Annotated in this window: 49 protein-coding genes, 3 tRNA genes and 3 pseudogenes (2 of these 55 cut by a window edge); 29 read left to right on the top strand and 26 right to left on the bottom strand. The window is 72.4% G+C overall.

Going from position 1 to position 56,039, the window contains the following annotated elements; translation table 11 throughout:
- Positions 1–425: the 3' end of an AMP-binding protein gene (locus ABD299_RS11635; protein WP_344261213.1), read on the top strand. The gene continues 505 nt to the left of window position 1, outside the view; only the last 425 of its 930 coding nucleotides appear in the window; its start codon lies off the left edge, out of view; it ends in the stop codon at positions 423–425.
- A gap of 97 nt (positions 426–522) precedes the next feature.
- On the opposite strand, the gene ABD299_RS11630 is transcribed toward ABD299_RS11635, so the two are convergent.
- The 7 genes and pseudogenes from ABD299_RS11630 to ABD299_RS11600 form a co-directional block, all read right to left on the bottom strand.
- Positions 523–596, bottom strand: a tRNA-Ala gene (locus ABD299_RS11630).
- 68 nt (positions 597–664) lie between these two features.
- Positions 665–1,738: a divisome protein SepX/GlpR gene (gene sepX / locus ABD299_RS11625; protein ID WP_344261211.1), complete on the bottom strand. Its 1,074-nt coding sequence runs from the start codon at positions 1,736–1,738 to the stop codon at positions 665–667.
- A 130-nt stretch (positions 1,739–1,868) separates the two neighbouring features.
- The gene (locus tag ABD299_RS11620; protein WP_344261209.1) at positions 1,869–2,489 is read right to left on the bottom strand and encodes a GNAT family N-acetyltransferase; all 621 of its coding nucleotides are present in this window, start codon (positions 2,487–2,489) and stop codon (positions 1,869–1,871) included.
- A complete protein-coding gene (locus ABD299_RS11615) occupies positions 2,486–3,034 on the bottom strand; it encodes a MogA/MoaB family molybdenum cofactor biosynthesis protein (RefSeq protein ID WP_344261207.1) in 549 nt (182 codons plus the stop codon). The genes ABD299_RS11620 and ABD299_RS11615 overlap by 4 nt, the downstream gene beginning before the upstream one ends.
- Positions 3,031–3,510: a cyclic pyranopterin monophosphate synthase MoaC gene (moaC, locus tag ABD299_RS11610; protein ID WP_344261205.1), complete on the bottom strand. Its 480-nt coding sequence runs from the start codon at positions 3,508–3,510 to the stop codon at positions 3,031–3,033. The genes ABD299_RS11615 and moaC overlap by 4 nt, the downstream gene beginning before the upstream one ends.
- Positions 3,511–3,540: 30 nt before the next feature.
- Complete coding sequence (gene glp / locus ABD299_RS11605) at positions 3,541–4,845, bottom strand: molybdotransferase-like divisome protein Glp (RefSeq protein WP_344261203.1); 1,305 nt, start codon at positions 4,843–4,845, stop codon at positions 3,541–3,543.
- Positions 4,846–4,934: 89 nt separating this feature from the next.
- Positions 4,935–5,834, bottom strand: a pseudogene (locus ABD299_RS11600) (UTP--glucose-1-phosphate uridylyltransferase); the annotation flags it as partial.
- Positions 5,835–5,948: 114 nt separating this feature from the next.
- Here ABD299_RS11600 and ABD299_RS11595 point away from each other — a divergent pair.
- On the top strand, positions 5,949–6,560 hold the full coding sequence (locus ABD299_RS11595; protein WP_344261201.1) for a 5-formyltetrahydrofolate cyclo-ligase: 612 nt from the start codon (positions 5,949–5,951) through the stop codon (positions 6,558–6,560).
- A gap of 64 nt (positions 6,561–6,624) precedes the next feature.
- On the opposite strand, the gene ABD299_RS11590 is transcribed toward ABD299_RS11595, so the two are convergent.
- Positions 6,625–9,327, bottom strand: coding sequence for a penicillin acylase family protein (locus ABD299_RS11590; protein WP_344261199.1), 2,703 nt, complete (start codon positions 9,325–9,327; stop codon positions 6,625–6,627).
- Positions 9,328–9,561: 234 nt separating this feature from the next.
- Here ABD299_RS11590 and ABD299_RS11585 point away from each other — a divergent pair, with 234 nt between their 5' ends.
- From ABD299_RS11585 to ABD299_RS11565, 5 genes are all read left to right on the top strand, one after another.
- Complete coding sequence (locus ABD299_RS11585; protein ID WP_344261239.1) at positions 9,562–11,094, top strand: potassium/proton antiporter; 1,533 nt, start codon at positions 9,562–9,564, stop codon at positions 11,092–11,094.
- Between the two features lie 113 nt (positions 11,095–11,207).
- Complete coding sequence (locus ABD299_RS11580; RefSeq protein ID WP_344261197.1) at positions 11,208–11,543, top strand: FmdB family zinc ribbon protein; 336 nt, start codon at positions 11,208–11,210, stop codon at positions 11,541–11,543.
- A complete protein-coding gene (locus ABD299_RS11575) occupies positions 11,540–12,391 on the top strand; it encodes an S-methyl-5'-thioadenosine phosphorylase (RefSeq protein ID WP_344261195.1) in 852 nt (283 codons plus the stop codon). The genes ABD299_RS11580 and ABD299_RS11575 overlap by 4 nt, the downstream gene beginning before the upstream one ends.
- Positions 12,392–12,534: 143 nt before the next feature.
- Positions 12,535–13,146, top strand: coding sequence for an RcpC/CpaB family pilus assembly protein (locus tag ABD299_RS11570; protein ID WP_344261193.1), 612 nt, complete (start codon positions 12,535–12,537; stop codon positions 13,144–13,146).
- 216 nt (positions 13,147–13,362) lie between these two features.
- Positions 13,363–13,869, top strand: a complete 507-nt coding sequence (locus ABD299_RS11565) for an MscL family protein (protein ID WP_425581313.1) — start codon at positions 13,363–13,365, stop codon at positions 13,867–13,869.
- A 63-nt stretch (positions 13,870–13,932) separates the two neighbouring features.
- Here the strand turns inward: ABD299_RS11565 and ABD299_RS11560 are convergent, their stop codons facing one another.
- Positions 13,933–14,634, bottom strand: coding sequence for an AMP-binding protein (locus tag ABD299_RS11560; protein ID WP_344261189.1), 702 nt, complete (start codon positions 14,632–14,634; stop codon positions 13,933–13,935).
- A gap of 89 nt (positions 14,635–14,723) precedes the next feature.
- On the opposite strand from ABD299_RS11560, the gene ABD299_RS11555 reads away from it, so the two are divergent.
- Entirely contained in the window at positions 14,724–15,836 is a 1,113-nt protein-coding gene (locus tag ABD299_RS11555; RefSeq protein WP_344261187.1) for a P1 family peptidase, read from the top strand.
- 109 nt (positions 15,837–15,945) lie between these two features.
- Here ABD299_RS11555 and ABD299_RS11550 read toward each other — a convergent pair whose 3' ends face one another.
- On the bottom strand, positions 15,946–16,959 hold the full coding sequence (locus ABD299_RS11550; protein WP_344261185.1) for a sigma-70 family RNA polymerase sigma factor: 1,014 nt from the start codon (positions 16,957–16,959) through the stop codon (positions 15,946–15,948).
- A 414-nt stretch (positions 16,960–17,373) separates the two neighbouring features.
- Between ABD299_RS11550 and ABD299_RS11545 the strand changes: the two genes are divergently transcribed.
- From ABD299_RS11545 to ABD299_RS11535, 3 genes are all read left to right on the top strand, one after another.
- Positions 17,374–18,615, top strand: a complete 1,242-nt coding sequence (locus ABD299_RS11545) for a M6 family metalloprotease domain-containing protein (protein WP_344261183.1) — start codon at positions 17,374–17,376, stop codon at positions 18,613–18,615.
- Between the two features lie 120 nt (positions 18,616–18,735).
- Positions 18,736–20,172 (top strand): FtsW/RodA/SpoVE family cell cycle protein, encoded by a 1,437-nt coding sequence (locus ABD299_RS11540; RefSeq protein WP_344261237.1) that lies wholly within the window; start codon positions 18,736–18,738, stop codon positions 20,170–20,172.
- Between the two features lie 34 nt (positions 20,173–20,206).
- Positions 20,207–21,421 (top strand): M20 metallopeptidase family protein, encoded by a 1,215-nt coding sequence (locus tag ABD299_RS11535; RefSeq protein WP_344261181.1) that lies wholly within the window; start codon positions 20,207–20,209, stop codon positions 21,419–21,421.
- A gap of 103 nt (positions 21,422–21,524) precedes the next feature.
- Here the strand turns inward: ABD299_RS11535 and ABD299_RS11530 are convergent, their stop codons facing one another.
- Both ABD299_RS11530 and ABD299_RS11525 read right to left on the bottom strand, forming a co-directional pair.
- Positions 21,525–21,815: a dsRBD fold-containing protein gene (locus ABD299_RS11530; protein WP_344261179.1), complete on the bottom strand. Its 291-nt coding sequence runs from the start codon at positions 21,813–21,815 to the stop codon at positions 21,525–21,527.
- A gap of 67 nt (positions 21,816–21,882) precedes the next feature.
- Positions 21,883–22,602: a helix-turn-helix domain-containing protein gene (locus ABD299_RS11525; RefSeq protein ID WP_344261177.1), complete on the bottom strand. Its 720-nt coding sequence runs from the start codon at positions 22,600–22,602 to the stop codon at positions 21,883–21,885.
- Between the two features lie 239 nt (positions 22,603–22,841).
- Here ABD299_RS11525 and ABD299_RS11520 point away from each other — a divergent pair, with 239 nt between their 5' ends.
- Positions 22,842–25,532 (top strand): cation-translocating P-type ATPase, encoded by a 2,691-nt coding sequence (locus ABD299_RS11520; protein ID WP_344261175.1) that lies wholly within the window; start codon positions 22,842–22,844, stop codon positions 25,530–25,532.
- Between the two features lie 97 nt (positions 25,533–25,629).
- Here the strand turns inward: ABD299_RS11520 and ABD299_RS11515 are convergent, their stop codons facing one another.
- Positions 25,630–26,112, bottom strand: coding sequence for an Hsp20/alpha crystallin family protein (locus ABD299_RS11515; RefSeq protein ID WP_344261234.1), 483 nt, complete (start codon positions 26,110–26,112; stop codon positions 25,630–25,632).
- Between the two features lie 293 nt (positions 26,113–26,405).
- On the opposite strand from ABD299_RS11515, the gene ABD299_RS11510 reads away from it, so the two are divergent.
- Both ABD299_RS11510 and ABD299_RS11505 read left to right on the top strand, forming a co-directional pair.
- A complete protein-coding gene (locus ABD299_RS11510) occupies positions 26,406–27,578 on the top strand; it encodes a CBS domain-containing protein (RefSeq protein WP_344261173.1) in 1,173 nt (390 codons plus the stop codon).
- Positions 27,579–27,663: 85 nt separating this feature from the next.
- Positions 27,664–28,314 carry a CBS domain-containing protein gene (locus tag ABD299_RS11505; protein ID WP_344261171.1) on the top strand — a complete coding sequence of 217 codons (651 nt, stop codon included), beginning with the start codon at positions 27,664–27,666 and terminating at the stop codon, positions 28,312–28,314.
- Positions 28,315–28,368: 54 nt separating this feature from the next.
- Here ABD299_RS11505 and ABD299_RS11500 read toward each other — a convergent pair whose 3' ends face one another.
- Positions 28,369–29,241, bottom strand: a complete 873-nt coding sequence (locus ABD299_RS11500) for a universal stress protein (RefSeq protein ID WP_344261169.1) — start codon at positions 29,239–29,241, stop codon at positions 28,369–28,371.
- A gap of 49 nt (positions 29,242–29,290) precedes the next feature.
- Positions 29,291–30,364, bottom strand: coding sequence for a zinc-dependent alcohol dehydrogenase family protein (locus tag ABD299_RS11495; protein ID WP_344261167.1), 1,074 nt, complete (start codon positions 30,362–30,364; stop codon positions 29,291–29,293).
- A 428-nt stretch (positions 30,365–30,792) separates the two neighbouring features.
- Here ABD299_RS11495 and egtA point away from each other — a divergent pair, with 428 nt between their 5' ends.
- From egtA to egtD, 4 genes are read left to right on the top strand one after another with little or no spacing between them, the layout of a single operon-like run.
- Entirely contained in the window at positions 30,793–32,070 is a 1,278-nt protein-coding gene (egtA, locus tag ABD299_RS11490) for an ergothioneine biosynthesis glutamate--cysteine ligase EgtA (protein ID WP_344261165.1), read from the top strand.
- A complete protein-coding gene (gene egtB / locus ABD299_RS11485; protein ID WP_344261163.1) occupies positions 32,070–33,467 on the top strand; it encodes an ergothioneine biosynthesis protein EgtB in 1,398 nt (465 codons plus the stop codon). The genes egtA and egtB overlap by 1 nt, the downstream gene beginning before the upstream one ends.
- The gene (gene egtC, locus ABD299_RS11480) at positions 33,467–34,231 is read left to right on the top strand and encodes an ergothioneine biosynthesis protein EgtC (RefSeq protein WP_344261161.1); all 765 of its coding nucleotides are present in this window, start codon (positions 33,467–33,469) and stop codon (positions 34,229–34,231) included. The genes egtB and egtC overlap by 1 nt, the downstream gene beginning before the upstream one ends.
- Positions 34,228–35,247 carry an L-histidine N(alpha)-methyltransferase gene (gene egtD / locus ABD299_RS11475; RefSeq protein ID WP_344261159.1) on the top strand — a complete coding sequence of 340 codons (1,020 nt, stop codon included), beginning with the start codon at positions 34,228–34,230 and terminating at the stop codon, positions 35,245–35,247. Before egtC ends, egtD begins: the two co-directional genes overlap by 4 nt.
- Before the next feature lie 132 nt (positions 35,248–35,379).
- Here the strand turns inward: egtD and ABD299_RS11470 are convergent, their stop codons facing one another.
- Entirely contained in the window at positions 35,380–36,108 is a 729-nt protein-coding gene (locus ABD299_RS11470) for a flavodoxin family protein (protein WP_344261157.1), read from the bottom strand.
- 337 nt (positions 36,109–36,445) lie between these two features.
- On the opposite strand from ABD299_RS11470, the gene ABD299_RS11465 reads away from it, so the two are divergent.
- Positions 36,446–36,518, top strand: a tRNA-Arg gene (locus tag ABD299_RS11465).
- A gap of 131 nt (positions 36,519–36,649) precedes the next feature.
- Here the strand turns inward: ABD299_RS11465 and ABD299_RS11460 are convergent.
- Both ABD299_RS11460 and ABD299_RS11455 read right to left on the bottom strand, forming a co-directional pair.
- Complete coding sequence (locus ABD299_RS11460; RefSeq protein WP_344261155.1) at positions 36,650–37,078, bottom strand: type II toxin-antitoxin system VapC family toxin; 429 nt, start codon at positions 37,076–37,078, stop codon at positions 36,650–36,652.
- Positions 37,075–37,347: a hypothetical protein gene (locus tag ABD299_RS11455; protein ID WP_344261153.1), complete on the bottom strand. Its 273-nt coding sequence runs from the start codon at positions 37,345–37,347 to the stop codon at positions 37,075–37,077. The genes ABD299_RS11460 and ABD299_RS11455 overlap by 4 nt, the downstream gene beginning before the upstream one ends.
- A 237-nt stretch (positions 37,348–37,584) precedes the next feature.
- Between ABD299_RS11455 and ABD299_RS11450 the strand changes: the two genes are divergently transcribed.
- Positions 37,585–37,645, top strand: a tRNA-Cys gene (locus tag ABD299_RS11450).
- Positions 37,646–37,712: 67 nt separating this feature from the next.
- Here the strand turns inward: ABD299_RS11450 and ABD299_RS25140 are convergent.
- Positions 37,713–37,820 (bottom strand): annotated as a pseudogene (locus tag ABD299_RS25140) (tyrosine-type recombinase/integrase); the annotation flags it as partial.
- A 142-nt stretch (positions 37,821–37,962) separates the two neighbouring features.
- Here ABD299_RS25140 and ABD299_RS11445 point away from each other — a divergent pair.
- From ABD299_RS11445 to ABD299_RS11435, 3 genes are read left to right on the top strand one after another with little or no spacing between them, the layout of a single operon-like run.
- Entirely contained in the window at positions 37,963–38,955 is a 993-nt protein-coding gene (locus ABD299_RS11445; RefSeq protein WP_486388911.1) for an NsdA family TPR-like regulatory protein, read from the top strand.
- Positions 38,952–39,521: a GNAT family N-acetyltransferase gene (locus tag ABD299_RS11440; protein ID WP_344261150.1), complete on the top strand. Its 570-nt coding sequence runs from the start codon at positions 38,952–38,954 to the stop codon at positions 39,519–39,521. The genes ABD299_RS11445 and ABD299_RS11440 overlap by 4 nt, the downstream gene beginning before the upstream one ends.
- A gap of 60 nt (positions 39,522–39,581) precedes the next feature.
- Positions 39,582–41,033, top strand: coding sequence for an AAA family ATPase (locus tag ABD299_RS11435; protein WP_425581315.1), 1,452 nt, complete (start codon positions 39,582–39,584; stop codon positions 41,031–41,033).
- A 205-nt stretch (positions 41,034–41,238) separates the two neighbouring features.
- Here ABD299_RS11435 and ABD299_RS11430 read toward each other — a convergent pair whose 3' ends face one another.
- A complete protein-coding gene (locus ABD299_RS11430) occupies positions 41,239–41,847 on the bottom strand; it encodes a TetR family transcriptional regulator (protein ID WP_344261144.1) in 609 nt (202 codons plus the stop codon).
- A gap of 61 nt (positions 41,848–41,908) precedes the next feature.
- Between ABD299_RS11430 and ABD299_RS11425 the strand changes: the two genes are divergently transcribed.
- The 4 genes from ABD299_RS11425 (at position 41,909) to ABD299_RS11410 (ending at position 46,135) form a co-directional block, all read left to right on the top strand.
- On the top strand, positions 41,909–43,264 hold the full coding sequence (locus ABD299_RS11425) for a flavin monoamine oxidase family protein (RefSeq protein WP_344261141.1): 1,356 nt from the start codon (positions 41,909–41,911) through the stop codon (positions 43,262–43,264).
- A 227-nt stretch (positions 43,265–43,491) separates the two neighbouring features.
- Complete coding sequence (locus ABD299_RS11420; RefSeq protein WP_344261138.1) at positions 43,492–44,589, top strand: helix-turn-helix domain-containing protein; 1,098 nt, start codon at positions 43,492–43,494, stop codon at positions 44,587–44,589.
- Positions 44,590–44,870: 281 nt separating this feature from the next.
- On the top strand, positions 44,871–45,386 hold the full coding sequence (locus tag ABD299_RS11415) for a hypothetical protein (RefSeq protein ID WP_344261135.1): 516 nt from the start codon (positions 44,871–44,873) through the stop codon (positions 45,384–45,386).
- A 263-nt stretch (positions 45,387–45,649) separates the two neighbouring features.
- The gene (locus ABD299_RS11410) at positions 45,650–46,135 is read left to right on the top strand and encodes a GNAT family N-acetyltransferase (protein ID WP_344261132.1); all 486 of its coding nucleotides are present in this window, start codon (positions 45,650–45,652) and stop codon (positions 46,133–46,135) included.
- Positions 46,136–46,180: 45 nt separating this feature from the next.
- Here the strand turns inward: ABD299_RS11410 and ABD299_RS11405 are convergent, their stop codons facing one another.
- Positions 46,181–47,167 carry an HNH endonuclease gene (locus ABD299_RS11405; RefSeq protein WP_344261129.1) on the bottom strand — a complete coding sequence of 329 codons (987 nt, stop codon included), beginning with the start codon at positions 47,165–47,167 and terminating at the stop codon, positions 46,181–46,183.
- Between the two features lie 90 nt (positions 47,168–47,257).
- A complete protein-coding gene (locus tag ABD299_RS11400; protein WP_344261127.1) occupies positions 47,258–48,298 on the bottom strand; it encodes a glycoside hydrolase family 11 protein in 1,041 nt (346 codons plus the stop codon).
- A 577-nt stretch (positions 48,299–48,875) separates the two neighbouring features.
- On the opposite strand from ABD299_RS11400, the gene ABD299_RS11395 reads away from it, so the two are divergent.
- Positions 48,876–50,423 carry an MFS transporter gene (locus tag ABD299_RS11395; RefSeq protein ID WP_344261125.1) on the top strand — a complete coding sequence of 516 codons (1,548 nt, stop codon included), beginning with the start codon at positions 48,876–48,878 and terminating at the stop codon, positions 50,421–50,423.
- 41 nt (positions 50,424–50,464) lie between these two features.
- Here the strand turns inward: ABD299_RS11395 and ABD299_RS11390 are convergent.
- From ABD299_RS11390 to ABD299_RS11375, 4 genes and pseudogenes are all read right to left on the bottom strand, one after another.
- A pseudogene (locus tag ABD299_RS11390) lies at positions 50,465–50,875 on the bottom strand (DUF234 domain-containing protein); the annotation flags it as partial.
- 147 nt (positions 50,876–51,022) lie between these two features.
- A complete protein-coding gene (locus ABD299_RS11385) occupies positions 51,023–51,442 on the bottom strand; it encodes a DUF779 domain-containing protein (protein ID WP_344261122.1) in 420 nt (139 codons plus the stop codon).
- Positions 51,442–52,959 carry an aldehyde dehydrogenase gene (gene adh / locus ABD299_RS11380; RefSeq protein ID WP_344261119.1) on the bottom strand — a complete coding sequence of 506 codons (1,518 nt, stop codon included), beginning with the start codon at positions 52,957–52,959 and terminating at the stop codon, positions 51,442–51,444. Before adh ends, ABD299_RS11385 begins: the two co-directional genes overlap by 1 nt.
- Positions 52,960–53,082: 123 nt before the next feature.
- On the bottom strand, positions 53,083–54,333 hold the full coding sequence (locus ABD299_RS11375; protein ID WP_344261116.1) for a GAF domain-containing protein: 1,251 nt from the start codon (positions 54,331–54,333) through the stop codon (positions 53,083–53,085).
- Between the two features lie 539 nt (positions 54,334–54,872).
- Between ABD299_RS11375 and ABD299_RS11370 the strand changes: the two genes are divergently transcribed.
- A protein-coding gene (locus tag ABD299_RS11370) for a carbohydrate binding domain-containing protein (protein WP_344261113.1) crosses the window boundary here: on the top strand, positions 54,873–56,039 show its beginning. It continues 1,884 nt past the right edge of the window; only the first 1,167 of its 3,051 coding nucleotides appear in the window; the start codon lies at positions 54,873–54,875; its stop codon lies beyond the right edge, outside the window.

Here is a 56,039-nt window from a genome sequence, read left to right as displayed (position 1 = left end):
GGCTTCGCTGGCTGGCGAACACTGCTATCACCTCCTCCGACGTCTTCTTCTGCCGCCATCCTCTTGATGTCACCGCCGCCACCGACCTGCACATGTTCCCCGCGTTGCTCTGTGGTGGCGAGTTGGTACTCGCCGACCCGGCGGCATCGCCCGTGAAGCTGCTTCACCAGTTGGCCGGCTCCAGGGCCACCGTCATGAGCGCGCTGCCGCACCACTACGCGGAACTGGTACGTGCCAGGCAGCAGCCCCGGCCGGTGACGGGGTCTGTGGTGGAGCTGTCCCGACTCCGGCTGCCCTTGTGCCCGGGCGCCTCCCTGAGTCCTCGGCTGGTCCGTGACGCCAGGCGAATCCTTGGCATCCACATCCGCCGGATCCACGGCCCCACCGCATACGGCCTGGCGTTGAGCGAGGTACGAGGACGGTAGTCGTCGAACTGTCCCCGGAACGACGAGATCCCGTCCGAATCAGACCGGACGGGATCTCGTCAACCGTTCACACCTGGTTTCGTGAACGGCCCTGCTGTGGACCTGAGGGGATTTGAACCCCTGACCCCCTCGTTGCGAACGAGATGCGCTACCAGGCTGCGCTACAGGCCCTTGCTTGCGACGTGGAAACTCTAGCACCCCGGGAGCGGCGGACCGAAATCCGCGCCCCCGGGGCCGGGTCACTCGCCGGCGGCCCGCGGGCGGTCCTCGTCGGCGTACTGGTCGAACAGCGGGGTGCGCTGCGGGCCGCCCCGGGAGGGGCGGGGCCGGTCGGGCCCGGGAGCGGCCGGGGCCGGGGCCGGAGCGGGGGCCGCGGTGGAGCGGGCCGCGCTCCAGGTGTCGGGGGACTCCAGGTCGACGCCGCGGTTGTGGCGCGGGGCCACCGGGGCGTTGACGTAGGTCGGCAGCGGCACGGGGGCCGGGTCCCAGCTGTCCGGCTCCTCCTCCAAGGAGGGTGCGCCCGGGTGCTGCTGGTCGACCCACTCGGCGTGGTCGGTCTGCTCGACGATCACCCGGCGGTCCTGCTCGGCGGGCGTCGGCTCCGGGGCCGCGGCGGCCGGAACCGGGGCGACGGCCGCCCCGGGCGCGGTCTGCCGCCGGGGCGCGGGGGCGTCGTCATGGACGGCGGCCGGGGCGGGGGCGGAGTGGCCCGGGTGCTCGGCGCGGTCCGGATGGGCGCGCAGCCGGCGGCTGCGCTCGCGGAGGTGGCCCGCGGCCTCCTCGGCGCGGCGCTGGTCCATGGTGAAGGCGTACCGGCGGCGCTCCTGGCGGCGCAGGTGCACGATGTAGGCGCTGAGCAGCAGGGCGGGGATCGCGGGGACCCACAGGTAGTTGCCGTCCGCCACCACGGCGAACATCCCGCCCAGCGCGAAGGCCAGGAAGAGGACCATCGTGGTGCGGCGGCGCCGGGCGAGGACCTGGGCGCGCGGGCTGGGTGGCCGGGGCACCTCGTGCTCCATGGTGACCGGCTCGGCGAAGGCCCGCAGGTCGGGCACGGCGGGCACGGCCGCGCCCGCCTCCGTTCCGGGCTCGGCTGTCCCGCCCGCCTCCTCGGCGGCGCGCTTGCGCCGCTCGGTGTCGCGGGCGTACCGGCGCTCCATCGCGGCCCGCCCCGACAGCAGCCGGATGGCGGTACTGAAGCGCTCGGTGGGACGGGCTTCGTTCAGCTCGTCCTGCCTGCGCAGCCACATCGGCACGAGATAGGCGGCCCAGGCCCCGACGATCATTGCGAAGATAAGGCCACTGCTGCTCACGCTCACACGGTAGAGGGGTTTGAGCGAGTCCATCTGCCAAATTACGCGGTGTGTCGCACAATCTGGTTCACACGTCGGGCATTTCTTCGCCAAACGGCTTTCAGCCCAGAGAATAAATCGAACGTATTTCTTATTTTTGTGGCTCGCGGTGTCTGAGCCAACGCGTCATCAGACCCTGCGGGATCTCCTCCGCGGTGAGGGCGAAGACGAGGTGGTCGCGCCAGTCGCCGTCGATGTGGAGGTAGCGGGGACGCACGCCCTCCTCGCGGAAGCCGAGCTTCTCCACCACACGGCGGCTGGGCAGGTTCTCGGGCCGGATGCAGATCTCGATGCGGTGCAGCCCCAGTGTGCGGAAGCAGTGGTCGACGGTCAGCGCGACAGCCGTGGGCATCACTCCCCGGCCCGCCACGTCCCGGTCGATCCAGTAGCCGATGTGCGCCGAGCACATCGACCCCCAGGTGATGCCCGCGACCGTCAGCTGGCCGACGAGTTCCCCCCGCCAGGTGATGACGAACGGCAGCATCCGCCCGGCCTCGGCCTCGTTGCGCAGGTGACGGATCATCTGCCGGTAGGTGGGGCGGCGGGGCGCGTAGTGGCCCGGCGGCGGGGGCGGGATGGTCGCCTCCCAGGGGCGCAGCCACTCCCGGTTGCGCCGGTTGATCTCCCGCCAGGGCCGCTGGTCGCGCATCCGGATGGGCCGCAGCAGCACGTCCCCGTGCTCCAGCTCGACGGGCCAGTGGTACGCGCTCACCGGGGACTTCGCTCGTGCCGGTGGCCGGAGGGCGCGCCGGCGTCCTGCCGCGCGTCCGTACCGGGCCGGGGGTGGTCGCCGCCGCGGATCTGGTCGACCGCGTGGCGCAGCAGCGGTTCGAGGACGGCCAGGCCGTCGCGCACGCCCCCGGCCGAGCCGGGCAGGTTGACGATCAGGGTGCCCCCGGCGACCCCGGCGACGCCCCGGGACAGGGCGGCGGTGGGCACCTTGCCGAGCCCGGCGGCGCGGATCGCCTCCGAAATGCCGGGCACCTCGAAGTCCAGGACCCGCCGGGTCATCTCGGGGGTCCGGTCGGTCGGGGAGATACCGGTGCCGCCGGTGGTGAGGACGACGTCGTAGCCGGCCTCGACGGCCGCGCGCAGCGCCGCCTCGACCGGTTCTCCGTCGGGCACGACCTGCGGGCCCTCGGCGTCGAAGCTCATCGCGGTGAGGGCGGCGGTGAGCAGCGGTCCTCCGGTGTCCTCGTAGACGCCGGCGGCGGCGCGGTTGGAGGCGGTGATCGCCAGTGCTCGGTAGGTGGTCATTCCTCGCGGCTCCAGTCCCCGGACTTCCCGCCCGTCTTCTCCTCGACCCGGACGTCGGTGATGGCCGCCGCCTTGTCGACTGCCTTGACCATGTCGACGACGGTCAGCGCCGCCACCGTGACGGCGGTCAGCGCCTCCATCTCGACGCCGGTGCGGCCGGTGGTGCGGACCGTCGCGGTGATCTCCACGGCGTCGTCGGCGACGGCCAGATCCAGTGTCACCCCGGAGATGTCCAGCGGGTGGCACAGCGGGATCAGGTCGGGGGTGCGCTTCGCGCCCATGATGCCGGCGAGCCGGGCGGCGGCCAGCGCGTCGCCCTTGGGCACGCCCTCGCCGCGCAGCAGCCGGATCACCTCGGGGGCGACCAGGACGCGGCCGGTGGCGCGGGCGGTGCGGGCGGTGACGTCCTTGCCGGACACGTCGACCATCCGGGCGGCCCCGGAGGCATCGAGATGCGTCAGATGCGGGCTGCTCATGGGGAGCAACGGTACCCGGCGGCGGGCCGCTCAGGTCAGCAGCACCACGTCGAGCTCGGCGCCCGGGGAGACGGAGGTGACGTCCTCGGGGATCTCGATCAGGGCGTCGGCGCGGGCGAGTGCGCCCAGCAGGTGGGAGCCCGGTCCGCCCAGCGGCGTGACGGTGCCGGTGGTCTCCCCGGGCGGCGGCGGGGTGTGGGCGCCGCGCAGGTACTGGCGCTTGCCGGCCGGTGAGGGAAGGTCGCGGTCGCTGTCGAGCCGGGCCCGGGCGCGGGGGCGGTGGATGCCGGCGTGGCCGGCCATGGCGCGCAGGGCGGGGCGGACGAACAGTTCGAAGGATACGTAGGAGCTGACGGGGTTGCCGGGCAGTGCCAGGAGCGGGGTGCGGTCGGCGCCGACCAGGCCGAAGCCCTGCGGTTTGCCCGGCTGCATGGCCAGCCGCCGGAACTCCACGCCGCCGACGGTGTCGTCCAGGCCGGTGAGCGCCTCCTTGACGACGTCGTAGGCACCGACGCTGACGCCGCCGCTGGTGAGGACGAGGTCGGCCCGGATGAGCTGGTCCTCCAGCGTGGCGCGGAGGGTGGCGGCGTCGTCGGCGACGGTGGCGACGCGGTAGGGGACGCCGCCGGCGGCGCGGACGGCGGCGGTGAGGGCGAAGCTGTTGGAGTCGTGGATCTGTCCGGGGCCGAGCGCCTCCCCGGGCTGGGCCAGTTCACTGCCGGTGGAGAGCACCACGACGCGGGGGCGGGGGCGGACGGGGACGGTGGCGCGGCCGATGGCGGCGAGCAGCCCGATGTGGGACGGGCCGAGCACGGTGCCGGCGCGCAGCGCGAGGGTGCCGGCGGCCAGGTCGCTGCCGCGGTCGCGGACGTGCTGGCGGGGACGGGCGGGGCGGTGGACGCGGACCTCGCCGCCGAGGGCCTGGGGTGCGCTGCTGTGCGGGGCCATGGCGGCGGCGGGCCCGGCGCCGGTTCCGCCGTCGGTCCATTCGACGGGGACGACGGCCTCGGCTCCGGGCGGCAGGGGCGCGCCGGTCATGATGCGGGCTGCCTGGCCCGGGCCGACGGCGGGCAGTTCGCCGGCGCCGGCGGCGATGTCGCCGACGACGGTGAGGACGGCCGGGTACTCCTCGCTCGCGCCCTCGATGTCGGTGGTGCGGACGGCGTAGCCGTCCATGGAGCTGTTGTCGAAGGGCGGCAGCGCCACGGGGGCGGTGACGTCCTCGGTGAGGACGCAGTCCTGGGCGTCGAGGAGCTGGAGCTCGATGGGGTCGAGCGGGCCGACGGCCTTGAGGATGTCGGCGAGGTGCTCGTCGACGGTCCAGATGTCGCTCACGGCCGGTTCCCTTCCGCGGCGGGGGCGGGCGCGGTGCCGGCGGTTCCTGTGAGGCCGGGGGTGTCGGCGGGGTCGGTGGACAGGGCGGGCATCTCCTCGGCGACGAAGTGCCTCAGCCATGCGCGGAAGCCGGGCCCGAGGTCCTCGCGTTCGCAGGCGAGGCGGACGATGGCGCGCAGGTAGTCACCGCGGTCGCCGGTGTCGTAGCGGCGGCCCTTGAAGACGACGCCGTGCACGGGGCCCGCGATGGAGGGGTCGGCGGCCAGGGTCTGGAGGGCGTCGGTGAGCTGGATCTCGCCGCCGCGTCCGGGGTCGGTGGTGCGCAGCACGTCGAAGATCGCCGGGTCCAGGACGTAGCGGCCGATGACGGCGTAGTTGCTGGGGGCGTCGGCCGGGTCGGGCTTCTCGACCAGGCCGGTGACGCGCAGCACGCCGTCGTCGTCGGCGGGCTCCACGGCGGCGCAGCCGTAGAGGTGGATCTGGGCGGGATCGACCTCCATGAGGGCGATGACGCTGCCGCCGTGCAGCGTCTGGGCCTCGGTCATGAGGGTGAGCAGCGGGTCGCGGGGGTCGATCAGGTCGTCGCCGAGGAGGACGGCGAATGGCTGGTCACCGACGTGCGGCGCGGCGCACAGCACGGCGTGGCCCAGGCCGCGGGGGTCGCCCTGGCGGACGTAGTGCATGGTGGCCAGGGCGGTGGAGGCCTGGACGCGGGAGAGCCGCTCGGTGTCGCCCTTGAGGCGGAGGGCCTCTTCCAGTTCCAGGTTGCGGTCGAAGTGGTCCTCCAGCGGGCGCTTGTTGCGTCCGGTGATCATGAGGACGTCGGTGAGTCCGGCGCTGGTGGCCTCCTCGACGACGTACTGGATGGCCGGCTGGTCGACGACCGGCAGCATTTCCTTGGGAGTGGCCTTGGTCGCGGGCAGAAATCGCGTGCCGAGCCCGGCAGCGGGAATGACAGCCTTGCTGATCCGGGGGCGTGGAGACCTCATGCCGATCACTTTATCCGCCTGTAGTGCCGAGACAGTGGATGTTCGTGGCGTGCGTCACCATGTGGCCTGATTAGAGTGGATAGCCAGGAGAACCGGAAGGAGCCGACAGCGGCTGTGGACGACGACGACATCCGGATAGAGAAACGCCGGCTCAGGAGGGACCTGCTCGCGGTGCGGGCGGCGATGGCCGACGACGAGCTGCGGCAGGCGGCCGACGCGCTGGCCGAGCACACCCTGACGCTGCCCGAGCTGGCCGCCGCGCGCACGGTCGCGGCGTATGTGTCGGTGGGCCACGAGCCCGGGACGGGCCCGCTGCTGGAGGCCCTGCGGGAGCGCGGGGTGCGGGTCATCCTGCCGGTGCTGCTGCCGGACGACGACCTGGACTGGGGCCCGTACGAGGGCGGCGGCGGCCTGGTGGAGGCCGATCCGCAGGCCCGGGTCCCGCTGCTGGAGCCGTCCGGCGGGCGGCTGGGCCCTCAGGCGGTGGCCGGGGCGGACGTGGTCCTGATGCCGGGCCTGGCGGTGGACCGCCGCGGGGTGCGGATGGGGCGCGGCGGCGGCTCGTACGACCGGGCGCTGGCCCGGCTGTCGGCGTCCGGCGCGAGCCCGGCGCTGCTGGTGCTGCTGTACGGGCACGAGGTGGTGGAGGAGCTTCCGGAGGAGCCGCACGACCACCCGGTGCACGCCGCGGTCACGCCCGACGGGGTACACCGCTTCCCCGGCTGATTCCCCGGCCGGCTCCCGGGCCCGGGANCGGCCGCCCGGTGGCGGCCGGGCTCCGGGCCGGGCCTCAGGGGGTGAGCGTCAGGGTGTCGGTGGTGGCCTCCTGCACGGCCTCCTCGCCGAACACCCAGGGCAGGAATTCGCCGGTGGCCCACAGCTCGGTCTGGTCGGTGTAGTTCGGGTGGTAGGCGTGTCCCGAGGCGCCGGCCAGGTTGATCCAGTGGGACTCGTCGAAGTCGGCGAGGTTGACCACCATGCGCATGGACGGCACCCAGGTGACGTCGTAGCCGCCGGCGGCGTTCCAGCCGGTGGCGTCGACGGCGTCCTTGCCGCCGCCCAGGTTCCACGGGCCGCGGTTGAGCAGGTGGCGGACCGGGCCGGGGCCCTCGGCCCCCAGGGTCTGGTTGGTGAGTTCCAGCTGGTGCAGGCGGCCCCAGCTCCAGGTGCCGATGTCCTTGCCGAGCTTGGCGGTCAGCTCCCAGCGGGCGTCCTTCATGGCGCGGGCCAGCAGCTCGTCACGGTCGGTGGCGCCGGGCTCGTGGCGGGTGCCGGCGGTCTTCCACCAGTCGTTCTCCGGGTCGTCCAGCAGGCCGCGGACCACCTCGAACCAGCGGTCGCCGCCGTCGGGCTGGGCGCTGCTGGGCGAGCGCTGCCCGCACTCGCGGACCAGCCGGGTGTTGCCGGTCAGGTCCTCCGGCGGCGCGGTGTCGTCAGCGGGCGGCACCCGCAGGCACTGGCCCTCGACCCGCAGTTCCTTGGGCAGCTTGTTGCCGAAGGAGAGCTGGAGCAGGTTGCGCCAGACGGCGTTGTAGTAGGCGGCGGCCGCGGAGTCCGCGTCCTGGGTGTAGTCCCAGCCCTCGAGGAGTTCCTGCGCCTCGGCGATGTACGGGTCGGAGATGTCGATCCGCAGCAGGTGGGGCACCAGGATCTTGGCCATCTCGTTGCTGTTGTCCATCTGGATGTCGCGCATGTCCCCGGTGGAGATCTTGCCGCCGTCCTTGATCTTCGACTGGATCAGGTCGTCGATGCGCTGGCTGCGGGTGCCGTAGCTCCAGTCGTCGGTCAGCGCGTGGGGGTAGATCTCCGGGTCGATCACGGCCTGGTTGGCGGTGACGATGTAGCCGCGCTCGGGGTTGTACTCCCAGGGCAGTTCCTCGTGGGGTATGTAGCCCTGCCAGTCGTAGGCGGAGTCCCAGCCGGGTGCCGGGTAGCGGCCGTCGCCCTCGCCGCGGACGGGGATGCGGCCGGGGGCCTGGTAGCCGATGTTGCCCTCGGTGTCGGCGTACAGGAGGTTCTGGGAGGGGACGGCGAAGTCGCGGGCGGCCTCGCGGAACTCGTCGAAGTCCGAGGCCGTGTTGATGCTGAAGACGGCGTCCATGGTGCTGGAGGGCTCCAGCGCGGTCCAGCGCAGCGAGAGGGCGTAGCCGTTGCCGCGGTCGGGGGCCGGGCCGTCTATGGGGGCGCTGCCGCCGACGGCGGCGATCTCCTTGTGCCGGTCGGAGACGATCGGGCCGTTGGCGGTGGACCGGACGGTGATCTCGCGGGCCTCGCCGCCGGCGACCTCGATGGTCTCCTTGCGGGTCTCGTAGGGCACGTACTCGTCGTCGCGCAGGTAGCCGCCGTCCTGGAGCTTCTCCAGGTACAGGTCGCTGACGTCGGCGCCGAGGTTGGTGAAGCCCCAGGCGATGTCCTGGTTGTGGCCGATGACGACGCCGGGCATGCCGGAGAAGGTGAAGCCGGAGACGGCGAACGGGCACTGCTCGGAGACCTCGTTGCAGTGCAGGCCCATCTGGTACCAGATGGACGGCAGGCTGGGGGCCAGGTGCGGGTCGTTGGCCAGCAGCGGTGCGCCGGTGGTGGTGTAGTCGCCGGAGACCGCCCAGGAGTTGGAGCCGATGCCGCTGCCGTTGGGCCCGAGCAGGGCCGGGATCTCGTCCAGGGTGCGGGAGAGCGCGGCGAGCTGGGTGGTGACGCCCTCGCCGGCCTCCTCCAGGTCCGCCACCGACAGGCCGGTGGTGTCGCCGCCGGGGGTGAACGCCTGGTCGCCTTCCTCCATGCCGCCCTCGGAGACGATCGGCCGGTTCCGGTCGAAGGGGTAGGGCGGGTAGAGGTCGTCGATCTGCTCCTGGTCCAGGCGGGAGGCCAGCAGCGAGCGGTCGATCTCGTCGCGGATGTTGGCGCGCAGGTCCCAGGCCATGGCCTTGAGCCAGGCCACGGAGTCCACCGGGTCCCACTCCTGGGGCCGGTAGTCGTTGACGAAGCCGAGGGCCGCGTACTCGACGGACAGCTCGGCGCCGTCGTGCCCGGCGAGGTAGGCGTTCACCCCGTCGGCGTAGTCCTGCAGGTAGCCGCGGGTCTCCTCGGACAGCTCGTTGTCGTACTCCTCCTGGGCGATGCCCCGCCAGTTCAGGGTGCGCAGGAAGGCGTCCGTCTCGACCTGGGACTCGCCGAACATCTCGGAGAGCCGGCCCGCGGTGGTGTGGCGGCGGACGTCCATCTCCCAGAAGCGGTCCTGAGCGTGCACGTAGCCCTGGGCCCGGAAGAGGTCGGAGGCGCTGTCGGCGTAGAGCTGCGGGATGCCGTGCGCGTCGCGCTTGACGGTCACCGGGCCGGACAGGCCCTCCAGCGCGATCTCGCCGGTGACCTGCGGGTAGGACGCCCGCACGGTGCCGACGCTCCAGAAGGCTCCGTAGCCGACCCCGGCCACGAGCATCAGGACGAACGCGATCACGATCACGCGAGCGCGTCGCGGGGGCTTCTTGGCGGGCATCGCGGTCCTTCACAAGCCAGGCGGGCGGACGTGAGCAACCTTAGACATACGCCCGGTGGGGTGATGCGCGGGGAGCGGTCCAGCCCGGGCCGGACGATCTCCGCAATGGTAATTTTCACGTAAAGAGCACGTCCGGTCCGTCACGCACACCAGCTGCAAGGGGCACGTACTTCGCTCGTTCCCCTCGGTGCCCGGTGCCGCCGACCGCTCCGCCGTCCGCCCGCCCGAGGAGGGATTCGCCCCCTGACTGTCGACCGCCTCAACGAATTGCTGCTCTTCTCCGCCCTGGTCCTGCTGATCGCCGTGGCGGCCGTCCGGCTGTCCTCCCGCAGCGGCCTGCCCAGCCTGCTGCTCTACCTCGGCATCGGCATCGCCCTCGGACAGGACGGCCTCGGCATCCCCTTCGACGACGCCGAGCTCACCCAGGTCCTCGGCTACACCGCCCTCATCATCATCCTCGCGGAGGGCGGGCTCACCACACGCTGGTCCGACATCCGCCCCGCGGTGCCCTCGGCCGCGGTGCTCGCCACCGCGGGCGTGGGCATCAGCGTGGCCGTCACCGCCTCGGCGGCGCACTATCTGATCGGGCTCGACTGGCAACTGGCACTGCTGATGGGGGCGGTGGTCTCGTCCACCGACGCCGCGGCGGTGTTCTCGGTGCTGCGCCGGGTGCGGCTGCCCAAACGGCTCAGCGGCGTGCTGGAGGCAGAATCCGGCTTCAACGACCCGCCCGTCATCATCCTGGTCGTCACCTTCGCGACGCTGGACACCGTGGGCCCCTGGTATGTGATCTCCGGCCAGATCGCCCTCCAGCTGGCCATCGGCCTGGCCGTGGGCCTCGCCGTCGGCAAGATCGGCGAATTCGGACTGCGCCAGGTCGCACTGCCCGCCGCCGGCCTCTACCCCATCGCCGTGCTCACCCTCACCGTGCTGGCCTACGCCTGCGGTTCGATGCTCCAGGGCAGCGGCTTCCTGGCCGTCTATGTCGCCGCGCTGGTGCTCGGCAACGCCCGGCTGCCGCACCGGCCCGCCACCCGCGGCTTCGCCGAGGCCCTGGCCTGGGTCGCCCAGATCGGCCTGTTCGTGCTGCTGGGCATGCTGGTCACCCCGCACCTGCTGTGGCCGGACGTGCTGCCGGCCGTCGTCATCGGGCTGGCACTGTCCCTGGTGGCCCGGCCGCTGTCGGTGGTGCTGTGCACGCTGCCGTTCCGGATGCCCTGGCGGGAACAGGCACTGGTCAGCTGGGCCGGGCTGCGAGGCGCCGTGCCGATCGTGCTGGCCACCATCCCGATGGTCAACGAGGTGGACGGCAGTGACCGGATCTTCAACATGGTCTTCGTGCTCGTCGTGGTCTTCACCCTGCTGCAGGGGCCGACCCTGCCCTGGCTGACCCGGATACTGGGCCTGCATTCGCGCGACGAGTCGGCCATGGAGATCGACATCGAGTCCGCGCCGCTGGACCGGCTGCGCGGCCACCTGCTGTCCGTCAGCATCCCGCAGAGTTCGCGGATGCACGGCGTGGAGGTGGCCGAGCTGCGGCTGCCACAGGCGTCCTCGGTGGTCCTGGTGGTGCGGGAAGGGACCAGTTTCGTCCCCGAACCGACCACCGCCCTGCGGCGCGGCGACGAACTCCTGGTGGTGGCGACCGACCCGGTGCGGGACGCGGTGGAGCGCCGGCTGCTGTCCGTGGGGCGCGGCGGCAAGCTGGCCGGGTGGCTGCGTGGCGGGGGCGGCAGCACCGCGTACCGGGCCCCGGGACGGAAGTGAGCAGGACCGGCCGCGGCGCACATCACCGTCGCGGCCGGTGGACTTCCGGCCGGGGAATGTTGCACGATGGAGCGTCGTTAGCACTCACCAGCGAAGAGTGCCAGGAGGATCACGTGCCGACGTACCAGTACCAATGCACCGCCTGCCAGGAGGGCCTGGAAGTGGTGCAGAAGTTCACCGATGACGCGCTCACCGAGTGCCCGAGCTGCGCGGGGCGCCTGAAGAAGGTGTTCTCCGCCGTCGGCATCGTCTTCAAGGGCTCCGGCTTCTACCGCAACGACAGCCGCAACGCCTCCTCCGGCAGCAGCCCCGCCTCGGGCGGCTCCGCGGACAAGAAGGCGGAGAAGAAGACCGCCGAGAAGACGTCCGCGGGCGGCTCCGACTCCGCCAAGAGCGGCTCCGGCACGTCGTCCTCCTCCACGAGCACCGCCGCCGCCCCCGCCGCATGACGGCGGCCGACGGCAGCGACGGGCGGGCCGGGATCGGCGTCATCGGCGGCTCCGGGTTCTACTCGTTCCTGGACGACGTGACGGAGATCACCGTCGACACCCCCTACGGCCCGCCCAGCGACTCGCTCTTCCTCGGGGAGATCGCCGGCCGCAAGGTCGCCTTCCTTCCCCGGCACGGCCGCGACCACCGTCTGCCGCCGCACCGGATCAACTACCGGGCCAACCTGTGGGCCCTGCGCTCGGCCGGCGTCCGCCAGGTGCTCGGCCCCTGCGCGGTCGGCGGACTGCGCCCGGAGTACGGCCCCGGCACGCTGCTCGTTCCCGACCAGCTGGTGGACCGCACCAAGGGCCGGGAGCAGAGCTTCTACGACGGCGAGCCGCGCCCCGACGGCGTGACCTCGAAGGTCGTGCACATGACGTTCGCCGACCCCTACTGCCCCACCGGGCGCGCGGTGGCGCTGGCCACCGCCCGCAAGCAGGGCTGGGAGCCGGTCGACGGCGGCACCATGTGCGTCATCGAGGGCCCGAGGTTCTCCACCCGCGCCGAGTCCCGCTGGCACGCCGCGCAGGGCTGGTCGGTGGTCGGCATGACCGGGCACCCCGAAGCGGTGCTCGCCCGCGAGCTGGAGCTGTGCTTCACCTCCCTGGCCCTGGTCACTGACCTCGACGCCGGGGCGGAGACCGGCGAGGGCGTCTCGCACGCCGAGGTCCTGGAGGTCTTCGGACAGAACATCGGCAGGCTGCGCGAGGTGCTCTTCGACGTGGTCGCCGGCCTGCCGCAAGAACGCGACTGCCTGTGTGCCGGGGCGCTGCTCGGCCAGGAGACGGGCGTCGAGCTGCCGGAGTAGGGCGACATCCGGCGGCAGACCTCCCGGGACTCCTGAAACTCCCGGGACGCTTGTGGCCCGCGCGGGTGACCGCGTCCTCCACAGCCGCCGGGTTGTCCACAGGGCCCGGCGGCCCGTGCGGCTCCACCGGCAAGCTGACCGGCATGGATACCTCAGCCGTGCCCGGCCCCCTCGCGGCCCCCGCCGCGCACCCCGCTGCCCCGCCGTCCTCCCTCCCGCCCGCGCCGCACCCGGTACCCCCCTTTCCTCCGGTGCCTCCCGGCGGGCGGCGGCGGGCGCTCGGGCGGCTGCGCCGGACGGCACGCCGGGCGCGGCTGCCCGCCGTCGCCGCGCTGACCGCCGCGGCCACCGCTCTGGCCGTGCAGCAACCGCGCGACCCCGCGGCCGGAGGGGCCGTTCCGGGCCCGGAGTCCGCCCCCGGCGCCTCCCCCGCCGCCGGTGAACGACCCGCCGCCTCCGTCCCCCGGGAGCCCCGGCTGCTGGCCGCTCCGGTACGGATCGCGGACCCGGAAGCGGCCCGCCTGCTGTCACCCGGGGATCACGTCGATGTCCTGGCCGGACCCGCGGGCGAGCGGGACGCGGCACGGGTGATCGCCACGCGGGTGCCGGTGGCCGAGGTCCCCGCGCCGGAGCAGGACTCCCCGGCGGGCTGCGCCGGCGAAGGCGCCCTTGTGGTGCTGAGCGTCCCCCGGTCCACGGCTGCCGCGCTGGCCGGAGCGGCGGCGGCCGGGCCGCTCTCGGTGGCCCGGTGGTGACCCGGCAGGCGCCCGGCGGCACGGCCGAGGCCGCGACGGGCCGTGTGAGGTCCTGCGCGCCGGTAAAGCCGCCGGACTGGACAACGGCCGTGCGTCCCGTGCAGCGTGTCCCGCCGGGGCCGCCCGCCTGCCGGCGGCGGCCGGGACAACGGCGGAAGGCACGAACGGGTGAGCGAGGACAGCCGGAGCGCGTGGGCGGGGTTCAAGGAATTCCTGATGCGCGGCAACGTGATCGAGCTGGCGGTCGCCGTGGTGGTCGGCGTGGCCTTCACCAACATCGTCAACTCGGTGGTGGAGGGCCTCATCAACCCCATGGTCGGCGCCTTCGGCTCCCAGGACCTGGACGCCTACCAGCTCTGCCTGCGCGGCCCCTGCGAGAGCGGCCCCGCCGGCGAGGTGATCTCCGGGATCCCGCTGCGCTGGGGCTCGGTGGCCAGCGCCTCGCTGACCTTCCTGATCACCGCCGCGGTGGTGTACTTCCTCATGGTGCTGCCCATGCAGCGCTACCGGGCCCGGCAGGAGGCCAAGGCCCCGGCGAAGGGCTCCCCCGCGCAGAAGACCGAGCTGGAGATTCTCACCGAGATCCGCGACGAGCTCATCGCCCGGCGCATCGGGCGGCCCACCGGAACGGAGGAACCGGCCGGCCGGGTGAGCGCGCAGCGGCCCGCTCCGGGCGGTGCGGCAGAAGGGCCGGACACGGCGGGGGACGCGAACCGGGCGTAACCGCGCGGCGGGGACGGCGCGGGTGCCCGGGGCTCCCGTCGGCGGCCGGCGCGGCGTCGGCCGTCAGATGTGGTGCGGGGGCTTCTCGCTCAGAAAGCGTGCGAGCTCGGCGGCGCTCGCGCCGCCCGCCGGGTCACCCCAGCCTTCGTCGGAGTCGTCGCGGGACCGCCCGGCCAGCGGGTCCTCGAAAACGAGGGCCGCCAGGCCGAGGTCCGTCCCCTCCGGCCGCTCGGCGGGGCGGGAGGAGGCGGGGTCGGGCTGCCGGGTGCTCATGGCTCCAGCGTACGGGCGGGCGGTCCGCATCTCGGCGGTCAGGGCGTCGTGCCACCAGCGGTCCCGTCCCGGGTTCCAGGAGACGGGACCGGGGCGGTGGGAGACCACCAGCACCGAGTGCACCTGTGGGCAGTGCCGCAGCTCCCGGTCCAGTGCCGTCTTCAGGCCATACGCCCGGCCGTCCACGACACAGTTGTCAGCGGTGATGACCACCCGCGCCCCGCCGCTGCCGATCCGGGAGCGGACACACCCGGGCTCCGCACCGACCGGGAGCGTCTGCCGGACGGCGCCGAGCTGCACGCATGCCAGGGTCACGACCACGGACTCCAGGCACATCGGCAACAGCACGGCGACCGGGTCGCCGGGGCCGACGCCGAGCCGGGTCAGTGCCTCACCGGCCAGGTCACCGCGGTTGAGGAGCTGCTTGTGGGAGAGCACATCGTCCGGGCCCGAGCCGCGGGCCCCGGGGACGTCACGTTCGTCTGCCGCCATGAACGGCAGCATGAAGGAACGGTGTTGACGTCGGATAAACAGCGGCTGGACGCCTGCGCGGCTGCGCGGAGCGTGATACGCCTGATCGTATGAGTTACAGCTACGTGACGACAAGCCCCGTCGTCCCCGGCCCGCGGGACGCGTTGACGGATGTGGCCGGACTGCGGGTGGGCCATGCCCAGCGGACCGGTGACGGATGGCTCACGGGCACGACCGTGGTACTCACCCCGCCGGACGGGGCGGTGGCGGCGGTCGATGTGCGCGGCGGCGGCCCGGGCACCCGGGAGACCGATGTGCTCGACCCCCGGAATCTGGTGGAGCGGATCGACGCGGTGGTGCTGACCGGCGGCAGTTCCTTCGGGCTGGCCGCCGCCACCGGGGTGGCGGAGTGGCTGGAGGACCAGGGGCGCGGATTCCGGGTCGGCCCCGGCCCCGGGCAAGTGGTGCCGGTGGTTCCGGCAGCGGTGCTGTTCGACCTGGGCCGCGGCGGCGACTGGCGGGCGCGCCCGGACGCCGCCATGGGGCGCAGGGCCGCGGAGGCCGCGGGGGCGGCAGGGCCGGGCGCGGCGGTCGCCGAGGGCAGCACCGGCGCCGGGACGGGCGCGGTGGCAGGCACGATCAAGGGCGGGGTCGGCACCGCCAGCACGGTCCTGCCCTCGGGGATCACGGTGGCGGCGCTGACCGTCGTCAACGCCGCCGGCTCCGTCGTCGACCCGGCGACCGGTGTGCTGTACGGAGATCCCCCGGGCACTCCGGTGCGCTCGCCGGCGGCGCTGGCCGAGGCCGGGCAGCGGCTGGCCGCGGCGGTGGCGGAGTCGGCACGCCGTTCGGCGACCGCGCTCCAGCCGCCGCTGAACACCACCCTTGCGGTGGTCGCCACCGACGCCGTGCTCACCCCGGCGCAGGCCCAGAAGCTGGCGGGCACCTCCCACGACGGCCTGGCCCGCGCGGTGCGACCGGTGCACCTGATGACGGACGGGGACACGGTGTTCACGCTGGCCACCGGGCAGAAGCCGCTGCCCGCCCCGGAAGGACGCGCGGCCTCCACCCTGGAGACGGCGCTGGGCCTGAACGAGCTGCTGGGGGCCGGCGCGGAGGTGCTGACCCGCGCGGTGGTGAAGGCCGTACGGGCGGCGTCCGGCGCCGAGACCCCCGGCGGGGTCTTCCCGTCCTACCGGGATCTCTACGGGGACGACTCCTGACCCCGGCGAGTGCGGCCGGTCTCCCGGGGGCCCGGCTCCGGCTCCGGACAGGCCGCAGCCCCGGTGCCCAGCGGGCTCCGGGGCTGCGCCGCGGCTCGTTCCCCGCCGCTCACGCGGCGGCGTCGAAGCCCGTGTCGCCGGCCATCTTCTTCAGTTCCGTCAGTGCGTGCTTCTCGATCTGCCGGATGCGCTCCCGGGTCAGGCCGTGCTGCTTGCCGACCTCGGTGAGAGTGCGCTCCCGGCCGTCCTCGATGCCGTACCGGGCACGGATGATCGATGCGGTGCGGCCGTCCAGACGGCCGATGAGGTCCTCCAGGCCCTCCCTGCGCATCATCACCATGACCGACTGCTCCGGCGAGGCCGCCGAGGTGTCCTCCAGCAGGTCACCGAACTGGGTCTCGCCCTCGTCGTCGACGGACATGTTGAGGCTCACCGGGTCCCGGGCCCAGTCCAGGACGTCCTGGACGCGCTCGGGGGTGGAGCCCAGTTCGGCCGCCACCTCGCCCGGCTCCGGCTCCCGGCCGTGCTCGCGGTTGAACTCCCGCTGCACGCGCCGGATCCTGCCCAGCTCCTCCACGAGGTGGACGGGCAGCCGGATGGTGCGGGACTGGTCGGCTATGGACCGCGTGATGGCCTGACGGATCCACCACGTGGCGTAGGTCGAGAACTTGAAGCCCTTGGAGTAGTCGAACTTCTCCACCGCCCGCACCAGGCCGGCGTTGCCCTCCTGGATGAGGTCCAGCAGCGGCAGCCCGCTGCGCGGGTAGCGCCTCGCGACGGCCACGACCAGCCGCAGGTTGGAGCGGATGAAGATGTCCTTGGCGCGCTCGCCCTGGGCGACGAGCGTCTGGAGTTCCTCGCGACTGGCCTGTGCGGCAGCGCCGCCCGGCTCCGGTTCCTCCTCGCCGTCGAGGATGCGCTGCGCGTACAGTCCGGCTTCTATCGCGAGGGAGAGTTCGACTTCCTTGGCCGCGTCCAGCAGCGGGGTGCGGGCGATCTCGTCGAGATACATCCCCACCAGGTCGCGCTCGGTGGCGTCGGTGCCCGCGGTGGACCGGACTGCGCCCGTGGCCTCGGCACCCTCACTGGTGTCGTGACGCCGGGCGACGGCACGGGTTGCCATACGTGCTCCCTTGCAAGTGACGGATCGACTCTTCCGATCGACCCTGCTTCCCGGATCGGGGCTCGGAACGCCTCCCTGCGCCCCCTCCGTAACGGATCAACGACGGGATTCCGGACAGAATTCCCAAGCGGCACATCTTTTTCCGGTGATGCAGTATCCTGCCCGGCCACCGTCGGTGGATGGCGCGAACGCCCGGTGCGCAACGGGCTGCTTGTTCACCGCTCCGCATCGCGCCCTCACCCCTGTACGCCGTTCGGGTGCCCTCTCCCCCGCAGACGAACCACGTCGCCGTTCGGTTGCGCTCACCCGGTTGCCGTCTCCGGCAGGGCAACCGGAGAAGCCGCGCCGCAGGCTGTATCCGGCAGTGCTGTCACCGGGGTCCGCCGCGGCGGGTGTGAGGAGAGCGTGAGGACGATGCCGCACATACCCAGCCGCCGGGGTCAGCTCGCCCTCGGCGGATCACTGCTTCTCATCCTGGGTACAGCGCCCGGAACCACCACCGCCCTTCCCGGACTCACCGCCCCTTTCCCCGGTCGGCCCCCCGCGGCCTGCGCCCCGGCCGGGGACGAGCTGCTGACCGAGTCCATACCGACCTCGCCCGACTTCGCCCGGGCCGAGGGCACCGTCTCCGCCCTGACGCTCTTCATCGACTTCCCCGGCGCCGAGGCCTCCATCAGCACCCGGGAGCGCTTCGCGGAGTTCTTCCCGGCGACCACCGAGTACTTCGCCGCGAGCTCGTACGGCAGGCTGGACTACCGGCCCGCCCCCCTGCACCGCTGGCTGCGGATGTCCCAGCCGTTCGAGGCGTACGGCATAGAGCGCGGCGCGTCCTGGCACCCGGACGACGAGCAGGGCTACAACCGCCTGCTGCGGGACATAGCCGCCGCCGTCGGCGACGAGGTGGACTTCGCCGGGCACGACCTGGTCAACGTGCTGGCCGTGCCGGACGCCGGGCCGCCCGCCACCGAGAAGGTGCTGTCGGTCTCGTTCCCGGGCCGCGACCTGGCCCCGGCCGCGGGCGGCCACCTGCGCAATGTCAGCTTCATCTGGAGCCGCCAGCCCGGCGACAGCCCCCACCGGGTGCTGGCCCACGAGAACGGGCATTCCTTCGGCCTGCCGGACCTGTACTGGACGGGCAGTGGGCAGGCCCCCCTGCTGGCGGGGCACTGGGATCTCATGGAGCAGGTGTGGGGGCCCAGCAACGACTTCATGGCCTGGCACAAGTGGAAGCTGGGCTGGCTCGACCCCGGGCAGGTGGAGTGCGTCCAGGGCTCCGGCACCACCGAGCACCTCATCGCACCGCTCGGCGAGCCCGGCGGCACCAAGCTGGTCGTGGTCCGCACCGGGCCGCACGAGGTGCTGACCCTGGAGGTGCGGACCGCGGGCGGGCTGGACGGGCTGGTGTGCCGCCCCGGCGTCCTGATCGCCCGGGTCCGCGCCGACCTGCCCAGCGGAGAGGGGCCGGTGCGGGTCTCGGACGCGACCCCCGGCAGCGACGGCTGCCAGGACGTCCCCGATCCGCAGGTGACCGCCGAACTGACCGACGCCCCCTACCTGCCCGGTGAGACCTTCCGCGACGCCCGCGCCGGCGTGCGCGCCGAGGTGCTCGACGCCGACGGGCACGGGCGGCACCGGGTGCGCGTCACCCGCCGATGACCGCCGCCGCCCCGTCTCCCCGGCACCTTCCCGCTCCACGGTCCCGGGCACGCGCCCGCCCCGGCTTGGTAGGTTGCGCAGGTGGACGACAGGGGGCAGGCACAGGTGCGCAAGAGCCGGATCACCGACATCCAGCAGTGGGTCTCCCACCGCCGGAACACCGAGCTGGCTCTGATCGTCTTCGCGATCGTCGTCGTGGTTCTCGGCCACGCCACCGCGGGACTGGCACTGTACGGCTCGGTCCCCTCCGGCCTGCCGGTCTACACCCTCGGCCTGGGCGCCACCGCCATCGCCGCGCACCTGGCCGTGCGCCGCTTCGCCCGGCATGCCGACCCGATCATCCTTCCGGTGACGGTGCTGCTGTGCGGGCTCGGGCTGGTCCTGATGGACCGGCTGGACTACTCCTACGCCCAGCGCTTCTCACCCGAGAACTACCAGTCCGCCGCGACCGCCCCCGGGCAGGCGGTGTGGACGGTCATCGGAGCCGGGCTGCTGATCGCCGTGCTGGTGCTGCTCAAGCACCACCGGGTGCTCCAGCGCTACACCTACCTGGGCATGGCCGTCGCCATGATGCTGCTGGTGGCCCCCGCCTTCTTCGGCGCCGACCAGTTCGGCGCCAAGCGCTGGATCAGCATCGGCCCGCTGTCGATGCAGCCCGGCGAGTTCGTCAAGGTCATGATCGTGGTGTTCTTCGCCAGCTACCTGATGGCCAACCGGGACGCGCTGGCCCTGGTGGGCCGCAAGGTGGCCGGGCTGTCGCTGCCGCGCGGCCGGAACGCCGGTCCGGTGCTGCTGGTGTGGGCGGTCAGCATGGCCGTCCTGATCTTCCAGCGCGACCTGGGCACCTCACTGATCTTCTTCGGCGTGTTCGTGGTGATGCTGTACATCGCCACCGAGCGCACCAGCTGGGTGATCCTCGGCACGCTGATGGCCGCCGGCGGCGCGTTCGTCGTCGGCTCCATCGAGCCGCACGTCAAGGGCCGCGTGCAGGCCTGGCTCAACCCGATGGCGATCTTCCTGCCGGAGGACCAGCGCCCGCCCGGGCTGATCTCCGAACAGTCGGCTCAGGCGCTGTTCGCCTTCGGCGAGGGCGGCCTGCTGGGCACCGGGCTGGGCCAGGGCCACTCGTACCTGATCGGCTTCGCCGGGCGCAGCGACTTCATCCTGGCCACCGTCGGCGAGGAGCTCGGCCTCATCGGCGTCACCCTGGTGCTCTTCCTGTACGTCCTGCTGATCGCGCGCGGGCTCAGCATCGCCGTGTCGGTCACCGACCCGTTCGGCAAGCTGCTGGCGGCCGGTCTCGCCGCCGTGCTGGCACTGCAGGTCTTCGTGGTGGCCGGCGGTGTCACCGGGCTCATCCCGCTCACCGGCAAGGCGCTTCCGTTCCTGGCCCAGGGCGGCTCGTCCACGGTCGCGAACTGGCTGCTGGTGGCGCTGCTGATCAAAGTGAGCGACAGCGCCGGGCAGGCCTCCACCCAGCCCGAGGGCAACGCTACGATCCTGACCCCGGTGGTCAAGGTCCCCGACGAGCCCTCCGCCCGCCCGACCGGCGGCTGACCACCGCTCCCCCTACCCGGAAGGAGCACACCCGATGAACCTCCGCGACGACGCCCGGTCCCTGGCCGGTGATCTCACCCGGCTGCGGCGTGACCTGCACGGCGTCCCCGAGCTCGGCCTGGACCTGCCCCGCACCCAGGAGGCGGTGCTGGACGCACTGGACGGGCTGCCGCTGGAGGTGTCCACCGGCCGGGGCCTCAGCTCGGTGACGGCCGTGCTGCGCGGCTCCCGGCCCGGCCCGACCGTGCTGCTGCGCGGCGACATGGACGCGCTGCCCGTCACCGAGCGCACCGGCCTGGACTACGCGGCCGCCGCCGACCGGATGCACGCCTGCGGCCACGACCTGCACACCACGATGCTGGCCGGATCGGCCCGGCTGCTGTCCGCGCACCGCGACCGGCTGGCCGGCGATGTGCTGTTCATGTTCCAGCCCGGCGAGGAGGGCTACGACGGGGCCGGGCAGATGCTGGCGGAGGGCGTGCTGGAGGCGGCCGGCGAGCGCCCGGTGGCGGCCTACGCCCTGCACGTCACCTCCGCGTTCTGGCCTTCGGGGGTGTTCTCGGCGCGCGGCGGCCCCACGATGGCGGCCTCGGACCGGCTGCTGGTGACCGTGCGCGGCGCGGGCGGGCACGGCTCGGCACCGCACCGGGCCAAGGACCCGGTGCCGGTGGCCTGCGAGATGGTCACCTCGCTGCAGACCTGGATCACCCGCACCTTCGACGTCTTCGACCCCGTGGTGCTGACCGTCGGCAGCCTGCACGCCGGCACCCAGTCGAACATCATCCCGGACACCGCGGAGTTCGCCGCGACGGTGCGCAGCTTCTCCGCGGAGGCCCGCGAACAGCTGCGGACCGGCACGGTCAGGGTGTGCGAGGGCATCGCCGCCGCCTACGGCATGGAGGTGGAGGCCCGGTTCGTCGACCAGTACCCGGTGACGGTCAACGACGACGCCGAGACCGCGTTCGCCGCCGACACCGTCCGCGAGGCGATCGGCGAGGAGCACTTCGCGCCGATGGAGCACCCGCTGCTGGGTGCGGAGGACTTCTCCCGGGTCATCGAGGAGGTGCCCGGGGCGATGGTCTTCCTTGGCGCCACCCCGCCGGACCGCGACCCGCAGACCGCGCCCTACAACCACTCGCCGCTGGCCGCGTTCGACGAGGCGGTGCTGCCCGACGGCGCGGCGCTGTACGCGGAGCTGGCCGTCCGCAGGCTCGCCGCGGCCGCCGCGGACGCGCCCGCCGCCGCCTGACTCCACCGGCAGCCTCACTCCGGACACGCCACCGCCCCGGGGCGGGCCCGGGACCTTCCGGTCCCGGCCGTGCCCCGGGGCGGTCGGCCCCTGCGGCGCGCGGTCACCAGCCGCGCATCTCGCGCTCCTCGTCCAGCGCCCGGCTGTCCCGTGCCGCCGCGCCCATCAGTTGCTGGGCGAGGTCCTGCAGGGCCCGCCCGGCCGCGAGCTCGTCGCCGATCTCCGGCACCGACGGGTCGACGGGGCTGCGGTGCGCCTCCGCCTTGCCCTCCAGCACGTTGTCACCGGTGTTCAGCACGGCCCGTGCGCTGGTGTCGCGGCCGTGCTCGGACAAGTGGATGTGCGCCGTCCACTCCTTCGCGGTCAGGTCCTCGCCCTCGGTCGTCCATGCCATGATCTCGCTCCCTTCTGCTGCTCCCCCGAGCTCTTCGGCTCCCCCGGGCCGGCCGCCGGGTGCCGCGCTAGGCGGCGTCCGACTGGTCCGAGGGATACGGCGAGGCACGGATCCGGCGGCCGGTGATCTTCCGCGGCTCGATCCTGATCCACAGGTCACGCGGCCCTCCGGCCCACGGCTCGGGCTCCGTGTCCCCGGCCTCCTCCCGCAGCGCCGCCGGGTCGGCGACGTGCCGGACGGTGCCGGCGATCAGCACGCTCCACCCCTCGCTGAAGGCGTCGTCGATCTGGTCGACCTGGAAGCCTGCCGGAGTCCCGTCCGGCGGGGCGACGACCGCGTCCGGGCGGGTGCGGTAGACGACGTCGCCGCCGATGACGGCGTAGTTCACCGGGAAGGCCGCGGGCCCGTCCGGTGTGGTCAGCGCCAGGCGCCCGATGCCGTGCCGGTCCAGCAGGCGGCGGCACTCCTCCTCGGTCAGCGAGGAGAACTCCGGGGCCCCTCCCGCCCGCCCGGGGCCGGGAGGGGCCCCGGGGCCTCCGCCGAGCAGCCGGACCACGGTGATGTCCAGGGCTCTGGCCAGCTTCACCAGCGTGCGGGCGTCCACATCGCTGGGACGCTCCTCGACGTACCGCACGTACTCGGGGGCGACGCCCGCGCGGCGGCCCAGTTCCTCGCGGCTCACGCCCATCTGTTCGCGTCTCCGGGCCAGCCTCCGGCCCACGTCCCCCGGCCGCGCGGCCGCTCCTGTCCGCCGCACCGCCGGCTTCTCCGCCCGTTCGTCGGACATCATCGGGCACCTCACATCTCGCCGGGAATTCCTGCCAGCGGAAGGCCGCATACGGGCACATCCGGGAGGTTCCGCGTACCCACGACTTCCAGGACATCACCGTAGGCCCGCTGCCGCCATCCGGGTCATGGGCCGGCCGGCCCCCGGTGCGGGCCGGTCGGACCTCGCCCGGGTCCGGGCGGAGGCATAGCGTCGGGACAGAACAGCACACGGTGGCCAGCGACCCGGAGTAGCCCGACGTGGACAGCAATCAGACCTCATCCCCGGCAGCGGAGACCGAGACGGGCCTCGGGCACGAGGAGGCCGCCGAGCGGCTCCGGCGGTACGGGCCCAACGTGCTCGCGGAGGAGACCCGCGTGCCGGTGTGGCGGCGGGTGCTGGCGCAGCTGCGCGATCCGCTGATCCTGGTGCTGATCGTGGCCGCCGCTCTCACCACGTTCACCGGCGACCTGACCGACACCGCGATCATCCTGTTCGTGATCGTGGTGAACTCGGCGGTCGGTGTCGTCCAGGAGGTACGGGCCGAGCAGGCGGTGGCCGCGCTGAAGGAGATGAGCGCGCCCACGGCGCGGGTGGTGCGCGGCGGCCAGGAGATCATGGTTCCCTCGGCCGAGGTGGTTCCCGGTGACCTGCTGCTGCTGGCCGAGGGCGACATCGTGCCCGCCGACGGCACGGTGCTGCGGGCGGTGCAGCTGCTGGTGGACGAGTCGGCCATCACCGGCGAGTCGGTGCCGGTGGACAAGGGCCCCGACGGCGGGCGCGCGCGGCGGAAGGTGTCGGCCGGCACGGTCGTCGTGCGGGGCCGGGGCCGGGTGAGCGTCACCGCCACCGGGGCGAGCAGCGCGACCGGACGGATCGCCGCGCTGCTGGGCGCCGAGGCCGGCCCGACGCCGCTGCAGCGGCGGCTGGCCCAGTTCGGCCGGGTGCTGGCCGTGGCCGCGCTGACGCTGTGCGCTCTGGTCATGGTCCTGGGGCTGCTGCGCGGCCAGCCGTGGGACGTCATGGTGGTCACCGCCATCACCCTGGCCGTCGCGGCCGTCCCCGAGTCGCTGCCCGCGGTGGTCACCCTCGCCCTGGCCCTGGGGGCGCGGCGGATGGCCGTGCGGCAGGCCATCGTGCGCCGGCTGCCGGCCGTGGAGACCCTCGGGTCGGTCACGGTGATCGCCACCGACAAGACCGGCACCCTCACCGAGGGCACCATGTCCGCCGAACGGCTGTGGACGCCCACCGGCGGGGCGGCGCGGATCACCGGCGGCGGCTACGGCCCCGACGGGCAGGTGGAGCGCCACGGCGGCGCCGTCACCGCCGCGGAGGCACCGGACCTGGCCGCCCTGCTGACCACGGCGGTGCTGTGCAACGACGCGGGCCTGCAGGCCCCGGACGCGGACCACTCCGACTGGCAGGCGCTGGGCGACCCGACCGAGGCGGCACTGCTGACCGCCGGCAGCCGGTTCGGCCTGGACCGTGCCGCGGCCGAGCGGGAGCTGCCGCGGGTGCACGAGGTGCCGTTCGACAGCCTGCGCAAGCGGATGGCCACCGTGCACCGGCGGCCCGGCGGAGGCCTGCGGGTGCTGGCCAAGGGCGCCCCGGAGGCCATGCTCGTCCCGCAGGTGCTGACCGACCCGCCCGAGGTCCTGCGCCGGGCGTCCGCGCAGGCCGAGGAGCTGGCGGCCGCCGGTTTCCGGGTGCTCGCCGTGGCGGCGGCGGACCGGCCCGGCGAGGACCCGGGAGAGGGCGCCGGGCACGCGGCGTTCGGGTCGGCGCCGGACGGCGCCCCGGACGCGGAGCGCTGGGAGAGCGGGCTGGCCCTGCTCGGCCTGGTCGCCATCCTGGACCCGCCCCGGGCTGCGGCGGCGGCCACCGTGGCCTCCTGCGTCCGGGCCGGCATCACCCCCGTCATGATCACCGGTGACCACCCCCGCACCGCGCGGGCCGTGGCCGGGCGGCTGGGCATCGTCGAGGACGGCGACGACCGGGAGGTCACCACCGGCGACCGTGTCCGGCAGGGTGACGGGGAGGCGGTGAAGGGGGTGCGGGTCTTCGCCCGCACCACCCCCGAGCAGAAGCTCGACATCGTCCAGTCGCTGCGCTCGGCGGGCCACGTGGTGGCGATGACCGGCGACGGCGTCAACGACGGCCCGGCGCTGCGCCGGGCCGACATCGGCGTGGCAATGGGCAAGCGCGGTACCGAGGTGGCCCGGCAGTCCGCGGACCTGGTGCTGGCCGACGACGACCTGGGCACCGTGGTGTCGGCCGTCGAGGAGGGCCGGCGGATCTACGCGAACGTGCGGCGGTTCCTGCTGTACGGGCTGGCCGGCGGCGCCGCGGAGATCCTGGTGATGCTCATCGGTCCAGGGCTGGGCATGGCACTGCCGCTGCTGCCCGCCCAGATCCTGTGGATCAACCTGCTCACCCACGGTCTGCCGGGCGTGGCGCTGGGCGCGGAGCCGGCGGAGCCGGACACCATGCGGCGCCCGCCCCGCCCGCCGGAGGAGAGCGTGCTCGGCGCCGGGCTGTGGACCCGCATCCTGATCATGTCCTCGCTGATCACGGCCGTGTCGCTGGCCGCCGCGGTGTGGGCGATGCACAACGGGGGCCCCTGGCAGACGATGCTCTTCCTGGTGCTGGGCGCCACCCAGCTGGGGGTGGCGCTGGGCTCCCGGGCCCGTCCGGGCACCCGCACCAACCCGTTCCTGCTCCTGGCGGTGGCCGCGGCACTGGGCCTGCAGGTGGCCGGCGTCTACCTGCCGGGCCTGCAGGAGATCCTGGGTACCGAGGCACTGCCGCTGACCGAGCTTCTGGTCGCCTGCGCCCTGTCCGCGGTCGGTTACGCGGGGATGCGCGCGATGCGCCGCTTCTACCCGGAGCGGGTGACCGCGGCCGCCGAGCAGCCCTCCGGCCAGGACACCCCAGCCACCGCCCGCGGCTGACCGTCGGGCCGGAGGCCGGAGCACCCGGCGGCCGGAGGTGAGGCCGCCGGGGCGGCTCACCGGGGCGCCGGGTGCGTTCCGCCGGGGCGGCCGGGGCTCAGCCGGAGGTGATCTCGATGTGCCGGGGCCTGGTCTCCGCGGTCTTGGGGATCTTCACCGTGAGCAGGCCGTCGGACAGGGAAGCGGCGGCGTTGTCGGTATCCGCCTGGGCGGGCAGGGTGGTGCGGTACTCGAACCGGCCGGTGCGGCGGGTGCCGCGCCGCAGCGCGCCCTCGTGTTCCCGCTCCCGGAACTCACCGCTGATGCAGATCTCCTGCTCGCCGAGCTCGATGTCGATGTCCTCGCGCCGGACACCGGGCATCTCCACCTCCATCTCGTAGGCGTTCTCGGTCTCCGTGAAGTCGGCCGGCGGCACCCAGGGGAGCTGCGCGGCGGGGGAGCTCCCCACGGCGGTCTCCAGCAGGGCCCCCATCCGTTCGAAGAGGTCGTCGAACTCCGTCAGCGGATCGCGGGCCGGCCAGCCGGCGGGCCGGTGCGCGGCCACCGGAGCCCGGTGGGCACGTCGCAGGGGAAGGGACATCACGCTCACCTCCATGGTGTGGGACACGGTCTGCGGGGCTCTCGGCCCCGGGCCCGGAGTACCCGAACAGTCCAGCCGGAACACGAAATGGAGGCATATGAGAAATATTGTCGTTCCGTCCGGTAATGACTTGGCATGCGCCGCGCATCCGCTATACTGGGAAGTGGCCAAGGACCAACGAGAGACGCGGAGAAGCGGAGTAGGACGTACCGCGCACCGCGCAATCCGGGCCCGCGAGAAGTGGGCAGGTCCTTGGCCCCGTCATGCCGGTGGCCGGCCGAGGAGGAGGTCCGTTGTCCGCGACCAGGATTCTCGACGCGTTGCCCCCCGCCCACCGGGAAGAGCTGCTGAAGCTCGCCCGGGAAGTGGTCTTCCCCGTCGGGACCCGCCTCTTCGAGGAGGGCGAGAACGCCGAGCGCTTCTGGATCATCCGTTCCGGCACCGTCTCACTGGACCTGAGTGTGCCCGGGCTGCGCGCCCCCGTCTTCGAGACCGTCGGCGAGGGAGAACTCCTGGGCTGGTCGTGGATGGTTCCCCCGCATCGCTGGCGCTTCGGCGCGCAGACCGCCGGCGAGGTCACCGCCCTGGAGTTCGACGCGGCCGCCGTCCGTGACCTGTGCGACCGGGAGCCGGAAGTCGGGGTGACCATCCTCAAAGCCGTCACCGAGGCACTGGCACACCGGCTCACCGCCGCCCGCACCCGCGTGCTGTCGGTCTACGGGGCCGGCCCCGTCTCCGCACGTCACGCCGCGGTCCGTACCCGCCCCGCACCGGTCCGGCGGCAGCCGGGCCCCTTCTGCGTCGGGGACGTGATGACCCAGCAGGTGGTCGCCGTCAACCAGTCCGCCCCGTTCAAGGTGATCACGCAGACCCTGGAGCGGTGGCGGGTCAGCGCGCTGCCGGTGATCGAGCAGAACGGCCGCGTGGTGGGCCTGGTGTCGGAGGCGGATCTGCTGCGCAAGGAGGAGTTCCACAACCGGCCTCCGAGCCTGCTCGACGAGTTCCACCACCGCGAGAACATCGGCAAGGCCCGCTCGGTCACCGCCAGGCAGCTCATGACGAGTCCCGCGGTGACCGTGCACGCCGACGCCCCCGTCGCGGAGGCCGCGCGCCTGATGGCGCGCCACGGGGTCAAGCGGCTGCCCGTCGTGGACGGCATCGGCCGGCTCACCGGCATCGTCAGCCGCAGCGACCTGCTGCAGGTCTTCGCACGGGACGACGACGAGCTCGCCGAGGACATCCGCGGCGAACTGACCGCGCTGCCCTTCCTCGACGGGGACGACCTGGAGATCCGGGTGGCCGACGGTGTCGTCACACTGCGCGGAACGATCGGCGACACCTCGCGCATCGGCCTGGTGGTGCGGCTGACCCGGTCCGTGGAGGGCGTCGTGGACGTCCTGTGCGAGCTGACCGGACGCCGCACCGGGCAGCGGCCCGAGGCGGAGCGGGCCGGCGAGAGCGGCTGACCGGGGCCCGCCGGTGATGCGCCCTCCCGCCCCTCACGGCACAGTGGAACGGGGACCGGGAACCGTCGCAGAGAAGGGCGGGCCGATGCGGCACCGCAGAGTTCATGACGTGATGACACCCGCGGTCGTGTGCGCACCTCCCGCCGCCCGGGGCCCTGAGCTGGCCCGGCTGCTGGCGGACAATCATGTCCGGGCGCTGCCGGTCGTCAGCGACGGCCGCCCGGTGGGCATGGTGACCGAGGGAGACCTGATGCGCGGCTCCAGCCGGCCCGCCGTGCCGGGCGGCCGGCCCGCCCTCCCCGGGCCCGGCACCGCCACCGCCGAGCAGCTGATGAGCACGCCCGCCGTCGTGGCGCGGCCCGACTGGAGCATCGTCCAGGCGGCCCGGGTGATGCGCCGCCACGGCGTCAAGCGCCTTCCCGTCGTGGACGCGGAGGGGCTGGTGACGGGCATCGTCAGCCGTGGCGACCTGCTGCGGGTCTTCCTGCGCCGGGATCACGCCATCGAGACGGAGATCATCCAGGACGTGCTGACCGGGACCCTGGGGCTGCCCCCCGCAACGGTGTCCGCGGACGTCCACCGCGGGCGGGTCACGCTGCGGGGGACCATCGACCGCAGAAGCATGGTGCCGGTCGTGGAACGGCTGTGCCGGGGCGTGGACGGCGTCGTGGCGGTGGCGAACCACCTGGAGTACACCCGCGACGACACGGACGCCGCCTCCCCCGCCGCCCGGTGAGCCGGTATTGCCCCCGCCGGTGAGGACTGCTCCCGCCGGTGAGGACCGCAGCCGTCAGCCGTGCGGGACGACGGCCACCGGACAGGGGGCGTGGTGCAGCGCGGCGTGCACGACCGGCCCCACCCGCAGCCCCAGGCCGCTGAGCCGGCGCCCGCCGCGCCCCACGACCAGCAGTGACGCCCCGGCGGCGGCCTCCACCAGAACCTGCGCGGCACTGCCGATGACCGGCTGCTCGATCACGTCCACATCGGGATAGGCCGTCCGCCAGGAATCCAGCGCGTTCGTCAGGCCTTCCTCCTCCGCGGCGCGCACCTCCGCCTCGATGGACGGGACCGGCGGGTAGCCGCCGACTGCGACCGGCGGCCGCCAGGCGTGCACGACGCGCAGCGGGAGCCCGCGCAGGGCGGCGGCGGAGAACGCGTGGTGCACCACCGAACGGTCCAGGTCCCCCGGGCGCTTCAGGCCCAGGACGACCTCTCTTCCCGGCTGCCCGGCCGCCCCCGCGGCCGTGTCCTGGGAGCGGACCAGGACCACCGGGCAGGTGGCCCGCGCCAGCACCTGCTGGCTCACCGAGCCGAGCAGGAACCCCGCCACCACGCCGAGGCCGCGCGAGCCCAGCACGAGGACCTCCGAGCGCACCGCCACCGACAGCAGGGCGTGGACCGGCCCGTCGGGGACGGACACGGTCTCGGTGGTCAGATCCGGGTGGGAGGCGCCCACATCCGTCTCGGCCTGCTGGAGCAGGTGCTCGGAGTGGCGGCGCTCGTCGGCCGGATCGCCGGCGATGGGCTCCATGCCGGTGGTGATGCCCCAGGCGTGCAGCAGCCGCAGCGGCCTGCCGCGCCGGCGCGCCTCGTCGGCTGCCCACTGGACAGCGGCCCTGCTCTCGGGCGAATCGTCGATGCCGACGGTGACAAGCTCGGGCATGGGGTGCCTTCCGTTCTCGGGCGGTGCCCGGCCCGCGCGGGGCCGGGGGTCACTGGGTGCGGACAACCTCGCGGGTCTCCACCGGTTCTCCTTCGAGCACCACCTTCAGGGCGGCGGTCTCGGCGGGCCGCGAGAACACCTCGTAGGCCTCGGACACCTTGCTCAGCGGGAACGTGTGGGTGACCAGTTCGGACGCCGGCAGTCTGCCGGAGGCGAGCATGGTGAGCAGCCGGGGGGTGGAGTAGGTGTCGACCAGACCGGTGGTGATCGTCAGGTTCTTGATCCACAGCTCTTCGAGGTGCAGCGTCGCGGGAGCGCCGTGCACGCCGATGTTCGCGACGTGTCCGCCGGGGCGCACCAGGCGGGTGCACAGCTCGAATGCCTCGGGGCGGCCGACGGCCTCGATCACCACGTCCGCGCCCAGGCCGCCGGTCAGATCCCCGACCAGGGCCTCCGGCTGCTCGCCGGGGACGCCGATGACGTCCGCGCCCAGCCGCTTGGCCGCCTCCAGGCGGGCCGCGGCCGGGTCCAGGACGATGATCCGCCCGGGGGAGAGCAGCCGGGCGGTGGCGATGGCGGCGAGGCCGATCGGGCCGGCGCCGACCACCACCACGGTGTCGCCCGGCCGCACATTCCCCTTGATCACACCGACCTCGTAGGAGGTGGGGAAGATGTCCGACAGCAGCACGGCGTCGACGGCGGAGACCGCGCCGGGCAGCGGGTGCACCGAGAGGTCGGCGAACGGCACCCGGACGTACTCCGCCTGGGTGCCGTCGATCAGGTGACCGAGGATCCAGCCTCCGCCGCCCAGGCACTGGCCGTAGACGCCTTCCTTGCAGTACCGGCAGCGGCCGCAGGCGGAGATGCACGAGACCAGCACCCGGTCGCCGGGCTGGACGGAACGGACGTCGCGGCCGGTCTCGACGACCTCGCCGACCGCCTCGTGCCCCAGCACCGTCCCCGGCCGCACATCGGGCACGTCACCGCCAAGGATGTGCAGGTCGGTGCCGCAGATGGTGGTGGTCCCGATCCGGATGATCGCGTCGGCCGGGTCCTGGATCCCCGGGTCGGGGACGTCCTCCCAGGACGACTGGCCCGGCCCGTGATAGACAAGCGCCTTCATGACGGTGTCCTGACTCGTGAGTATGCGGTTCCGGCCGGCCGGGTTTCGGGCCGGCGTGGCGGTCAGGGCCCGCTGTCCCGGGAACCCGGGACCGGACGGGCCGTCCCTGACCGGCCCCGCGGCGCGCGGGACCGGACTTCCTGCCGGGCCGGACGCACGCGCCGACGGGCCCGCAGGGCGGACCCGGTCGTCACGGCCTTCCGGCCTTCGCCCCTCCCAGTTCCCCTACGGGGTGATCATATACCTGGATGTGCCGTTTTCTCCTTGTTCGCCCGCGCGACCGGGCACCCGATTCCCGGGCCCGCACCGGCCCGGCCCCGGCGCCGGGCCCGCACCGAACCGGACAAGCCCGCTCCGGCGGGGGAGAGATCCCACAAACCTGGGCACGTTACCTTGAGATCACCGCCCTTCCCCGGAGGAGACCCCCTGTGAAAAGTGACCTCGGCGAGGAGAACGCGGAAGCCTACATCGCGAAGATCTGCTTCAAGACCGGCCCGCCCCGGCACACCGGAGTCGAGCTGGAATGGCTCGTCCACGACAGCGACGACCCCACCCGCGCCGTCCCTCCCGAGCACCTCGACGAAGCGCTCGCCCCCCTCGGAACCGGCGGCGGCCTCCCCCACGGCGCGACCGTCACCCGCGAACCGGGAGGCCAGATCGAGCTCAGCTCCCGCCCCGCCCCCGGAGCCGGTGCGTGCGCCGAGGCCACCGCCGCCGACCTGGCGGTGCTGCGCAAGACCCTCACCGAAGCCGGACTCACCCTCCGCGGCCACGGCCTCGACCCGTACCGCGACGTCCCGCCCCGCACCCTCGACCACCCGCGCTACCGCGCCATGGAGATCCACTACGACCGCCGCGGCCCCTGGGGCCGCAGGATGATGCGCTCCACCGCCTCCGTCCAGATCAACCTGGACGCCGGGGACACCGGCGGCGGCGTCTCCGGCTTCCGGTTCCGCTGGGAACTGGCCCACCGCATCGGCCCGGTGCTCGTCGCCGCCTTCGCCAACTCCCCCCTGTGGCGGGGCCGCCCCACCGGCTGGAAATCCGGCAGACAGCACGTGTGGGCCAACATCGACCCCGGCCGCACCCGCCCGCCGGCGACGACCGGCGACCCCCGCACCGACTGGGCCCGCTACGCACTCGACGCCCACCTGATGTGCCTGCGCCGCCCCGCGCCGGCCTCCTGGACCGCGCCCCCCGGCCTGCCCCTGCGCGCCTGGCTCGGCGACGCCCTCACCGACCGGTCGCCCTCCCACGCCGACCTCGACTACCACCTGTCCACCCTCTTCCCCCCGGTGCGCCCCCGCGGCTGGCTGGAACTGCGCATGATCGACGCCCAGGACGGCGACCACTGGCCCGTCCCCCTGATGGTCGCCTCCGCCCTCCTCGACGACCCCGTCGCCGCCGAGGCCGCCCACGAAGCGACCGCCCCCCTCACCGAGGGCGCCCCGGTGCCGCCCTGGCCGGTATGGCTGCGCGCCGCCCGGCACGGCCCGGCCGACCCTCTCATCGGCCGGGCCGCCCGCGCCTGCTTCGACGCGGCCGCCGCCGCCCTGGCACGCGGCCCGGCACCAGGCCACCTCCAGGGCCTCGTCCCGGCCTTCGCCGACCGGTACACGCTCCGCGGCCGCTGCCCGGCCGACGACCTCCTGGACGCGCATCCGGCCCCGCACGAGCCCCCGCCCCTGCTGGAAGGAGCCCCGTGATGACCACCCGCACCCCCGCGTCACCGGCCACGGACGCGTCGCCGGCCACGGAACAGCACCCCGGCCGCCCCGCCGGCCCCCGGCACGTCAAGGAACGCGCCCTGGCCGCCCTCGAAGCCGCCCGCCGCAGAACCCTCGCCCTGACCGACTGCCTCGACGAGGACGAGCTCACCGCCCAGCACTCCCCCCTGATGTCACCCCTGGTCTGGGACCTCGCCCACATCGCCAACCAGGAGGACATCTGGCTGCTGCGCGAAGCCGGCGGCCGGCCCGGGCTGCGCCCCGAACTCGACCACCTCTACGACGCGTTCCGGCACCCGCGCGCCGACCGGCCGCAACTGCCCCTGCTCTCCCCCGAAGCCGCCCGCCGCTACGCCGCGGCCGTCCGCGAACAGGCCCTCGACGTCCTCGCGGCGGCACCGGTGGACGGCAGCCCGCTGTTCGACGGCGGCTTCGTCTTCGGCATGTCCGTCCAGCACGAGCAGCAGCACGACGAGACCATGCTCGCCACCCACCAGCTCCGCAAGGGACCGGCCGTCCTCCACGCACCGGCCCCGGGCCCCGCCCCCGACACCACCACACTGCCGCGCGAAGTCCTCGTGACCGAAGGCCCCTTCACCATGGGCACCGACACCGACCCGTGGGCCCTGGACAACGAACGCCCCGCCCGCACCGTCCACCTCCCCGCCTTCTGGCTGGACACCACCCCCGTCACCAACGCCGCCTACCAGGAGTTCATCGACGACGGCGGCTACACCGACCCCCGGTGGTGGACACCGGCCGGCCGGGAACACGTCGAACGCACCGGCATCTCCGCCCCGCTGTTCTGGCGGCGGGAGGGCGGCACCTGGCTGCGCCGCCGCTTCGGCCGCACCGAGGCCGTGCCGCCCGACGAGCCCGTCATGCACGTCTGCTGGTACGAGGCCGACGCCTACGCCCGCTGGGCCGGACGGCGCCTGCCGACCGAGGCCGAATGGGAGAAGGCCGCCCGCCACGACCCCGCGACCGGCCGCAGCCGCCCCTACCCCTGGGGCACCGACGGCCCCACCCCCGCGCACGCCAACCTCGGGCAGCGCCACCTCCAGCCCTCCCCCGCCGGCTCCCACCCCGCCGGAGCCGCCCCCTGCGGCGCCCGGCAGCTCCTCGGCGACGTCTGGGAATGGACCTCCTCCGACTTCACCGGATACCCCGGGTTCGCCGCCTTCCCCTACCGCGAGTACTCCGAGGTCTTCTTCGGCCCCGACCACAAAGTGCTGCGCGGCGGGTCCTTCGGCACCGGCCCCGCCGCCTGCCGGTCCACGTTCCGCAACTGGGACTACCCCATCCGGCGCCAGATCTTCGCCGGCTTCCGCACCGCCCGCGACGCCGGCCCGTCCGAAACGAGGACCACCGCCTGATGTGCCGCCACCTCGCCCGCCTCGGACCGCCCGTCACCCTCGCCGAACTCATCCTCGACCCGCCCCACAGCCTCTACCGGCAGTCCTGGCAGCCCGGCCACCAGCGCCACGGCACCGTCAACGCCGACGGCTTCGGCATCGGCTGGTACCCGCCCGACGGTGAACCCCCGCTGCGCTACCGGCGGTCCGTGCCGATCTGGGCGGACAGCAACCTGCCCGACCTGGCCCGCAGCCTCACCGGCGGCGCCGTCCTCGCCGCCGTGCGCGACGCCACCCCCGGCACCAGCCAGGACGAGACCGCCTGCGCCCCCTACCGCACCGGGCGGTGGCTGTTCAGCCACAACGGCGCCGTCCCCGACTGGCGGCACCTGCCCGACGACCTCGGCGCCCTCCTGCCCTCCGCCGTCCTGCTCGGCCTGGAGGCCCACTGCGACTCCGCCGTGCTGTGGGCCCTCCTCCACCGGCGCCTGGCCGACGGCGAACCACCCGACGAGGCGGTCGCCGCCACCGTCCTGGAGATCGCCGCCGTGCGGCCCACCGCCCGCCTCAACCTGCTGCTCACCGACGGCCTCACCATCGTCGCCAGCCGCTGGGGAGACAGCCTGTGGTACCGCTCCAATGGAGAACTGTCCGAGGTCGCCTCCGAACCGGCCGATGCCACCCCGGACTGGCACGAGGTCCCCGACCGCTCCCTGCTGCTGGCCACCCGCACCGCCGTCCGCCACACGCCCCTGACCCCGGCCGAAAGGACCCTCACCGCATGACCGGCCGCTTCACCCTCACCCACCGGCTGACCGGGAACCACGCGAGCACCTCCCTGCGCACCGACGTCCTCACCGGCCTGGCCTCCCGCCCCCGGACGCTGCCCCCCAAGTGGTTCTACGACGCCCGCGGCAGCGCCCTGTTCGAGGAGATCACCAGGCTCCCCGAGTACTACCCGACCCGCACCGAACGCGAGATCCTGGCCGCCCGGGCCCCCGAGATCGCCGCCGCCACCGGCGCCCGCACCCTCGTCGAACTCGGCTCCGGGGCCTCGGAGAAGACCCGCCTGCTGCTCGACGCCCTGCGGGACGCCGGCACCCTGCGCGGCTACGTGCCCGTCGACGTCAGCGACAGCGCGCTGCGCCGGAGCGCCCACCGCCTGCGCGTCGACTACCCGGACCTGGACGTGCACGCCGTCGTCGCCGACTTCGGACAGCACCTGGGCATGAGCGGCAGCGAGGCCCCCCGCGTGCTCGCCTTCCTCGGCTCCACCATCGGCAACCTGCTGCCCGCCGAGCGCTCCGCCTTCCTGCGACGGGCGCGGGAGGAACTGGAGCCGGGCGACACCCTGCTGCTCGGCACCGACCTGGTCAAGGACCCGGGCACCCTCGTCGCCGCCTACGACGACCCGGCCGGGGTCACCGCCGAGTTCAACAGGAACGTGCTGGCCGTCCTCAACCGCGAACTCGGCGCCGACTTCGACCTCGGGGCGTTCGAGCACGTCGCCCGGTGGAACGCCGAGAAGGAGTGGATCGAGATGCGGCTGCGGGCCACCCGCGAGCTCACCGTCAAGATCCCGGCCGTGGACCTCGTCGTCTCCTTCGAGCGCGGCGAGGAACTGCTCACCGAGGTCTCCGCCAAGTTCCGCCCGGAAACAGTCCGCGCCGAACTCGCAGACGCCGGCCTGGCGGCCACCCACTGCTGGACCGACCCCGCCGACCACTTCGCCCTCTGGCTCGCCACCCCGGTCCCGGCCCCTGTTCCCTCCCCCAACCCCGGCCACCCGGCCCCCGCCTGACGGCCCTCCGGCCACCCCTCCCGGGCAGCGACCACCCACCCGCTGCCCGGGAGGGGACACCCACCGCTCACCCACTCCCCCCTTATCCCCCCACTCCCCACTTATCCCCCCACCCGCCCCTGTCCCTCCCACTCACCGATGTTCGGGATTCTCCTGCCCCGGGTGACACCCCGCGTCCCACTCCGTGCGCTGGTTGCCGTACGCCGGGAAGCCGCCCGCGTCCCTCAGCAGCCGGGCCATGTGCAGCAGGTTCCAGGTCATGAAGTGGGTGTTGCGAGTGGTGAAGTCGTTCTCCGGGCCGCCGGAGTCCGGGTCGAGGTAGGACGGGCCGGGCCCGGCCTCCCCCACCCACGCGGCGTCCGCCTGCGGCGGGATCGCGTAGCCGAGGTGCTGGAGCGAGTAGATGACGTCCATCGCGCAGTGCTTGGCACCGTCCTCGTTGCCGGTGATCAGACAGCCCCCGGCCCGCCCGTAGTACGCGTACTGCCCCTGCTCGTTCAGCACACTGGAGCAGGCGTACAGCCGCTCGATGACCCGCTTCATCACCGAGCTGTTGTCCCCCAGCCAGACGGGACCGGCCAGCACCAGGATGTCGGCGTCCATCACCCGCGGATACAGCACCGGCCACTCGTCATGCGCGGCGCCGTACTCGGTCATGTCCGGATAGACGCCGGGCGCCAGGTCGTGATCGACGGCCCGCAGCTCGTCCACCGTCACCCCCTGGCTCTGCATCACTCCCCGGCTGATGTCGATCAGCCCCTGGGTGTTGCTCTTCTCCGGCGACGGCTTCAGCGTGCAGTTGACGAACAGGGCACGCAGATCGTCGTAGCGCGCGGGGGCACCACGGGAGGACTCGGTCACGGCACACTCCTCACATCCGGCCCGGCCGGCCCGGGCCCGGCCACTCCCACCAGCCTGACCACCCACCCGCCCCCACGACGCCACGCCACCCCCACCACCCCCCGATTCACCCAACCGCCCCACCCTCTCCCTCTCCCGTCGACCGCCCCGACACATCCATCCGGCAGCCGCGACCCACCGGCTTCCCCGCACCCACAACGCCACCTACCACACCCCGGCACACCCCCGAGCCGCGATCCGATACCCTGTGTGGGGCCGCTCTCCACTCGCGGTCCCACAGGACGTGCCGTACCGGACGAGACTCCGCCGCCAGGCGCTCCCCGTCCGACCCGGACACGCCTCCGTAGCTCAGGGGATAGAGCACCGCTCTCCTAAAGCGGGTGTCGCAGGTTCGAATCCTGCCGGGGGCACAGTGCGTAACCGCTGGTCACAGGTCAGTTGATCACTGCCCGTTCGGGGAAGCCCGGGCGGGCAGTACGTGACTGGAAGGTGAGGAGGACGGCACGGCATCAGCGGAGTGGAACGTGACCACAGGTGCCGCTTACAGCGTCTCTTCCCATGGATTGATCACCAGGGCTCCGGTCCGGGCCATGTGCTTGATATTCCGGGTGACTACGGTCCAGCCGTTGGCCAGGGCGGTAGCGGCGATCAAGGCATCCGGTGGGTCGATGCCGGCACCGGCGGCCTTGAGCGTCTTGTGGACCGCCAGGTAGGCGGCTGCTTCCGGCGCGCCGACCGACGCGACGCGGTCGTGGTACTCGTGCCGTACCGCGGCGAGCGCTCGGGCGTAGCGGGCCTGTCGCACGGGATCCGGAGTGGCGGCCACCCCTGCCTCGATCTCGGCAACGGTGATCACGCTCAGAAAGCGGTTGGGCTTGGCTGTGGACCGGAACCAGGTCATGACGCGTGGGTCCGGCCGCGCCCGGGTGGTGAGTTCGGCGACGACGTTGGTGTCGAGCAGGTAGATCACTCGGTGTCCGTCTGTTCGTCGTAGGAGCGGGCACCGAACTCCAGCCCTTCGAAGGGGGCCGAGAACAGGAACTCCTCGAAGCCGTCGTTGCTCAGCGTCACCCAACGGTGGAGCATCGCGGGCAGCGCCTCGATCTCCGTATCGGCGAGTTCCGTGTCGAAGTGCCGACGCTGGTCCTCGGGCAAGGACTCCCGGATGTCACGGATGGTCCGCAGCGGATGTGACGACTGGGACGGCAGGTGAGGCCCACTGCTGGGAGCTGTGGTCATCGGCATCCCCTCCGCACTGGTCGGGTGGCGTAGCACTGTCGACACCAGGCTACGGGTTTCCGCCCGCTCACTCACAGTTTTGCGGCTGGAGGTGGGCATCCGCCCGGGTTCGGGGTCCATCTTCAGCGAGGTGGTTGCCCGGAACAGATGTGGCGCACAAGAAGACGGCAAGCCTTGCGAACGCGAGAACGTGGAGTGGGACCAGACGCCTCGCGATCAACATCTCCGCAGGTCACAGCCCCGTTCAAGGCGAACCCCTACAGGGGATGTCGCAGGTTCGAATCCTGCCGGGGCACCAGCCAAAACGGCCCGGACCGATCATGGTCCGGGCCGTTCTGACGGCAACGTTTGACGGCAGTCGCCTCTCAGGCGGTCGGTCCGCGTCGTCTGAGCAGGCGTTCCATGTGGCTGATCGCCTTCCGCTGGGTGTCGTGCACGACGTGTGTGTACATGTCCATCGTGATGCTGACCTGCTCCGAGGCACGAATCCCAGAGCAGTCGCGGACAGTCCGGTGACATCTTCGAGAGCCAGTCGAGTAGCTGATTTGGGCCATGTGACCCGGCCCGCCTTCGAGGCCCGCCACGCCGGTGGCGCCACAGCAGGAGGACCACGACATGAAGCGCCGTACTCTCGTCGGCGGCATTGCGGCTGCCGCCGCGACGGCAGCCGCTTCCGGCACAGCGGCACCTCGCCGCATCGGTATGAGCGACGTGGAGCGTCTGCGGGAGCGTTTCGTCGAGATCATCGCAAGTGACCACCGTCACGGCGGACAGCTTGGCATCGAGAAGCGGGCTGCCGTGCTCGCCGACGACGCCCTCACACTGCAGAAGGCAAGCAGCGCCACCCAGCGTGTGCGAAACAGCCTCTACGCCTCTGCGGCTGCGTTCACCTCTTCGGCCATGTGGGCCGCCATCGACGGCCGCCGATACGACGCAGCCAAGTCATACATGCGTGAGGCGCAGGCCCTCGCCGAGATGTCCGGGGATCAGACGATCAAGTTCCGCATCTGGAGCCACGCGGGCACCATGTATCGGCACATGGGCCGCCCCGCAGACGCGCTCGCGGCAAACGATGTCGCCCGTAACCTGCATCTCACTCGCCGGGACCCTCTCTTCGCATCCCTCGGTCTGGCCCGGCAGGGGGCCATCCAGGGGACGGCACAGGACCGCACTGGCGTCCGTCGTGCGTTCGAGCAGGCGCAGGAAACCATGCTGCGTGCCGATCCCACAGACAACCGGCCGGTGTGGATGATCGCCTTCTACGATCAAGCCGAGCTGGACTCACTGGCCCTTTCAGCTCACTTGGCACTCGGCGACTACCCCACCGCGGAGTATCACGCCCACCGTTGCCTTTCCGCCCTGCGACCCCACATGGTCCGCTCTCGGGCTGTGGCTACGACCCGGCTCGCCCACGCCCAACTCGGGCAGGGCGATGCCGACACCGCGACGGCAACCGCAATGGCTGTCCCCGCTGAAGCCGCCGGCCGCCACCCCCGGGTGACGCGCATGCTGGAAAAGTTCGGAAGCGCCCTGGCCACCACCGCGCCACGCAGTTCCGCCGTTCAGATGTGGAGCGAACACACCGCTGCTTGGAGGGCCAACTCATGACCAGGGCGCCTGCCGCCGAACTGCGCACCTTCACCACCCTGGACTCCGTCCGCAGCGACTTCCTCGATGTGTACGCCGATGTGCGTGCTCCGCTGCTTCACCTTCCGAACTACGCGGTCACCGCGTTCGGCGAGCGCCTGGAGCGGCACAGCACCGAACCGGGGTTCACGGCAGTCCTCGCGTACGTCGAGGGGCATCCGGTCGGCTACGCCTACGCCAATTCCATCGAGCACGGCGACCGCTACTGGCAACGCACCACCCCTCCGCCTGCCGGGAAGTACACCGAGCGGCCGGCCGTGGCCTTGAAGGAGCTCGGTGTCCGTACGGCTTGGAGGAAGACCGGCACTTCCCGCCGCATCCACGACGCCCTCCTCGCCGACCGCAACGAGCCCTACGTCACGCTCATGGTCAACCCAGCCGCCGGGGACGGAAAGGTCCACGCGCTCTACGAGTCGTGGGGGTACGAGGACATCGGGCGGAGTCAGCCGTCGCCCGCCTCACCAGTGCTTACGGTGATGATCCGCGCCGCCCGCCGGCCTGCTCCGACACCGCGGAAACTTGTATAGGTCGAGCTATAATAAGCGGACCTATCCATGCAGAGGTGAGCCGTGGACAAACCCGCCGAGATGTTCGACCGCGACTTCGAGTGGGCCGAGCTGACCCGTTTCGCCGCCCTGCCCGGCCCGCATGCCACGCTCGGCGTGGTGTCCGGCCGCCGCCGCCAGGGAAAGACCTTCCTCCTGGACGCCGTCACACGGGCAAGCGGCGGCTTCATGTTCACCGCCACCGAGACCACCGAAGCCGACGCCCTGCGCCAGTTCGGTGAAGCCCTCGCCCGCCACCGGGGCCAGCCCACCCCGTTCCGCTTCACCCACTGGAACGAGGCGGTCACCGAACTCCTGCGCATCGCGGACCGGGACGGCCCGACCGTCGCGGTCATCGACGAGTTCCCCTTTCTCGCCAAGGCCTCTCCCGCCCTTCCCTCGATCCTCCAGCGCGCTCTCGACCCAACCGCCCAGCGCACCAACACCCCTGTACGGCTCCTGCTGTGCGGTTCAGCCCTGTCGTTCATGGGCGGACTCCTCTCCGGCAATGCCCCGCTGCGTGGCCGTGCGGGCCTCGAACTCGTCGTTCCCACACTTGACTTCCGCCTGGCCGCGGAGTTCTGGGAGATCACCGACCCGCGCACCGCTCTGCTCACTCACGCCATCGTCGGCGGCACCCCCGCCTACCGGCGCGAGTTCACTCAGGGCGACTCCCCCGCCGGGCCCGACGACTTCGACGCCTGGGTCTCCCGCGCCGTGCTCAATCCCGCCCGTCCCCTCTTCCGCGAAGCCCGCTATCTGCTGGCCGAAGAACCGGAACTGCACGACACCGCGCTCTACCACTCCGTCCTGGCCGCCATCGCCGCCGGAAACTCCACTCGCGGCGGCATCGCCGACTACCTCGGCCGCAAGTCCACCGACCTCGCCCACCCGCTCAGCGTCCTCCAGGACGTCGGCATGATCACCCACGAAGCCGACGCCTTCCGCCGCAATCGCTCCGCCTACCGCATCGCCGAACCGCTCATCGCCTTCTACCACGCGGTCATGCGCCCTGCCTGGGGTGACCTGGAACGCCCCGGGCGTGCGCCCGCTGTCTGGCGCCGCGCCCAGTCCACCTTCCGCAGCAAAGTCGTCGGCCCGCACTTCGAACAGGTCTGCCGCGAATGGGCCCGCTGGTACGCCGCCCCCGCGACCCACGGCGGGCAGGTCACACGGGTCGCCGGCGGGACCGTCAACGATCCCGCCGCGAGAACCAGCCACGAAGTCGACATCGCGACTCACGGCGAGGCCGACAGCGGCCGCGAGACGCTGCTCGCCATCGGCGAGGCCAAGTGGAACGACGTCATGGGGAGGGGACACCTGGAGCGTCTTCAGCACATCCGCGCCCTCCTGACCGGGCGCGGCACGGCCACTGGCACCACCCGGCTGCAGTGCTACAGCGGCGTGGGCTTCACCGACGAGCTGCGCCACCTGACCGAGAGCGACCCCACCATCCAGCTGATCGATCCACACCGGCTCTACCACGGCGAATGAGGGTGGGACGCGCCCGTCCTCCGGCCCGCTCGTACTCCTGACCGGCGCCCGCACCGCCACCGGACATGGAGAGGGAAGCTGCTCTCCGCCACCGTGTCACGCCGCTCCGGCTTGCCGCTGGGCCACCCACCACGACCAGGAGAACATGCGGTTCCTCCTCGCGTCCCGGCCCGGCTCGGGGCCTGTGCGGACTGTGGGCTGCTGGTCATGCCGAGGGTGGGTGGCTGTCTGCCGCCAGTCCCGCGAGGAGGTCGCGTACGAGGCTCGCGGCCTGGGTGCGGGTGCGGGCCCGATCGTCGGTCTCCGCGATCGTCAGGGAGAGCTCGGTCAGGGCTCCGTAGAACGCTCCGGCGATCAGTTCCGCCGGGTGGGGGCGGAGGCGGCCGGCGTCGAGGGCGGCCCGCACGATGTCGAGGACCAGGCCGCCGAGGTGGAGCTGGTCCAGTTCACGCCATCGCTGCCAGCCCAGGGCGATCGGCCCCTGCTGCAGCACGATGTGCCGGTAGGCGTGATCCATGCAGATGTCGAGGAACTCGTCGACCGCGCGGTCGGCTCGCTCACGCGGGTCCGGGAGGGGGGCGATCGCCGCCGTGATGCGCGCGGTGGCCTGTCGTTCCAGTTCTTCGAAGACGGCCTCGAAGAGTCCGGGCTTCCCGTTGAAGTGGTGGTAGAGCGCACCGCGGGTCAGTCCGGCGGCACGCACCAGCTCCTCCGCGGACACGCTCGCGTACTCGCGCTCGGTGAAGAGCTGCCGACCCGTGTCGAGCAGGCTCTGGCGGGTGTTCTCCGCATACCGCTCTCGCAGCCGTTCCATACAGAAGGGATAACACATACACTCCGCATCTCACATGCAGAGCGTATGAAGGGTGACGGCGATGAGGAAACACGCGGACGTCGTGGTCATCGGGGCCGGAGTGGCAGGGCTGGTGGCAGCCCGCGACCTGGTCCGGGGCGGAGCGGACGTGCTCGTCCTGGAGGCACGCGACCGGGTCGGCGGGCGGCTGCTGAACGACGAGCTGCCCGGGGGCGAACCCATCGAGGTGGGCGGCCAGTGGGTCGGCCCGGGCCAGGACCGCGTGCTGGCGCTGATCGAGGAGCTGGGCCTGCGCACCTATCCCACCCATGTCGACGGCAGGCACATCGCCGAGGTGGGCTCCTCCCGCTCCGTATACACGGGCCGGATCCCGAGACTGAATCCGCTGGTGCTGGCCGACATCGGGCAGGCCCAGTACCGCCTGGACCGGCTCGCGCGGCAGGTCGCCGCTGCCGATCCGTGGCTGGCTCCCCGCGCCGGGGAACTGGACGGCCAGACGTTCGCCACCTGGCTGCGCAGGACCGCACACACCGCGGGCGGCCGGGCCTTCCTCCGGCTGGTGACCGAGGCGGTGTTCGCCGCCGGGCCCGAGGACATGTCCGCGCTGTGGGCACTCTCCTACGTCGGCGGCGCCGGCGGCCTTGACCCGCTGATCAAAGCGGCCGGCGGGGCGCAGCAGGACCGCGTGGTCGGAGGGACACAGCGCATCGCGCTGGGCATGGCGGAGGAACTCGGCAGCCGGGTGATCCTCGGCGCACCCGTCACCGACATCGAGTGGGAGTCCTCGGGCGTCCGCGTGCTCACGCGCGGCGGCCCGACGGTGCGCGCCCGCCGGGCCGTGGTCGCGGTGCCGCCCCCGCTCGCGGCCCGCATCCGCTTCGCTCCGGGCCTTCCGGGCGACCGCGATCAGCTCGTCCAGCGGATGCCGATGGGCAGAGTCATCAAGGTCAACGTCGCCTACGACGAACCGTTCTGGCGCGACGCGGGCCTGAGCGGCCAGGCGAACAGCACCGTCCGGGCCCTGGGCGCCGTGCTCGACAACACGCCGTTCGGCGGCTCCCCCGGCGTCCTCGTCGGGTTCCTGGAGGGACAGCACGCCGACGCCGGTGCGCGCATGACCCTCGACGAGCGCCGCGCCCAGGTGATCGACGACCTGGTCGGCTACTTCGGGCCCAGGGCCCGCTCCCCCCTCGCCTACATCGAACGGGACTGGGCCGAGGAGGAGTACAGCCGCGGGTGCTACGGAGCATTCGCCGTACCCAACACCCTCACCCGGTTCGGCCCGGCGCTCCGTGCGCCGATCGGCCCCCTGCACTGGGCGGGCACCGAGACCGCCGTCAAGTGGGCGGGCTACATCGACGGGGCCGCCGAATCCGGCCATCGTGTCGCCGGCGAAATCCTTCCTCGGTTCCGCTGACCGGGAAGCCACCGCCGAGATGGCGCCTGCCCCTCGGTGATGGACGAGCAGCGGGCCACTCCGGAGTATCGCGACCGCCGTGGGGCGGCTCGGTGATCAGCGTCCGGGCGTGGCACACGGGCTGGATTCGCCGTGCGGCTCCGGCCGCGCGCTTCCCGCGGCGGACAACGCCCGATTCGGCCCATTTCCCCAGTAATCTCCGGGGTCCTTGTGCTAGATTCGCACACATGGAAATCGGGGTGCGCGTTGCCGAGGCGAGAGCGGAGAACGGACTCACCCAGGCTCAGTTGGCTGCCGCTGTCGGCATGGACCGCACAGCGCTGGCGAAGATCGAGTCGGGCACCCGCGGGGTGGCTGCCGTGGAACTAGTCGCCATCGCACGCGAACTGAGACGCCGGGTGGAGTGGTTCGTCGAGGAAACCCCGCCCGCACTCGCCTCGTACCGAGGAGCGCAGTCCGAGGTCTCCGTGCAGGCCATCGACGTGGAACTCGACTCGCTCGTGCGGGACGCCGAATTCGTCACCTCACGCTGTCCCGAACTGACCGAGGCACAGCCGGAACCGCTGCCCCACCCTCGCGCGACAGCGGAAGCGGAGCAGCTGGCAGCTTCCGCGCGCCGGCTCCTCGGCCTTCGAGCGGACCAGCCGGCACACGAACTCTCCCGGCTGTGCGCCGACGTGGGACTGCTGGTCTTCGCCGTAGACCTCGGAGAAGGTGCGGACGGTGGCACGGTGCTGCTGCGACGCGGCGGAGTCGCCGTCGTCAACGGCCACTGGCGGGTGGGGCGCCGGCGCCTCACGACTGCCCACGAGCTGGGGCACTACCTCATCGCCGACCAGTTCTCGCTGGACTGGCGGGTCGCCGCAGCAGAGGCACAGGGTATGGAGGCCAGGCTGGACCGCTTCGCCCGCGCCCTCCTTCTGCCCGGAGAAGATCTCCGTGGACGCTGGACGAAGTGGCTGGCCATCTCGGACGAGACGTGGCGCGACGCCGCAGTCCGTGCCGCCAGTCACTACGGAGTGGACATGACGACCCTGGCGCGCAGGCTTCTCGAGATCGATCTGGTGGACAGAAGCCGCTCGGATGAGATTCGCGGCGTTCAGACCAAGCAGGCCGACATCGTGGAGAAAAATCTCGTCATCAGGGAGGAACTGGCCCCGGTGGCGATGCCTCGGCCTTATCAGCAGGCAGTGCTGAAGCTCTACCGTCGCGAGGTAATTACCGCTGATCGAGCCCTCGGGCTGCTCCGCGGCACTTTCACCCGTGACGAGCTCCCCGATCTTCCTCCCCTGCCGGAGTCGGAGATCTGGAAAGTGACGTCGTGACGGAGCCGCCCACCGCTTATGTGCTGGACACCGGCCCGCACCGTCCGTCGCACCCTGGGCTTGCTGTGCGACGCGATTCGAGAAGGGCTTCTCACGGTACCGTCGGTGTCTGCGCCGGCCGACGACCTGCTCGCGAGTCAGTACCGTCTCCCCTTCAAACACGGTGGATTCGCCGAGTGGTGCGAGCGGGAAGGAGTCTTCGCACACTGACTCATGCGGGGTACGACATGCACGAGGGCCGTGGCCGTGGCGATGGCCAGGTCGGGCAACGGGAGGTGTCGGTGTCAGGTCTCACCGAGGAGCAAGCACTCACGGAGTTGAGAACCCTCGCCCGGACGCGCGCCCTTGGCCGCCATGTCGGATCCGACCGGCTCATCCGAGCTGCCCTCGACGCGCTCCTGGCCGGCATCGACTCGCCCTCGCTCCCGCTCCTGGCCGGCCTCGGTCGCCGCGAGGAGCACGAGGCTCAGGAACTGTTCGGCCACCTGGCGGAAGAGCTGGGCATCGGCTTCGATGCTCCTGCCGATCCGATGGCCGCCAAGTGGGCCTTGGCATACTGGTTGGCCGCGCAGATCGTAGATGGTTCTCTGGACCCGGCAACCGGCGCCGACCTCATCTGGGCCGAAGTAGCCATTGCCCTCGACTATCCCAGCGAACTTGCCTCAGTCGTCGCATGCGCCGTACAGCTGGAGGACTGGGACGAGACGTGGGACATACCTCTGGAGCGGCTGAAGGAAGCAGCCGTTCGTGCAGCCCGCGAGCTGCTCGAGTGCGAAAGTCCCGGCACCGTCTCCTGAGAGTCGGGGCCGGGAAGCGATCGCAGGCGGATTCGGTGAGTGTTGCCACACCCACTGGGCCCGGGACGCCGAGTTGGTCAAGGACGGACTCGAGCTCGAGGCCGTAGGCGACACCGATACCCACGTGCCTGTCGGCGATGCGCTGCGGAGATCAGTGCTCTGCCCATCCGTGTTTCGCGGGGTTCGTTCCGATTGGGGCGCGGAGAGTCTCTTCCCGGGAAAAGCCGGAGCGCCTGCCGGTCCTTCGGCGTATCTTCGGCGGCATGGAGATCCGCGTCGCCACTGACGACGACTGGCCGGGCATCTACCCGTTCTACGCCACGATCATGGCGGCGGGCAGGACCTACCCGTTCCCCGAGCGGCAATCCCCGGACGAGGCGAAGCCCTGGTGGATGGAGCAGCCGCCGGGCCGCACCGTTGTCGCCGTGGACGGGGGCGAGATCGTCGGGTCGGCCAAGATGGGGCCCAACCGTCCGGGCCGTGGGTCGCACATCGGCACGGCCTCGTTCCTGGTCGATCCCGCACACCAGGGCCGGGGCATCGGGCGGGCGCTCGGGCAGTACGCCATTGCCTGGTGCCGGGAGCAGGGATTCAGTGGTATGACGTTCAACGCGGTCGTGGAGGTCAACGCCCCGGCGGTGCATCTGTGGAAGTCGCTGGGCTTCGAGGTGATCGGGACGGTCCCCGGAGCCTTCGATCACCCGGAGCACGGGCGGGTGGGGCTCCATGTCATGTTCCGGAGTCTGTGAGTCCCGCCGGGGAGGGACGTCGGCCGTCCCGGGTTGAGCCGGCTCTCAGCGGAGGGTTGCGCGGAGCTGGGCCGGGGTGGGCCAGGGGGCCGCGCGGTGGATCATGCGGTGGCAGTTGGAGCAGATCAGGGCGAGGTCCGAGAGACGTGTGGTCCCCTCGCCCGCTTCGTGCAGGGGAACCACGTGATGGCATTCGATGTAGCCTTCGCCGCGCTCGCCGTAGACCGCGCCGAAGTCGAAGTCGCATACCTCGCAGGCGAGGGTGCCGCCGCTTCTGAGCACGGTGGCGATCTTCCGTGAACGCAGTGCCCTGCTGCGCTCACGTGTGCGGTGACGCCGGTACAGGGTGCGGCCTTCCGGCGCGCTGAACTCCTCCTCACTGTTGTCGTTCTCGTCGTCCCCGGGCCGCGCCGGATGGAGGGAGCCGTTCCGCAGTCCGTCGCGCAGGAGTTGTGCGGCGCGAGCCATCTCGGTGGGTCGGCTGAGGAAGTCATCCAGGACGTCGAGCACCAACCGCTGTCTGCCGGCTGAGCTTTGCCGACCCGAGCGGTGCTTCGCGATGTCGGAGGTCGTTCGGGACACCTCGTCGGTGAGGCGGCTGCCGGTGTCGGGCCTCTGCTCCGGGCTGGGCACGAGGAGACTCAGGAGGTCGCAAAGCTCGGCGATGCGGGGGTCCTTCATCGCCAGGTCCTTCCATTCATTCCTGGCGACCTGGTCGCAGATCAGGATGAGCTCGTCGCGTGTCCACTCCCGCCCGTGAACGGCTTCGACGGTGAAGCCCTCGCGTATCAGCCAGTCCACCGCGTGGCCGACACCTCCGCTGAGATCCTGTGGCGTCAGCGGCTCGCCGTACCGGTACTTGTGCGCCACCCCGGCGATGGCCTTCGAGTCGTACTCCTTGCCCTCGTGGACAAGGATGTAGGTGTGGGCCTTCCGGTAGCCGTACTTCCGTAGGAACACCTCGCGGCCGAGTTCGTCGTACTCGTCAAGTGTCTTCAGGATGTCGCTGCGCGAGATCGCTCCGTTGCCCACGGCCGGAGTTTAAACACTTGATACGACAATCGACTTATCGGTGGATGNGGCGCCCCCCCCCCGACGGGTCAGGTGGTCACCCGGCCCGGGTCAGTTCGCTGTGCAGGAGACCGATGGCCAGGTCCAGTTGCCGTTGTGTCTGATGGTGACACCCCAGTTGTTTCCGTTGCCGTTCGGTCTGGCTGTCAGGACTTGTTGACTCGGCCATGTCGCCTGGACGTTCCAGGTGGCGATGATCTCCGCCGGGGAGGGAACGTTCATCGTCACGGTCCAGTTGCTGGAGCCGGAGACCGAGACGTTGAGGTTGTAGCGGTCGCCCCACTGCTCACCCGCGGACAAGGTCGCGGAGCAGCCGCCACCGCCGCCGCCACCCCCTCCGCCGCCACCGCCACCGCCGCCACCACCGGAGCCGCCCACGGTGATGTTGGAGTTGCCACTGCTCTGGTAGCCCTCGGTCGCCATGATCATGTAGTCGTGGTTGCCGAGGGGCATCCCGGCCCTGGCCCACGCGTCGAAGTGGTTACCGGTGGTGATCGTGCCGCCCGTCCGCTTGGTCTGGCGGACGCTCCAGTACTGCTGGAACGTCTGCGTACCGTCGATGGAGGGGGAGTTGTAGCGCGTGGTCTCGTAGATGTCGTACGTGCCGCCGTCGCTGGTGACCGTGCCCTTGAAGGTGCCGGTGGGCCGGTAGGTGCCCCAGTTGTCGACGATGTAGTACTCGACCAGGGGGTTCCTCGCCCATCCGTAGAGCGCCAGGTAGGCGTTGCCGGAGGGGTTGAACGTCCCGGAGTAGTTCACGCTCATCCGGCTGCCGGTGCGCCAGCCCTTGCCGACGACGAAGTTGCCGGTGTTGCTCCAGTTGGTGCTGTAGTTGCCGCCGGAGCCCATGTTCATGGAGACGGAACCACCGCCGTCGGTCCAGAACGAGTAGAAGTACCCGCCGTGGGTCCCGGTCTGGTTCGAGGTGATGGGGTTGGCGTGTGCGGTGCCGGCCGGGAGCACCGCGACCGCGATCAGCGCGGCGGACACGCCGGCGACGATCAGCCTGGCGCGGCTGAGCAGCCGGGTCTTCAGCAGACGCCGGATTCGGCCGGGTCTGTGTTTCTTCGGAGAGGACAGTGCGTCGTTCATGCGTGCTTCCTTCCTTCTTCTGAAGGCTGGCGGGGAAGCCAGGCAGCGTGATACGAGCCGACGGCGCTGCCGGTGGCCAGGGTTCGGCCACCGCGTGCCGGCGTCGTACGACGACGGTGGGTGAGTGCGTCCGCCGTGCGGAACGGTGAACGCGCGACCGGGCCACGGCAGGTGGTCCGGACCGACAGCCGTGACGGCCTGTCGATGGCGACAGTGTTGGGTCGGTCCGACGGACTGTCAACAGTTCCCGGAGAATTTCCGATAGCTCAACCCTCGGGCGAGTAACGCCCGTTGAGGGGTTATTGCTGTTCAAAGGGACTCCCGGGACCTCGAAGGCGGCAGAAATCTGGAGTCGGCGTGGAGGGACGACCACGGCAAGCGCGACCCCTGCCGATACTTTCCGGAAACCTTTCGGAGCACTCTGCCTCGCGGGCAGCGGAGGACACTCCGGGCCCGGCCGGGCCGCTTCCGGCGCGCCGGGAACACGCGCCGCACGCGCGTCACTACTCTCCGAATGCGGCCGGTGACGCAGGGGCCGCCTGTCTCCGAGCGCCGGCACCACCGTGGGAGCGTCGTCATGCGCCAGGGTTCAACGGGAAGCACCACCGCCCCGGCCGAGCGGTGGATCTCACTGTTCGCGGTCTGCGGGGCCGCGGGAATGGTCTGGCTGGCGTTCAGCGGGCTGGCGGTGGCGATCCCGACCCTCGCCGACGAGTTCCACAGCAGCATGACCACCCTCCAGTGGGCCAACAACGCCTTCAGCCTTGTCACCGGAGCGCTGGTGATCGCGGGCGGCAGGTTCGCGGACCTCTTCGGCCGCCGCCTGATGTTGCAGGTGGGAACGCTTCTGCTGACCGCCTTCTCCGTGCTCGCGGCCCTCGCGCCCACGGCGGCGTGGCTGATCGTCGGGCGGGGGCTCATGGGCATCGGGGCCGCCCTGGTCCTCCCGGCCTCACTGGCCCTGATCCCCCGCGAGTTCTCGGGGCGGGCCGAGGTGGCCGCCTTCGGGGTGTGGCAGGCGGTGGCCTGGGGAGGGCTGTCCGTCGGCCCGGCGATCAGCGGCGCGCTCACCGACGCGTTCGGCTGGCAGTGGCTGTTCTGGATCAACATCCCGCTGGCCGTCGTCACCCTCACGGTGGTGCGGCTGACCACTCCCGAGTCCCGCGACACCGGGGTCTCCCGTCACATCGACGTGCCGGGCCTGGCCGCTGTCGGCCTCGCGGTCTTCGCATTGCTCTACGCGCTCACCGAAGGGCCGGACGCCGGCTGGACGAGCCCGCTGACCGTGGGCCTGCTGGTGGCGGCCGTCGTGCTCGCCGCCGCCTGGATCCGGATCGAACGGCGGGTGCGCCGTCCTCTGGTGGACCTGAAGCTGTTCCGGATCCGGACGTACGACGGAGCGCTCACGGCCAACCTGACGATGAACGTCCTCTACGCCGGGCTCAGCTTCCTCCTGGTGCTCTGGCTGCAGAACGTCCGCGGCTACGACCCCGTGGAGGCCGGGGCGCTGCTGCTGCCCGCCACAGCCGGGGTCTTTCTGTGCATTCCGCTGGGCGGGAGGCTGGAGAACCGCCTGGGCGGCGGACGGCCGCCCGTGGTGCTCGGACTCTTTCTGGCGGCCGTCGGCCTGGCGGGCCTCGGTGCACTCGGCGACGACACCACGACGTGGCTGCTGGCCGGCGGGCTCTTCGTGACCGGCCTGGGGCTGGGCCTGGTGAGCACCCCGGTGGCCGACACGGCGGTGGGCGAGGTACCGGCCGATCTGTCCGGAACGGCCGCCGGAGTCTTCAAGATGTCCAGCATGCTCGGCGGCGCGTTGGGGGTCGCCGGGTTCTCCGCCGCGGCCCGTGGCATCACCGTGCGCGAAGGGGACGACGTCGTCCGCGCCTCGGGTCTCTCCCAGGAGGAGGTCTCTCAGGCCAAGGAGGCGCTGGTGAACTCCTCCTCGTTCCACGAGGCGATCGCCTCGCTGCCGTCCGACATCCGGGAGACCGTCGCCCGCGTGGCCACCGAGGCGTTCACCTCCGGTGTCGCCGGGACGATGCGGGCCGCCGCCGTGGTGGGCCTGGTGGCGGCGGTCGCCGTCTTCTTCGTGTGGCCGCGCGGCCCTCGCCGGGCCCGCTGACCGGCGTTCCCCCGGCGTGCGGCGACCGGGGCGGGCCCGTCTCAGGCCTGCCAGGCGGCCAGCAGCTCCTCGGGGCCGAAGGCCCCGGCGAGCCCGCGGGTGGCGAACCCGCCGCGGGAGACGGCGACGAGCGGTACGGGCAGATCGCTCACGGCCGCCCGGTGCTTGTGCAGGGCGGACAGGTCGTGGGCGTCGAAGGGGGAGTTCTCCAGCCACTTGACGGAGCCGAGAAAGCGCAGTTCCTCGGCCACCGGCCCTCGGTCCGCCCCCACGATGTCGATCTCCACGTCATTGCTCCGCGTCCAGTAGCCACCGATCACCGGGGCCGCCGGGACCTCCCCCACCGGCACCAGCCGCGCGAGCGACTCCCGGACCAGCCGCTCCACGGCCCGGCCGCGCCACGAGGTCCACCGGCGACGGATGACGTCCATGACGAGATCGCCTCGCAGGCGCCAGTAATGAACCCCGCAGTTCTTGCGGCGCGGCCCTGTCCGGAGACGAGTGAGGGGCCCTCCTCCCGTGCCGGGTGGCGCGGGAGGAGGGCCCCTCTCGGGTGGGGGCGCCGGGCGGCGCGGGGAGACGCCGGCCCGAAGGGGCCCTCAGGCCGGAGGCGGAGGCGGCCCCGATCCGGTGGGGAGCGGTGGCTCGGCCTCGATGAGCCGCAGCTCCTCCTCGGTCAGCAGGCGGGAGCGGATCAGGAAGCGGACGCCCTCCGGGGCCTCCAGGGAGAATCCGCTGCCCCGCCCCGGCACCACGTCCACCGTCAGATGGGTGTGCTTCCAGTAGGCGTACTGGTCCGCGCTCATCCAGAACGGCACGTCGCCGGCGATGTACCCCAGCAGCACATCGGACGCGCCGACCCGGAACTCGCCGCGCGGGTAGCACATCGGCGAACTCCCGTCGCAGCAGCCGCCGGACTGGTGGAACTCGACCGGCCCGTGCACGGCGGTCAGCCGCTCCACCCAGTCCGCCGCCGGCGTCAGCGCGACCCGGGCGGTGCGCGGTGTCCGGCCGGTCATCAGAAGAAGCCGAGCTTCTTCGGCGAGTAGCTGACCAGCAGGTTCTTGGTCTGCTGGTAGTGGCTGAGCATCATCTTGTGGTTCTCGCGGCCGATGCCGGACTTCTTGTAGCCGCCGAACGCCGCGTGCGCGGGATAGGCGTGGTAGCAGTTGGTCCACACGCGTCCGGCCTTGATCTCGCGGCCCAGGCGGTAGGCGGTGTTGCCGTCCCGGGTCCACACGCCGGCGCCCAGCCCGTAGAGGGTGTCGTTGGCGATGGTGAGCGCCTCGTCCACGGTGTCGAAGGTGGTGACGGAGACCACCGGGCCGAAGATCTCCTCCTGGAAGATCCGCATGTCGTTGGTGCCGCGGAAGATCGTCGGCTCGATGTAGTAGCCGCCCTCGCAGCCCTCCACCGTGCGGGGTCCGCCGCCGGTGAGGACCTCGGCGCCCTCCTGCCGGCCGATGTCCAGGTAGGACAGGATCTTCTCGTACTGGTCGTTGCTGGCCTGGGCTCCGATCATGGTGGCCGGGTCCAGCGGGTCGCCCGCGACGATGGCCTTCGTGCGCGCCACGCAGCGCTCCATGAAGGCGTCGTACACCGAGGAGTGGATCAGCGCACGGGACGGGCAGGTGCACACTTCGCCCTGGTTGAGCGCGAACATCACGAAGCCCTCGACGGCCTTGTCCAGGTAGTCGTCGTCGGCGGCCGTCACGTCGTCCAGGAAGATGTTCGGGCTCTTGCCGCCCAGCTCCAAGGTGACGGGGACGATGTTCTCGCTGGCGTACTGCATGATCAGCCGCCCGGTGGTGGTCTCGCCGGTGAACGCCACCTTGGCCACCCGCGGGCTGGAGGCCAGCGGCTTGCCGGCCTCGGCGCCGAAGCCGTTGACCACGTTGACGACGCCGGGCGGCAGCAGGTCGGCGATGAGCTCCATCAGCACGAGGATGCTGACCGGGGTCTGCTCGGCCGGCTTGAGCACCACGCAGTTGCCGGCGGCCAGCGCGGGGGCCAGTTTCCAGGTGGCCATCAGCAGCGGGAAGTTCCACGGGATGATCTGTCCGACCACGCCCAGCGGCTCCTGGAAGTGGTAGGCGACGGTGTCCCCGTCGATCTCGCCGATGCTGCCCTCCTGGGCGCGGATCACCCCGGCGAAGTAGCGGAAGTGGTCCACGGCCAGCGGCAGGTCGGCCGCCATCGTCTCCCGGACCGGCTTGCCGTTCTCCCAGGTCTCGGCGACGGCCAGCTTCTCCAGGTTCTCCTCGATCCGGTCGGCGATCCTGTTGAGGATCACCGACCGTTCCGTGGCGGAGGTGCGGTTCCAGGTGACGGCCGCGGCGTGCGCGGCGTCCAGTGCCAGTTCGATGTCCTCCGCGGTGGACCTGGCGGCCTGGCAGAACGTCCTGCCGGTCACCGGGGAGGGGTTGTCGAAGTACTGCTGCTTGACGGGGGCGACCCACTCGCCCCCGATCCAGTTGTCGTACCGGGAGGCGAAGCTGACGATGCTGCCCTCGGTGCCGGGCTGCGCGTAGACCATGGTGCGGCTCCTCGATCGCGTGCGGTGGGGGTGCGGTGGCCGTCGCACCCCGTGGAGGCACTGTGGGGCCCGGGGGTTGGTGAAAGGTTGGCGTCCGCGCGGCGGCCGTTCCGGGCGCCGGGCTCAGTACCGCAGCGCGGTGCTCAGGCGGGCGGCCGCGACCGCCCGCCGCGGGTCACCGAGGGCCAGCACGCGCAGCGCGTGCTCGTGGATCTCGATGTCGTGGGGGACGAGTTCGCCGTAGCGCAGGGCGTGCTCCGGGCTGCCGCCCGCCAGCACCGCCGAGCGCATCGCCACCTGAAGGTGCTCCCGCCGGGCCACCACGCCGGGTGCCTCCGACCGGGGCAGCAGCGGCCCTTGGTACCGGTGCAGGGCGCCGTCGGTGTCCCCGGCGTCCAGGGCGCGCAGCACGGCGACGGCGTCGCAGTCCACCGCGCGGGTGAGCGCCCAGGTGCGGGTGGTCAGGCAGCCGCCGAGCGCCCGGCGCAGGTGGGAGACCTCCGCCTTCAGGGTGGAGGCGGTGACCGGCTGCTCGCCGTAGAGGGCGTCGCGCAGCCCTTCCGGCGAGAAGCCGCGGGGTTCCAGGGCCAGCAGCGTCAGGATCTCCAGCTGCCGGGGGCGCAGGCGCAGCGGCCTGCCGTCGCACACGGCCTCGGCGTCGCCCAGGCAGGTCAGGCGCAGGCCGTCGCGACGGGGTTCCGGCGACGGGGGCGCGGGGGCGGTGTGCTGCCCGGTGCGCAGCGCGGACTCGATGGAGGACACCAGGGTGCGCACGGCCGACATCGCCAGCGGGTGCGAGCGGTCCCAGGTGCTGGAGAGGTCCAGGACGCCGAGCACGCGTCCGTCCGGAGCGTGGATCGGGGCGCAGTAGCAGACCCAGCCGTGCAGGGCCGCGACGAGGTGCTCGGCGGAGAACACGGTGCTGGGCCGGCCGGTGCGCAGTGCGAGGGCGAGCGCGTTGGTGCCCATGGCCTGTTCGTTCCACCGCCCTCCGGGGGCGAAGTTGACGCGCTCGGCCTGCCGTCGCATGACGCGGCCGCCGCAGGTCCACAGGATGGTGCCGGTCTCGTCGGTGACGGCGGCGATGAAGCCCGCGTCCTCGGCGATGCTGTGCAGTTCGTGGGAGACGGCGGTGACCGGGCCGCGCAGCGGCGAGGCGGACCAGCGGGGGTGGACCGTGCCTCCGTCGGTGACCGGCGCGCTGTCCCGGCGCGGGTCGACGGTGTTCAGCGAGCGGGCCCAGGACGCGGTGACCTCCGGGCGGGGCGACGGGCCGGCCGGGGAGCGGGCGGCCTCCTTCAGCGCGGGCACCCAGCGGGACCACGTGTGCTCCAGCTCCGTCCGCCGCCGCGAAAGCTCCACGGGCGCTGCCACGGATCACCCCCGACCTCGCTGTCGTTAAGGGTTCAACGTCGCGATTCTCTCCCGGAAAGCCGCCGGGCGCACCGGTCCGGACGCGGTGAATCCGCGGTCCTGCCCCACCCGCGGGAAGTGGAGGTTTCTTCACGGGGTGCCGTCGCGTCCGTCCCGGGGCGCGAAGGCGGTGAGGGCGACGACGTCTGGCGCGCGGTCGCGCGGTCGCGCGGGAATAGTCGGCCCACTCGGCGATGCCGGAGCAGGAGGATTCCCGGCCGAGCCGGGCGACGGCCTCCGCGATGTCGAAGTCCGTGGTCCGGAGTCCGACGCCGGGGCCGAGGAGGGGCAGGCGTGACGGGAGGCCGGCTGCTCCGCGGTCAGTGGCCTCGGACGTGCGAGACCTCTTCACAGGCCGGGCGGGCGGCAGTAACCTCCCCTCGTTGCAAGAGATTTCGCAAGTTCTTGCGATCGAGTGCCGGAGTTGAGGCGCGCAGCTGACGGCTCGTCATTCCTGAGACCGCCCGTGGGCGGTCCTGATCGAGGAGAGCCGCATCGACATGACACGCTGGCTGCGCAGACGTCTCCTGACGGGGGTCGCCGCGCCGGTCCTGGGCCTGCTGGTGGCCCTGCCGGCGACCGGTGCCCCGGCCCCCGGTGGCCCGACCGCCGCGGATGCCGCCGTCCCCTCCGCCGCCGCCTCCGCGGCGGAGGACGCGGGCGGGGCGGACCGGGCGACCGTCCACTATTGGACCGCGTCCCGTGACTGGGACGCCTACTACCTGCACTACGCCCCCGACGGGGGTGAATGGACCAACGTGCCCGGCGCGGCGATGGAGTCGTCCTGCCCCGGCTGGGTGACGGCGACCGTGGAGCTCGGCTCCGCCGGGGGGCTGCGGGCCGCGTTCAACGACGGGTCCGGCACCTGGGACAACAACGGTGGCGAGGACTACGACCTGGGGACGGGCTCGATCGCCGTCCGGGACGGCCGCATCTCGCACACCGACCCGTGCGGCGGCGCCGGGGGTGACGACCCGGACGGGGGCGGCGGCAACGAGGCCACCGTCTGGTTCGGCACCGGCACGCTGGGCTGGGGGGCGGCCAACATCCACTACCGGCCGGACGGCGGCAGCTGGACGGACGTCCCGGGCCTGGGCATGACCGAGGTCTGCCCGGGATGGATGCGGCACACCGTCGCCCTGGGCGAGGCCACCGGGCTGACCGCCGCCTTCAACAACGGCAACGGCACCTGGGACAACAACAACGGCCGGGACTACACCCTGACGGCCGGGGTCAGCACGGTCGAGGACCGGGTGGTGACGCCGGACGCGGACGACCCGTGTGCCGGGCACACCCCGGACACCGAGGCGCCGACGGTTCCCTCCGGGGTCACGGCCTCGGCCGAGGGGGTGTCGGTCGTCCTCAGCTGGGGACCGTCCACCGACAACGTGGCGGTCACCGGCTACCGGGTGACACGGACCGGCGGAGGCACCGGCACGGTGGTCACGGACACCGCCTCGACGGTCCATTCGGACGCGAACCTGGAGGAGAGGACCCTTTACACCTACACGGTGCGGGCCAAGGACGCGGCCGGGAACCTCTCCGCCGAGTCCGCCCCGGTCACGGTGACCACCGGGGACGCCCCGGGGGCCCCCGCCGCCGGGGAGCCGCTGGGCACCGACCCGCGCGAGGACCCCATCTACTTCGTGATGACCGCCCGCTTCTAC

The sequence above is a fragment of the Streptomyces sodiiphilus genome, from assembly GCF_039529215.1.
GTDB classification, from domain to species: domain Bacteria; phylum Actinomycetota; class Actinomycetes; order Streptomycetales; family Streptomycetaceae; genus Streptomyces; species Streptomyces sodiiphilus.
Note: the sequence above shows the minus strand (reverse complement) of the source record. Positions and strands in the feature narration are given on the sequence as shown.

Excerpts from the sequence above, each read along its gene's own strand:
- ABD299_RS11445 (WP_486388911.1), top strand. The coding sequence starts at position 37,963 with ATGAAGCGCCGTACTCTCGTCGGCGGCATTGCGGCTGCCGCCGCGACG.
- adh (WP_344261119.1), bottom strand. The coding sequence starts at position 52,959 with ATGGTCTACGCGCAGCCCGGCACCGAGGGCAGCATCGTCAGCTTCGCC.
- ABD299_RS11570 (WP_344261193.1), top strand. The coding sequence starts at position 12,535 with ATGGATACCTCAGCCGTGCCCGGCCCCCTCGCGGCCCCCGCCGCGCAC.
- ABD299_RS11400 (WP_344261127.1), bottom strand. The coding sequence starts at position 48,298 with ATGAACGACGCACTGTCCTCTCCGAAGAAACACAGACCCGGCCGAATC.
- ABD299_RS11615 (WP_344261207.1), bottom strand. The coding sequence starts at position 3,034 with ATGACCACCTACCGAGCACTGGCGATCACCGCCTCCAACCGCGCCGCC.
- ABD299_RS11440 (WP_344261150.1), top strand. The coding sequence starts at position 38,952 with ATGACCAGGGCGCCTGCCGCCGAACTGCGCACCTTCACCACCCTGGAC.
- ABD299_RS11545 (WP_344261183.1), top strand. The coding sequence starts at position 17,374 with ATGCCGCACATACCCAGCCGCCGGGGTCAGCTCGCCCTCGGCGGATCA.
- egtB (WP_344261163.1), top strand. The coding sequence starts at position 32,070 with ATGACCACCCGCACCCCCGCGTCACCGGCCACGGACGCGTCGCCGGCC.
- moaC (WP_344261205.1), bottom strand. The coding sequence starts at position 3,510 with ATGAGCAGCCCGCATCTGACGCATCTCGATGCCTCCGGGGCCGCCCGG.
- ABD299_RS11420 (WP_344261138.1), top strand. The coding sequence starts at position 43,492 with ATGGAAATCGGGGTGCGCGTTGCCGAGGCGAGAGCGGAGAACGGACTC.
- ABD299_RS11395 (WP_344261125.1), top strand. The coding sequence starts at position 48,876 with ATGCGCCAGGGTTCAACGGGAAGCACCACCGCCCCGGCCGAGCGGTGG.
- ABD299_RS11565 (WP_425581313.1), top strand. The coding sequence starts at position 13,363 with ATGCGCGGCAACGTGATCGAGCTGGCGGTCGCCGTGGTGGTCGGCGTG.
- ABD299_RS11430 (WP_344261144.1), bottom strand. The coding sequence starts at position 41,847 with ATGGAACGGCTGCGAGAGCGGTATGCGGAGAACACCCGCCAGAGCCTG.
- ABD299_RS11455 (WP_344261153.1), bottom strand. The coding sequence starts at position 37,347 with ATGACCACAGCTCCCAGCAGTGGGCCTCACCTGCCGTCCCAGTCGTCA.
- ABD299_RS11500 (WP_344261169.1), bottom strand. The coding sequence starts at position 29,241 with ATGCCCGAGCTTGTCACCGTCGGCATCGACGATTCGCCCGAGAGCAGG.
- ABD299_RS11495 (WP_344261167.1), bottom strand. The coding sequence starts at position 30,364 with ATGAAGGCGCTTGTCTATCACGGGCCGGGCCAGTCGTCCTGGGAGGAC.
- ABD299_RS11535 (WP_344261181.1), top strand. The coding sequence starts at position 20,207 with ATGAACCTCCGCGACGACGCCCGGTCCCTGGCCGGTGATCTCACCCGG.
- ABD299_RS11555 (WP_344261187.1), top strand. The coding sequence starts at position 14,724 with ATGAGTTACAGCTACGTGACGACAAGCCCCGTCGTCCCCGGCCCGCGG.
- ABD299_RS11575 (WP_344261195.1), top strand. The coding sequence starts at position 11,540 with ATGACGGCGGCCGACGGCAGCGACGGGCGGGCCGGGATCGGCGTCATC.
- ABD299_RS11435 (WP_425581315.1), top strand. The coding sequence starts at position 39,582 with ATGTTCGACCGCGACTTCGAGTGGGCCGAGCTGACCCGTTTCGCCGCC.
- ABD299_RS11505 (WP_344261171.1), top strand. The coding sequence starts at position 27,664 with ATGCGGCACCGCAGAGTTCATGACGTGATGACACCCGCGGTCGTGTGC.
- ABD299_RS11560 (WP_344261189.1), bottom strand. The coding sequence starts at position 14,634 with ATGGCGGCAGACGAACGTGACGTCCCCGGGGCCCGCGGCTCGGGCCCG.
- ABD299_RS11515 (WP_344261234.1), bottom strand. The coding sequence starts at position 26,112 with ATGTCCCTTCCCCTGCGACGTGCCCACCGGGCTCCGGTGGCCGCGCAC.
- egtC (WP_344261161.1), top strand. The coding sequence starts at position 33,467 with ATGTGCCGCCACCTCGCCCGCCTCGGACCGCCCGTCACCCTCGCCGAA.
- egtD (WP_344261159.1), top strand. The coding sequence starts at position 34,228 with ATGACCGGCCGCTTCACCCTCACCCACCGGCTGACCGGGAACCACGCG.
- ABD299_RS11590 (WP_344261199.1), bottom strand. The coding sequence starts at position 9,327 with ATGCCCGCCAAGAAGCCCCCGCGACGCGCTCGCGTGATCGTGATCGCG.
- ABD299_RS11550 (WP_344261185.1), bottom strand. The coding sequence starts at position 16,959 with ATGGCAACCCGTGCCGTCGCCCGGCGTCACGACACCAGTGAGGGTGCC.
- ABD299_RS11525 (WP_344261177.1), bottom strand. The coding sequence starts at position 22,602 with ATGTCCGACGAACGGGCGGAGAAGCCGGCGGTGCGGCGGACAGGAGCG.
- ABD299_RS11410 (WP_344261132.1), top strand. The coding sequence starts at position 45,650 with ATGGAGATCCGCGTCGCCACTGACGACGACTGGCCGGGCATCTACCCG.
- ABD299_RS11425 (WP_344261141.1), top strand. The coding sequence starts at position 41,909 with ATGAGGAAACACGCGGACGTCGTGGTCATCGGGGCCGGAGTGGCAGGG.
- ABD299_RS11385 (WP_344261122.1), bottom strand. The coding sequence starts at position 51,442 with ATGACCGGCCGGACACCGCGCACCGCCCGGGTCGCGCTGACGCCGGCG.
- ABD299_RS11530 (WP_344261179.1), bottom strand. The coding sequence starts at position 21,815 with ATGGCATGGACGACCGAGGGCGAGGACCTGACCGCGAAGGAGTGGACG.